Consider the following 45,983-nt stretch of genomic DNA (forward strand, 5'->3'; position numbering starts at 1 on the left):
GCGGGCACGACGATCACGTTGGAGCGCATCGGGAAGCCGAATTCGAGGGTGCGCCCACGGACGGCCGAGCCATCGTTTGCCTTGAGGCTGATGCCGGTGCAAGCGAAGCCCGGCGTCGTGGCGAAGACGAGAGCGGCGACAAGTGCTGATGTGTAAAGACGGCGAAGCATGGGAGGCCTTCTCGGAATGGTCGCGCACAGCCTTAAGCCGGAGTCGTGAGCGCGCGGTTAAGCTCTCGACCATGCACACGTCATGCTTACCGCCCCGTAGCCGCAGCAGGAGCAAACTGGCGAGGATTGTCCCTATCGCCACAAGAGGTTTGCGCGGGCCCCGCTAAAGGGCGACGCCCTCGATACTGAAGAGCGAGCCGATCAGATAGGTTGCGGCAGCGGCCACGGCGCCAATCAGCAGCATGCGCGCCCCGCCGACAAGCGCGCTGCGGCCGGAGAAGAGGCTCAGCACGGCCCCAATCAGGAAGAGCGCAGCGCCGGAGGTCGCGGCGGCCACGACAACACCGTTCAACGTGCCCACCAGGAACGGAATGAGCGGCAGGCTCGCGCCGATGGCAAAGGCGATGAACGAGGAGATGGCCGCGCCGATGGGCGAGCCCAGATCGTCGGGATTGAGGCCAAGCTCCTCGCGCGCCAGCGTATCCAGCGCCTGCTCCGGGTTGGCGATGAGCTTGGCGGCGACATCGCGCGCCTCGTCGATCGGGATGCCGCGCGCGGCATAGATGAGCGCAAGCTCCTCCGCTTCCTCCGCGGGATAGCGCTCTAGCTCGTCGCGCTCCTGCGTGATCTGGTATTCGAACATCTCCCGTTGCGACAGCATGGAGATGTACTCACCGGCCGCCATGGAGAAGGCGCCGGCCAAGAGCCCCGCCACGCCGGTGAGCAGGATAATGCTCGGATCGACGGCGGCGCCTGCGACACCCATCACGAGACACGTATTGGAGACAAGCCCGTCATTGGCGCCGAACACCCCGGCGCGGAGCGTGCCGCCGCCCACGGCACGATGGCGTCCGCCGACCTCTTCAACGGAAATCGGCCAAGGATGACCGGCTTGCTGCGCCTTGTGGCCATAGACGGACACGCCGCGAACCTTGGTGGCCGAAAGAATGGGCCGAACGGCGCGAGGGCCGAAGGTGCGCACGACTACGGCGATGAAGCGGGCGCGGAGCGGGGGCGCAAAAACGGGGATCTGCGTCAGGTCGGTTGCGAGGATTCTCGCCTGGCCCTCGGCGGCCCGAGCCATCTGGTGGAAAAGCGCCGCCTTTGCGGGATCTGTCTCGGCCGCGGCGACCGCAGCCGAGAGGTAGGAGGCGGTCTTCTCGGACCGCCACCGCTGAAGGGCATCTTCCATGGCCAGACGCGCTCTCGCTAAAGCAAGGCGACCTTACCGCTGGCAAGATCGTAGATGCCGCCAACCACATTGATCTTTCCGGCGGCCATAGCCTCCGACACGATTGGCTCGTCGGCTTTCAAGCGCTTCACGTTGAGACGCACATTCTCCTCGATGGAGGCTGCGACGAGATCGCTCGGATGGTGGGCGTGGGCGGCGATCACGGCAGGCTCGATGGCCTTGATGAGATCGGGCAGGTGCCCGGGCAATTCCGCCCGCGCAGTCACCACTTTCACCGCCGTGTCGACCGCGCCGCAATTTTGGTGCCCGAGCACCATGATGAGCGGAACGCCCAAGAACTTCACCGCGTATTCGAGGCTCGCCAGTCCGTCGTCATCGACAAAATTGCCGGCGATGCGCACCACAAACATGTCGCCCGGACCTTGATCGAACGCGAGTTCCGGCGCGACGCGGCTATCGGAACAGCCAAGAACGGCGGCGATGGGATATTGCGCGCTAACGCGCGCGGCGCGCCCGGCCGAGTAATCTTTTTCCCGAGGTGTGTTCGCGGCATAGCGGGCATTGCCGTCCATCAGCCGCTGTAAGGCGGCCTCGGGCTTTATGGCGTTCGGTGCTGGGGTGTCCGAAATGGGTTGCTCCGCAAGGGCCCGTGGAAAGCCCACAATACCGGCGGCAACGAGAGCACCCACACCCGACAACACACCGCGCCGCGAGAGCTTGCGGCCTAAATGTTCGTGAGACTCACACATGACGCGTTCCGCTCCTCCTCCTGCGAAATGCAGGAAAGTAACGGGCCCGGGCCGGCAATCAAGCCCGCATATCGTTCATCATCATCAAATTCTTTGCATTCGGCGGGAGCTGAAAGGCTCAATGCCCTGGATGGGTACCGGAAGAGGCGGGCTCTACATACACTTCGGCGTCCGAATCGTCCTCGCGGCCGGCATTGCGGCGCTCATGCTTAAGCTCGATCGTGCAGAGGAGACCGTCGGTCTCAAAGCACCAATCCACCTTGGCGTTGGCGAGGCCACGCTCGATCAGCCGTGAGCCTAATCCGCGTTGCGAAGGCGGCGAAACCGGCGGCCCGCCGGATTCGACCCAATTGATGTCGATGAATTCGCCGCTGCCGTTTGGTCGGATCTTCCAGGTGACATCGACTTTTCCCGTATCGGCGGAGAGCGCACCGTATTTGCGGGCGTTGGCGCCAAGCTCGTGCAGCAAGGCCCCCAGGCCCACGACCTCGGCCGGCGAGAGCATCACGAGCGGACCTTCGAGTTTCACCCGCTCGTTCATCTCCGGACACGATACGGCAAGCTGTGTGGAAGCCAGCTCGCTGAGAGAGGCACCGCCCCAGTCGCGCGCAAGCAGCAGATTGTGCGCGCGCGCCAAGGCCTGCAGCCTGCCCGTGAAGGACTCCGCGAAGGCTTGCGGCGAGGCTGCGGTGCGTAGGCTTTGCTGGGTGATGGCGAAGATTACCGCAAAGGTGTTGTTGACGCGATGCGCAAGCTCGCGGAGCAGAACCGTCTTTTCCGCCTCGGCGCGCTTGCGCTCGGTGATGTCCTGAAAACAGCTCACGCCGCCAACGAGATTGCCGTCGTCATCGAGAAGCGGGTCGAGATTGGCGAGAATCGTGATGCGCGTGCCGTCGGCACGCTCGATGACCAGCTCACGGTCATGCTGAGGCACTCCGGTCTGCAGCAGCAGAGCCATGGGGCTTTCGTCGTGCTCCACGGGGGTGCCGTCGAGCCGATAGGCCTTCTGAGCGCCGCAGAAGCGGTTCTCCGCCGCGCCGAGAGAAGGCGCATGGCCCCAGAGCGCCGCGGCGCGCTGATTGTACTGAACCAGCGTTCCGTCAATATTGCAGATAGAGAGTCCAACGGGCAGCCGATCCAACAGACCGTCCGCAGAACTGAAGTTCTTCTCTACAGCGCGGGAGATCACGGACACCGGCACACTGCGTGCGCGCGCATGTAAGCTCGCCATTTAATCTGCCTTTTTGTATGCTTTCGTTATGCTGTGCCTAGTTAGTAATGCGCCGCCACAAACAGAAGTTCCCCGACAACGGGATTCAAACAGGCAAGAAATTTCCCTGAGGGGTTCGCTGCGCGCCCTTCATCAAACGGCCGCATCCTTAGGTTTCTCAAGGATCAGGCGGTAGCAATCGAGGTTGCGCGATAAAAATTCGTAGGCGGCACCCCACAAATAGAGCCGGAATTTCCGAAATTCGAAGTCGCCGAATGATTTCTGCACGGCGTCTTTGCTGGCATCCAGATTCCTTGCCCATTGCTGGAAGGTGAGGAAATAGCTCCAGCGGTCGTTGTGAATTTCGAGAACCTCGAACTCGGTCTTGTTCATCTTGTTGAGGAAGTCGTCGAGGACGAGGAAGGAATGGTTGCCGGGATAGATGTGGCGAACCATGAAGGTCGACAGCTCATATTTCTTCCGCGCGGCGCTGCCATCGAGGAAGACGCGGCCGCCGGGCTTCAGCAGCTGATAGAATTTGCGCAGGACGCGCTCGTAGTTCGGCAGATGCTCGATCACGCCCATGATGACGATGGAGTCGAACTGCTCCTTCGGCTCGAAGTCGTAGAAGTCGGTGAGCTCGATATCGAATCTGTCGCCGAAATTCGCGAGCTTGTTGCGCAGATAAGCCTGCGAGACCTCTGAATTCGTGATGCCGGTGAAGCGCACGCCTGCTTGCAGGGCATGGCCGGCAAAGGCGCCCCAGCCCGGCCCAATTTCGAGCACGCGCTTACCGGGGCCGAGATTGCATTGCGCGATGGCCCAGTCGAATTTCCGTTCCAGCGCCGTCGCCAGCGACTCCTCGTCGTTCTCGTAGATGCCCTGGCTATAAGCGGGGAACACGGGATCGAGAAAGCTCTCGAACAGCTTCGGGTCCGCATTGTAGTGCGAGGAGATCGCCTGCTTGTTGGTGTAGACCTGACCGACCAGAAGCGGCTGCACGAATCGCCAAGCCGCGACCAGAGGGTGGCGATCATCCAGCGAGGCGCGCAACGCAAAGGGCCTTAGCATGTCGCCCTCGATGTCGATGTCGCCTCGAAGATAGGCCTCGGCGATATCGCCTTCATCGAGCGTGCGGAGCGCCTTCAGCGCGCGGTCATTGTGCAAGGCGACGTGAAACGCCGCATCGCCGTTCCCGAAGCTGCGCCGCTCTCCGTTCGGCAACGCAAGCGAGAACGGCGTCTCGACGCCACTCACGCGGTTCAGAAAACTATCCACCGCCGTTGCTGCTGACATTCCGGATCCCCGCTTTTACTTGCTCTTGACCGCGTTCGCGCGCGCGATTGGGCGGATTGTGCCCCGGATGGTCCGGGAAGGAAATGGCTTCAATCAGCCCAAGTTGTTGCCGAACAGCCGTCTGACCCGGCTATGATCGGCCACGTTCAAGGGGAGTTTCGTATGTTCGACATCAGGTTCTGTTCAAAGTTTCTGTTTGCCCTCGTCGTCGCTGTCGGCATTGACGGCGCCCGCGGCGAAGCGGCCGCTCTGCATGAGGTGGAGCCGGCATCGGTCGCGGGGAAGCCGGGATCTATCATCAGGGTATGGCCGCTCCAGGGCGGCGGCCCCACGGGCGCGGATTCCTTCCGCATTCTCTATCGCTCGACGGGATTGAACGGCGAACCGATCGCGGTGTCGGGCTCGATCTTCATCCCGTCAGGGCCGCCGCCCGCGGGTGGCCGCAACGTGATCGCCTGGGCGCATCCGACCACAGGCGTGGTGCCGTCCTGCGCGCCGTCGTTAATGCCCGACGATGCAGGCATGATCTGGGGTCTCGCCGATATGCTTGCCCAGGGCTATGTGGTGACCGCGACCGACTATCCCGGCCTCGGGACGCGAGGGCCGCACCCCTATCTCATCGGCGTGAGCGAAGGCCGCGCGGTGCTCGATTCCGTGCGCGCGGCGCGCGACCTGCCGAGCGCCGGCGCGTCGAATCGCTTCGCGGTGTGGGGACACAGCCAAGGCGGGCACGCTTCGCTTTATACCGGCGAGCTTGCCGCGAGCTATGCGCCGGACCTCAAGCTTGTCGGCGTCGCGGCGGCGGCGCCCGCAACCTATCTCGTGGAGCTGTTCGATGCCGACGCTGAAAGCGCCACTGGCAAGGAGCTTACCGCGATGGCACTCTACTCCTGGTCGGCGCTCTACCATCATCCGGCATCCAGCCTTGTCGAACCCGGAGCCATGGGCGTCTATGAGGCCATGGCGCGCGACTGCATCGAGTCGGTGCCGGAATTCGTCGCGCTCGACAAAGCAGAGACGCCGCTCAGCAAGGAACGGTTTCTAAAGGCGGACCCTACCGAGACAGAACCCTGGCGATCCATCATGCTGCGCAATACGCCGGGCCAAGCGCCCGCAGGCGCACCCGTGTTCATCGCGCAAGGCAGCGCCGATACGACGGTGCGCCCGGACATCACGGTGAAGTTCGCAACCGCACTCTGCAAGCAGGGGGCCCGCGTTCATTTCATCAAGCTTCCAGGCGTCACACATACCTTCGCCGCGAAGGACAGCGTGCGCCAGGCGCTTGCGTGGATGCGCGATCGCTTCCGCGGCGCGCCGGCGCCGACCAATTGCGGGAACTGACGAAGCCCGGCCGTGCAGCGGCGGCCGGACCCTGTTGCGTTGCCTTTAGAAAATGAGCTTGCCCGCGGTGATGGCCATGATCAGGATCACGAGGAAGATCACGAGAAAGATAAAGAACAGGATTTTCGAGAGCTGTCCCGCGCCGCGCGCCACCCCGGAAAAGCCGAGTGCGCCCGCGACAAGCGAGATCACCAGGCAGATCAATGCCCATTTCAATAGGCTCATAGTGCCCGCTTGCCTGGGAGGACGGCAGCGCCGCCCTCGTTCTGCTTGAGGCACGGGTAAGGCGCCTCAGGGACGCAACCCTATAGGAGTCGCGGATCGGCGCGAAGAGTGGAGCGCCGCGACTTAATGGGTGATCCGGATCACCGTGTTGGAGCGTCCGGCCTGGCTTACGAGCGTGTAGAGCTGCGCGGCATTGGAGGGATGCAGCCGGATGCAGCCATGGGACGCGGGACGGCCTAGATGCTTGATCTCGTAAGAGCCGTGAATGGCGTAATTGCCGCTGAAGAAGATCGAATAGGGCATCGGCGAACCGTTATAGATCGTCGAACGGTGATAGCGCACGAGCGACTGCGGCTTGAACGTGCCGGTCGGGGTGTGGTAGCCGCGCCTCGCGGTTGAGACCGGCCAGCTATAGCGGGGTGCGCCATTGACATAGACGTCCATGCGCTGGCCCGAGAGCGAAACCTTGGCAACGACGCCGGGCTGGGCAAAGGCCGGAAGGGCCATGGCAACGATGAACAGCGCAGCTAAAAGAACAGACTTTCTCATCAATTTACTCCCTCAACGCGAGTTACAATTCAGTTGGCCGAGGCGCCAGGCCAGTCCATGACGCGAGCTTAGAGACCGCGCCTGAACATCTCCTGAACAGGCTTATTCGGTCGCGTCCTGGCGCACCGTCAAGCAATCCGAAAGAGCCTGACGTTCTAATTGCGGCCATCATTTGTGCTAGGCTTACGGACTAAGGGCCGGGCAAGACCCGGATCGAGGGCGATGCGAAAGCTCATTTTCTGCCTGCTCACGCTGCTCATTTGCGAGAGTGCGGTAGCCCAGCAAATTCACGCGCCTGGAGCGGCGCCGCAGGCCGCCGCCAAGCCAGCCGCCGAGAAGGCGCCGGTGAAAAAGAAGAAGCCGGAGCCGAAGGGTCCGCCCGCGAAAGAGCTGTTCGGCACGGTCGATTCGCCCGCGCCGCTCGCCGCGCGCGCCATCGGCTCCTATGCCAAAGGCTGTCTTGCGGGCGGCGCGGCCCTTCCGATCACCGGGCCGGACTGGCAAGTGATGCGGCTGTCGCGCAACCGTAATTGGGGTCATCCCCGCCTCGTCGACTATATGGAGCGTCTTGCGAGCGATGCGCGCGCGCTTGACGGCTGGCCAGGCCTCCTTGTCGGCGACATGGCGCAGCCGCGAGGCGGCCCCATGCTGACCGGCCATAGCAGCCACCAGATCGGGCTTGATGCCGATATCTGGCTGACCGCGATGCCGGAACGGGTGCTGACCGCGCAAGAGCGGGAAGACATCAGCGCCGTCTCGATGCTCAAAGACCCCTTCACCGTCGATCCGAAAGTCTGGACGCCGCTGCACACGAAGCTCATCCGACGCGCCGCCTCCTACCCGCAGGTCGCGCGGATCTTCGTGCATCCTGCAATCAAAAAGGTCCTTTGCGAGCAGGCCGGGAAAGACCGCGCCTTTCTCCGGAAGGTGCGGCCGTGGTGGAACCATTACTACCACTTCCATGTCCGCCTCACGTGCCCGCCCGGTCTCGCGGGGTGCGAGAACCAGCCTCCCGTGGGTGACGATGACGGTTGCGGCCAGCAATTGAAGGATTGGTACGCCATGCTGCGCAAGGCCGCGATCGAAGCTGCGAAGGCGCCCCAACCCGGCGCGAAGCCCTGGAAGGGGAAGCCGGCGCTTACGCTCGCCCAGCTTCCGCGCGAATGCGGCACGGTCCTGAAGGCTGGAGGTCATACGCCGGTCGTGGCGGATGCAGGCACCCTGCCGGCCGCGCTCAAGGTAGCCGCCGGAAAGGATGCCGGCCCGCCGCTGCCCAAACTCGATCAGGCGGCGTTGAATGCGCTGGTCGGAGGACAGAGTGCCGGCATGCCGCTTCCGGACCGCAATCCGAACCGGTAACCCCTTCACCACAGTGACGCAATCAGGCACAATCGCCTTATGCTGGAATGGCGAGCAAGCCGAGGCGAGCGTCAGCGCAATGTGCTGGGCGAGCCGTTGCAAACCTGCTCGGACCGGCCGCTGACCGGGTTCTATCGCACCGGCTGCTGCCACACGGGGCCCGAGGATCTCGGCCTGCACACGGTGTGCGTGGAGATGACGACAGAGTTTCTCGCCTTCTCCAAAGCGCGCGGCAACGATCTGTCCACGCCGCAGCCGGATTTCGGGTTTCCCGGTCTCAATCCCGGCGACCGCTGGTGCCTTTGCGCGGAACGCTGGCGAGAGGCCTTCGAGGCCGGCAAGGCGCCGCGCGTCATTCTCGGCGCGACGCATGAGGCAACGCTCGAGATTGTCGAGTTGGACGATCTGAAGCGCTACGCCATCGATCTCGCTTAAGCGCTCCGAGCGACGCGCCGGCGTCAATAGAGCTCACACCTCTAATTGATGAAGACCTCGGCGGGACGGCGCTTTTGGCCGAGCCAATAGAACAACACGCCAAGCAGGCCGAACACGAGCCAGGTCGGCGCCTGAAGAACCGAGGTGATGACGGGGTTCCAGAGGAACGCGCCGATATTAGTCTCGATGGCAGTTTTTACAGCGTTGAGAGAGGTCGGGCTAAGCTCGGCCCATTGCGTCGAAACCGGCGTGACAACCCACGAGCCGCCACCGCCCAAGCTCTTAGTGGCATCGACCACAGCCGCCACCATGGCGAGGAGCAGGAACCAGACGCCGAATACGCGAAGCAGAAAGAGCATGACCGATCGGGGCGATTTTTTGTGTCCGACCTTACATAGGCGATTGCGGGCCGGTGTTCAAACCCCTACACGCGCGGGCGGTCGCGCTTGAACGCATGAGTCGCTCAGCTATAGTGCGGCGCTTTGTTCGTGGGTCTAGGGAGAGGTGGCCGAGTGGTCGAAGGCGCACGCCTGGAAAGTGTGTAGGCGGGTAACCGTCTCGAGGGTTCGAATCCCTCCCTCTCCGCCAGCCGCAGCAGGACGCCCTGCACCTCCTAGTTAAGCCAGATCATCTTCAGTTAGTGACGCTAATTTTGCGCTGTGGAATCTTTGCCAACCGCAACTGAGGGGTGGAACGTTCAATATGGCCGCCTTATCAAGATTATTTTGGTTTCCGTGTTTGCGGTTGTCTGTTTCGCCACCCCCGCGCCAGCTTCTCCGGCCATTCTTGGGTATGCCCCGTCTCCGTCTTCGATGCCCTGGTGGATGTCGATTTCAAATGCGGGTTGGTGAACGGAAAGCTAGTCTGCGGCAAAAAACAGGGAGGCCATAACAAGAACGACGACGACGACGACGACGACGATGATCGCGGGAAGGGGAAGAAGAAAAAGGACGCTCAATCCGAACTGAGCGAGTGCACCATCCAGGAACCAGGTGGAGGTGGCGGCTGCAAGACCGGGTTCAAGCGGGTCTGCGAGAAAATGAAAAGCGGCAAGAAATGCTGCGGCTGCGTGCCAGATAGAGATGCGGCCCCTAAAGATGTGGCCCCCTGCCGAAAGAATCGAGGATCACCCCTGCTTCCAGCATTGCAGCCTCAAATGCAGTGGCCCGCCTGACGAGGCTCGACAAGCCTGCGTGCTCGACTGTTTGCAAAGCACTAACTGCTCACCGCACTAAAAGTGCAACGCGCGACGAATTACTTCTGAAGGTATCGGTATGCGGATTAATCCGGCGGCGCCTTCCTCTCAAGCACGCGCCTTCAGAGTAGGGTCGGGCGGAGATGCGAGACTCAAGCTGATTTTGACGATCGGTTGGGATCCAAGCATCCGACAGTAAAGCCTCTCGACCTCAAGGCGCCGGCTCCGGGAACCAGCGCCTTGCGGTTTAGGGCCTAGAAGCCAATCCAAACGCCGCCACGGCCATAATAGCCGCGGCCCGTACCCGAATCGCGCCACCTGTACTTGGCGCGGTCGTTATCGGCCCACTTCCAGTCGTCGTCATAGACCTGGAGATTCACCTGGGGCGGATAAGTGTGGCGGTCTTTCACCTTCCAGCAGTCGCCGTCTTCATTGCAGACAACGGCGGCAGACGCACCGGTCGAGATGACAAGGGCGCCGGCGATGCCCAAAAGAGCGCTTCCGAAATATTTCTCCATGGTTTTTTCTCCTGAGTCGCGTTTGCTATACCCCTAAACGCTTCGCCCGCTGCTTGGTTCACTCCAAGGAGGCGTGGTTTTGAGTGATTTCTGGCGAACTGACGCGTCCACGGGCGTGCCGATGTTGCGGGATAACGGCGCTCCCGCGCCGCTAGAAGGGGCCCGAGGCGCGTGGAGCGGTTAGCGGGTGGCGTCGTGGACCTCTTCGCGAACTTCTTTCTGGATGAGGCCAAGAGAGCGGCGCACCTTGGTCATCGCCACATCCCAATTCACGATTTTCTGCGACTCCGCTTCTGTCGGCGCATCGGCGCGATCAAACGTGTCCAGGAAGAACACGACCAAAACGATGAGCAGCACGCCGGTGATGATCCCTGAGAGAAAACGCATCGCTAGCCTCCCTGATGACTTCTTTGAGAACGCAACAGTGCCTCACGCCGTTCCGATCGATACGCGGTGACGACAACCGGAATTGACGGCCGCAGCTACGCCATTTTGACGTTCCGTTCGCGTTCCCAGAAGCGCAAATCGCGGCACGACGCCACGAATTTCGCGGCATCCTTGGGCGCGTTCAGTTCGAGGCAGCCTGCGTCGAGATCGCCGGCAAGCCCGGCCTTCTCGAACAGCGCCATGGCATCGGCGCTGTAGGCGATGAACTTGCAATGCGCGAACGCGTCGTTGACGAAGTCCTTGGCCGCCGACGCGCGGGAGAGAGCGCTTGCGCCTTCCCCCGAGACGAGAACAGCAACGGCGTCGTAAAGCACCGAAGGTCCGCCGTCGATTTTCTGCTTGGCCTCGATCCAGGTGCCGTCGCTCGCTTCAACGCCCCCGACCATCGGCGCGACGAACTCGATGAGCGCGCCTTCCTTCTCGAGCGCAGACTTCAAGCCTTTCACCAAAGCGATATCGACGCCATCGGTAATCAGCGCGCCGACCTTGCGGCCCTTGAAGTTGCCGGGCCCATTGAGGAGGATGGAGAGCTTGGGCGACGGCTTCAGGTCTTTGGTGGGCATGGCGGCATCGGCCGGCTTCGGCGTCCCTTCCATACGGAGGCCGTCGACGACGGTCTGGGCGAGATCCTCGTCGACATTCAGAAGATGCGAGACGACGCGCGCCCGGATTTCCGGCGTCTCGACCTTGGAGAGTTCGAAGGTGAAGGCGGCGGCGATGTGGTTCTGTTCCGTCTCGGTCTGCGAGATGTAGAATTGCCGCGCCTGGCTGTAATGGTCGGCGAAGGTCTCGGAGCGGACGCGCTCCTTGCGGCCTTCGATCTCTTCGGGGAACGAGCTGAAGCCGGTCTTCGGCGCCTCGCGCGCGCCGCCGATCTCCGGCCCCCAAGAGTTTGGTTCGTAGTTGGCGCGGCCCTTGGGGTTGTGAAAGGCCATGTGGCCGTCCTGCTGGAAATGATGGAAGGGGCAACGCGGCGCGTTGACCGGCAGATGCACGAAGTTCGGGCTGCCCAAGCGCTTCAACTGCGTGTCGAGATAGGAAAAGTTGCGGCCTTGCAGCAGCGGATCGTTGCTAAAGTCGATGCCGGGCGGGACGTTGCCGGTTTGAAACGCCACCTGCTCGGTCTCGGCGAAGAAATTGTCGACGCAACGATCGAGCACCAGCCGGCCGACAATGCGCACGGGCACATCTTCCTCGGGAATGAGCTTGGTCGCATCGAGCACGTCGAAGTCGAAACTGTCGGCGAACTTGTCGTCGAAAAGCTGCAAGCCCAGCTCCCACTCCGGATAGTCGCCGAGCTGGATCGCATCCCAGAGATCGCGGCGGTGAAAGTCGGGGTCGGCGCCGTTCAGCTTCACCGCCTCGTTCCACACCACGGACTGCATCCCCTGTTTTGGCTTCCAGTGAAACTTGACGAAGGTTGACTTCCCACGCGCGTTGACGAGTCGGAACGTGTGGACGCCAAAGCCCTCCATGAAGCGGAAAGATCGCGGGATGGTGCGATCCGACATGATCCACAGCGCCATGTTGATCGACTCCGGCGACAGCGAAATGAAATCCCAAAAATTATCGTGCGCGGTTTGCGCCTGCGGAAAACCACGATCAGGCTCCTCCTTCGCGGCGTGGATGAGATCGGGAAATTTGATCGCGTCTTGAATGAAGAAGACGGGGATGTTGTTGCCGACAAGGTCCCAGTTGCCTTGCTGCGTGTAAAGCTTGACAGCGAAGCCTCGCACGTCGCGCGCCATGTCCGCTGAGCCCTTATTGCCGGCAACGGTGGAGAAGCGGACAAAGGCTTCGGTTCTTTCGCCCGGCCTCTGAAAGAGATCGGCGCTGGTGATGTCGGAGAGAGATTTATAGGTCTCGAAGAAGCCATGCGCTCCGAAACCGCGCGCATGCACGACCCGCTCCGGAATCCGTTCATGATCGAAATGAAAAATCTTCTCGCGAAAATGCTGATCTTCGAGAAGGGTCGGACCGCGCGATCCCGCCTTCAAGGAGTTCTGATCGTCGGAAACCGGGATGCCCTGTTGGGTGGTGAGGACAGGCACGTCGCCGTCCGCGACCTGATGGGTCTCGCCGCCGGTGCCGCGCAGGATCTTCTGCACGCCGAGCTTCGCCGGCCGCAGCGTCGCATTCGAATTTTGCTTTGCCATGGATTCCGCTTTGTACGAGGGACGGGTACGCCCCGGGCCACCAGCGCCGCGAGACCCGGGTTTAACCCGGCTGCTTAGCGCCCGTTCCCTTCAAATCAGCGGAAATCTTCGTTTAGTCCTGCGGCAGACTTAGCACTGCCGCATCGTCACGGCCTGCGACGAACGCATGCCAATGGCCTTCGCTGCGCCATGGGAAAGGTCCAGCGAGTAACCCTTGGTGAAGGGGCCGCGATCATTGATGCGGACCTTGACGGTCTTCCCGGTCTTCGGATTGCCGACCATCAGGCAGGTGCCGAACGGCAGTGAGCGGTGAGCAGCGGTGTGGCCGTCCGGGTTGAACATTTCGCCGTTCGCAGTGCGATTGCCGCGCAGCTCGTTGCCATACCAGGTGGCGCGAACTTGTGTCGCCGCGAGAGCAGGTGTGGCGACGAATGCCGCGATCAGCGCGACAGGGATCATGCGTCTCATGGTTGTTTCCCTCTTGGTTGTTCTGCCCCCAAGGCGGGTGCGGGGAACCAAGGCTTGGGCTTTGATTCCGTTCAGAATCCGGCCAATCTGTGGGAGAATGAGGCAGGACGTCCAGCTCTCGCCCTATTTGGCGCAGTCAGACTGAGGACGTTCCCAAAATGCGACGCAGAAGATCGCTGGTGATCGTGACGATGCCTTGTCACGCGGCTCGTAGTCGCCGCCGAGCACGGTGCTGAATCGTCTCCGTCCGCACCGGCGGGCTTGGCCAAAACCGGCGGGGGCGTTCTTCCGGATCTGACTTGCGGTTTGCGGCAAATGAACCCTTGCAGTCCCGGCGCGGTTGGGCCCAATGCTGCCGCCGACCAAGAAGGCTCGAGTTCCGCGCATGGCGATGCAAGCGAAATTGCCCGCCCCCCAAGGAGCGGCGGAGGGGACAGTTGTCGCGGTGCTGGCGGCGATCGGCGTCTGCCACATGCTCAACGACGTCATCCAGTCGCTGATCATGGCGATCTATCCGATGCTGAAGACGAATCTCGACCTCGATTTCGTCGAGATCGGGCTCATCACCTTCACATTCCAATTCACGGCTTCGGTGCTCCAGCCGGTGGTCGGCTATTACACCGACCGCTACCCCACGCCCTATTCGCTCGTGCTTGGCATGGCGTCGTCGCTTGCCGGGCTCGTGCTGATCGCGTTTGCATCGAGCTATACGATGGTCCTCGCCGCCGCGGCGTTGATCGGCATGGGATCATCGGTGTTTCACCCGGAATCCTCGCGCGTCGCGCGGCTCGCTTCCGGTGGACGCCACGGGATGGCGCAATCGGTGTTTCAGGTCGGCGGCAATTTCGGTACAGCGCTGGGACCCTTGCTCGCCGCCTTCATCGTCCTTCCCTACGGCCAGCACACGATCGCGTGGTTTTCCATCGTGGCGCTGCTCGGCATGGCGCTGCTCGCGGGTGTCGGCACTTGGTACGGCAAGACGCTGAAGATCGAGCGCGCCAATCCATCCAACGAGCTGAAGGCCATCGCGGAACTCGGCCGCAAGGAGGTCGCAGCCTCGATCGTGATCCTGATGGCGCTGACCTTCTCCAAGCATTTCTACCTCGTCAGCATCACGAGCTTTTACATTTTCTACCTGATCCATGAGTTCGGCCTATCGGTCGAGAGCGCGCAGCTTTACCTGTTTCTGTTTCTCGGCGCGGTGGCGGCAGGAACCGTGATCGGCGGCCCGATCGGCGACCGTATTGGGGCAAGGCGCGTGATTCTGTGGTCGATCATCGGGGTGCTGCCATTCACGCTCGCGCTGCCTTATGTGGGCCTATTCTGGACCGCGGTGCTCAGCGTCATCATCGGGCTCATTCTGGCTTCGGCGTTCCCCGCCATCCTCGTTTATGCCCAGGGCATGATCCCGGGCCGGGTCGGCATGGTTGCGGGCCTGTTTTTCGGCCTCGCCTTCGGCATTGCCGGCATCGGAGCGGCCCTGCTCGGCTGGCTCGCCGACGCGACGAGCATTGAATTCGTTTACCATGTCTGCGCCTTCCTCCCGGCCATCGGGCTCCTCGGCTATTTCCTGCCGGAAACGACCAAGCCAAGGCAGCGTAGGCCGCGAAAGGCAAAATAGGCGGGACAGCGGACTCTTTCGGGCCGCACTCCGTTCCCAATTTTGTCGATATTGCGATGCAACCTGCGGACTCAAGCGAGCGTTGCTCGCCGGGAGGACTCCCATTTTTTTGAAGCTGTCTACTGGAGGTGCGCCATGCGCGACATCCGCAGCGATCTGCAAGATCGCGCTCATCACATCGAAGAGCAGCTCAACGGCGCCCAGGCGCATTTCGAACGCAGGATTGAGCAATTGCAGAGCGAGCGCGACGCGCGCATTGCCGAACTGAACGCAGAGCTAGCGGCGGTGAGCAAGCTCTTGGAGTCCGAGACGCGCCGGCTCGGCGGCCAAGGCGCCCTACAAAGCGCACCACAGGCTCAGCAAGGTGCCGGTCCGCAGGCAGCGCCGCAGTCGCCACAGGGCGAGCAGCAAGCACAGCAACAGACGCAGCCTTTGCAGCTCGGCGATCTTCTGCTGCGCACGCTTGGCGACGGCGGCTCCCTCACAAAGGAAGAGCTGCGCGACCGGGCGGTGCAGGACGGCTATTTCCCCGATGCCGATGCGGCGGCGCGTGGCGTCTATGCCACGCTCTTCAATCTGGTGCGGGGCGGCCGTATTAGGCAGCTCCCCGATGGGACCTTCGCCGCGCTCACGGTGATGGACACGATCCGCTTACGGAAGGCGATGTAAGCCCCGTTAACGCATTTTAGCGCGCTGTGCCCGTCCATCTCCCGCGCAGGAGACTGGTCACGTCATTGCGCACCTTCTCTTCAGCATAGAGCGCGAGCGCCTTGCGATCCGCGAACTGATCGAGCGGCACCGGCGGGCCGATGCGGATTTCTGCGTCGAGCGGACCCTTGCCCAGCAAGCGCCAGGCGTGGCTTGCAAGATCCATATCTCCGTACCAGGCGACGAAATGGCGGCCGCGACGGCAGAGCGGCAGGCCGTACAGTTTCGTGTAGGTGATCGCCAGGGTCTGCACGCAGACATTCCGGTGCGTCGCCGCCTCGCCTTGCGGTTTCACCGCGGCAAACAACGCCGTCTTGAAGGGCAAGACCGTGTTCCCGTCGCTGGAGGTGCCTTCGGCAAAGAGGACGATGTGGTCGCCGGCATCGAGACGCTGCAAAATTTCGTTGGCCTTGCCGGTCACTTCGGTGCGGCGGTTGCGGTCGATGAAGACCGAGCGCTGGAGCTGTGCGAGCCAGCTCACGAAGGGCCACGATGCAACCTCCTGCTTCGCTACAAAGGAAACGGGCGCGACCGCCGACAGCACAACGATGTCGAGCCAGGAGACATGATTAGAGACGAGAAGCACACCGCCCTCCCGCGCGACGCGGCCCTCGACGCGTAGGCGCACGCCGACGATCCTGCAGACTTGGCGGTGATACCAATGCGGGAAGGTGCGGGCAAAGCGTGACCCGGTCCGGCGCAACAGGAGCTGGAGCGGCATCAGCGGAAGCGTGAACGCAAAGAACGCCGCAAGGACGAGGAACGCGCGCAAGCGTCTCATACGGCAAGCATTGGCAGGGAAAGGGACATCAAGTGCGGCTGCTAGCCCTTGCCGTTCTTGACCGGCGTACCGAACAGCTCGAGCCTGTGGCCGATCAAACGAAAGCCGAGTTCTCGGGCGACACTTTCCTGCAAGCGTTCGATCTGCTCGTTGCGAAACTCGATGACTTCACCCGTCTTGACGTTGATGAGATGGTCGTGATGGCCATGCCCTGCCTCTTCGTAGCGGGCGCGGCGATCGCCGAAATCGTGACGCTCCAGGATACCCTTTTCCTCGAACAGCCGCACGGTGCGATAGACCGTCGAAAGCGAGATGCGAGAATCGCGAGCGGCGGCGCGGCGATGCACTTCCTCGACGTCGGGATGGTCGTCAGCCTCCGAAAGCACTTGAGCAATAATGCGGCGCTGACCCGTCATGCGCATGCCCTGATCGGCGCAAAGACGCTCGAGCCGGCTGTCCCGTATCGTTTCCTTGGGCATAATCAAGGGCGTCTGAATTGTGGTGTCGGCGCACGACTTGCCGCATCATCGGGGCCTCGGCCTGAAAGGGCAAGGCTCAAGATCGCGGCATCGGCCCCATTCTCGTAATAGGCCGGGCGGCTCCCGACGGCGACGGCGCCGAAACTGCGATAGAGAAGAAGGGCCGCGTCATTGCCGTCCTCCACCTCGAAAAAAAGCCGTTTGGCGCCGGCCTCGCGGCAGGCGGCAGCCGATGCGCCGACAAGCGCCCGTGCCAAGCCTTGGCGCCGGTTATCGGGCAGCACGGCGAGCGTCAAAAGCTCGGCCTGGTCGGCAACGCCGCGGACGATGACGAAGGCTTGCGGAGAGTTATCCCCCTGCGCAGCGGCGAGCAGCGACAGACAAAGCGGCTCGGCGAGAAGCTGCGCGAACGCCGCCTCATCCCAGCAGCGGGGAAAGCAGGCGCTGTGAATCGCGGCCATGATCGCCGCGTCGCCAAGCAAGGCTTCACGAACAGAAATGGCGGAGGCGAACGGCACGATCAGCGACTCGCGGTCATCTTTGCCTGCGGCTTCGCGTCAGGCGGACGCAAATAGAGTGGCCGCAAGACCGGAATCGTCTCGTGCGCCAACAGCGCCAGCTCCGCGAGCGCTGCGGCGCGTGGCTGCAATTCTATGAGCGTCGCTTCGATGCTGCGTCCGTGCGCATTTGCGGCCTCGGTGAGCAGCGTAGCGCCGCTTCCAACAACAATCCGCAGATCGCTCGGAAGCAGGAGGGACGCATCTTGCGGGGTCAGCAGAAGCGGGCCCTCACGCCTTTGCCCGTCAGCTCCGAACAGACCGAAATAGATCATGTCGCGCCGCGCATCGACGGCGACCGCGAGAGGCGCGTCCGAGCCTTCCGTCACGTCTGCGGCGCTCGCCTCGGCGGCCATGACAGTGAGACTGTCAGTGCCCCAGAGCTTCGCTTTCATGACCAGCGCAAAGCCGCGTGCCGCCGAGATGGCGATGCGCACGCCGGTGAAACTGCCGGGTCCAACCGTCGCTACGATCAAATCGAGATCGGCGAAGTCCTGCTCCGCTTCCGCCATGACCGCGGCAACCATGGGCATGAGTGATTCGGCGTGGCCGCGCTCCATCAGCTCGTGTCGGGTGATGAGCCGCTGCGCTCTCGCCGCGCTGCGCAGCAATGCGGCGGAGCAGGCGCCCATGCTCGTATCGAGCGCGAGAATGTTCATGGGGCGGTCTAGATGATCTCGGCGATTTCGTCGAACGCGAAGCGCGGCGAGCGCGGTTTCAAGGCGCCCAGATCGCCGTAGCCGAGGCTACAGAGAAAGTTCGATTTTATGTTCGTGCCGGGGAAGAGATCGCGATCGACGCCGTCATTGTCGAAGCCGGACATCGGACTGCAATCGAGACCAAGCGCGCGAGCGGCCATGATCAGATAAGCGCCCTGCAACGTGCCGTTGCGGAAGGCGGTGTCGAAGATTTTCTTGTCTTTGCCCTCAAACCAGCTCTTGGCATTGGTGTGGGGAAAGAGGCGCGGCAGGTACTCGTAGAAATCGAGATCGTAGCCGATGATGGCGCAGACAGGCGCCTTCATCATCTTATCGCGATTGCCTTCGGAAAGATGCAACTTCAGCCGTTCCTTCGCTTGCGGCGATTTCACGAAGAGAATGCGCGCCGGACTGCAATTGGCCGAGGTCGGCCCGAGCTTCATCAGATCGATGAGCTCGTACAGGAGCGCGTCAGGGACATCCCTCGACTGCCAGACATTATGGCTGCGGGCGTCGCGAAAGAGCTGGTCGAGCGCGGTGTCCGATAGAGCCTGGTGCCGGTCGTCGGAGCCGCGGCCGTTCGTGCGGCGTGCCACGCGGTCCGTCACACCGGGCGAACCTCTTGCACCTCAGGAATAAAGTGGCGCAGGAGATTCTCGATGCCGTGGCGCAGCGTCGCCGTGGAACTCGGGCAGCCGGAGCAGGCGCCGCGCATATGCAGATAGACGATGCCGTCGCGGAAGCCCTGGAAGGTGATGTCGCCGCCATCCTGCGCGACCGCGGGCCGGACCCTCGTATCGAGCAGCTCCTTGATGGTCTTGACGGTCTCCTCGTCGGCGGGCTCGAAGAACTCGCTGTCTTCTTCGTCGGCCGACTCGCCACCGGCGTCCACGGCGTTTTCGCCGGAGAGATAATGCTCCATGATGGCGCCGAGGATGGCGGGCTTCAGATGCTGCCACTCGCCGTCGCCCTTGGTTACGCTGATGAAGTCGGTGCCGAAAAAGACGCCGTTGACCCCGTCGATCTCGAACAGGCGCGAGGCGAGCGGCGACCCCTTGCCCTCATCGGCCGTGAGAAATTCCATCGTGCCGGCATCGAGCACGGGACGGCCGGGGATGAATTTCAGGGTTGCGGGATTTGGGGTCGCTTCGGTCTGGATAAACATGGCTGCCTCGAAGGTGAAAAGCTTGCAAACCCGATTAATAGGCGGCTGATCAGCTTAGAATTATTCTAGACCATACTTGGCCCCACTGGGCGCAAAGTCAAGGCGGGCCCGGGGGTTATAGCACGCATACGCCTCCATTGCCGCGACGCGGATGCGTCCGGTGTTAGCGGAAGTCTTCCCCTCGAAGTGAGGGGGTGGCGCGCCGAAAGGCGCAAACATTTTGTGTCCGCGATCTTTGCGGATCGCGGCGGGCGCCTCGCGGCGCGCCAAACGCGGCAGATTTTTCGGTCGCCGGGCCGCGCTTCGTCCCAGATCTCCCGCTTCCCCGTGTCCGTCAGGGGTCGCGTTTGGGTTGGACCCTGGGATCGTCAGCCAGCTCCTGGTGGGGCCTCATAGTGGACCCGGGCGGAGCCCCGGCGCCGTTCCGCTTCACGACGCCTCCTGCGCGCGCCCCTTCACGGACGAAGTGATGCGGAGTGTAAGTGAGGTCCGGAGGGCGGGGATAAGTTTTTTCCGCGTGGCTTCTTTATTCGCCACCCTCACCCCCCTCCGACGCGCCTTCATTGATGCGCTATCGCTTCGCTGCATGAGCGCTTGCGCGCGTCGTGCTCCCCCACAAGGAGGGAGCGGACAGCAGTGGTGCGCTCGGCAATGGACACAGGTGTCTCAGCAAATGTCATTCCGGCGCACGCCGGAATCCAGGGGCGCGGTTGACAGAGTCTCATGCTGGATGCCGGCTTTTAGCCGGTATGACGAGAAAGACGTGGATGGACGGGACCCGCGTAGTGGCGCTATCGCTTCGCTGCTCGAGCGCTTGCCCCGCCAGACGAGTGGCTGGAGAACAGGGACGCGCAGGTTAGGCGAGCGCGAGGATCTCGTCGATGGTCAAATGGCCCGGCACAACGGTGATGGGCACCGGGAAGGTGCCGGCAAAACGGCCGCCGGCGAGGCTCGCAACGAGCGGACCCGGTCCTGAAGGATCCTTGGACGCGCCGAGGACAAGCACGCCGATATCCTCGTCCTCCTCGGTCAGCTTCGTGAGCTCCTCCGCCTTGATGCCCTCGCGCACGATCTCCTCCGGCACGATCTTATCGAAGCCCATGGCCTTCAGCTTGCGACCGAAGAGGCGGAAGACCGCCCGGGCCTTGCTGTGCCCTTCCTCGCGCGCGATCTCCTCGACGCCCAGCCAGTGCTGGAAATCGACGCCGGGCTCGATCACGTAAAGCAGCGCGAGCTGGCCATGCGTGCGTTGCGTGCGGCTCGCCGCGAAGGCAAGCGCGCTTTCGCATTCCGGCGTCTCGTCGACGACGACCAGAAATTTCCGCTTATGCCCTTCCTTGAAGATCTGCCGCAATCTGCGCTCGCGGGACTTCGCCGCCTCCGAGGGTGTCTCCTTGGCGGCGGGCTTCTTCGCCGCGGGCTTCTTGGCGGTTTCCGTGCTTTGCTTTTTCGTGGCCATCATGGGGGCGCATGCTGCCATCAGTTGGCGTCTTTGTCATGCAGCCTTCGCGCGAGTAACGCCATAGATCGCCCCAGCCGGGCGATGCGGCGTCAGCGGATGAAGCCGACAATTTCCTTGGTCTTGTCGAGGATCGGGTCGGCAATCGCATGCGCACGCGCAGCCCCGCGCTCGAGCACACGGTCGATATGGGACGGCTCGGCGAGGAGCTTCTTCATCTCGGCGCCGATCGGGACGATCTTGCTCGTGGTGAGATCGGCGAGCGCCTGCTTGAACGAAGAAAAGGACGCGTTGCCGAAATTGCGCAAGACCGACTCCTTATCGGTCTCGGCGAGAGCGGCAAAAATACCGACGAGGTTGTCGGCCTCGGGCCGCGCCTCAAGACCTTTAACCTCCGACGGCAGCGGCTCGGGATCGGTCCTCGCCTTCTTGATCTTCTTCGCGATGGCGTCGGCGTCGTCGGTCATGTTGATGCGCGTCATGTCGGATTCTTCCGACTTCGACATTTTGCGCGTGCCGTCGCGCAAGCTCATGACGCGCGTCGCGGGGCCGGTGATGAGCGGTTCGGGCAGCGGGAAGAAGCCGTCCGCAAATCCCGCGCGCGCGATCGTGGCTGCAAAGTCGTTGTTGAATTTCTGCGCGATGTCGCGGGCAAGCTCGAGATGCTGCTTCTGGTCCTCGCCAACGGGAACATGCGTCGCGTGGTAGAGCAGAATGTCGGCCGCCATCAGGTTCGGATAGACGTAAAGCCCGGCGGAAGCGTTCTCGCGGTCCTTGCCCGCCTTCTCCTTGAACTGCGTCATGCGGTTGAGCCAGCCGATGCGCGCCACGCAGTTGAATATCCACGCGAGCTCGGCGTGGCCGGAGACCTGGCTCTGATTGAAGACGATATGGTTTTCGGGATCGATGCCGGCGGCGATGAAGGCGGCGGTGACCTCGCGCGTATTGTGGGCAAGCTCGTCGGGGTCCTGGAACACGGTGATCGCGTGCAGGTCGACGACACAATAGAGGCAGTCATGCTCGGCCTGGAGCGCGACGAAGCGCGTGATGGCGCCGAGATAATTGCCGAGATGGAGATTGCCGGTCGGTTGCACGCCGGAAAAGACGCGCGTCTTGGTGTTCGTCTTTTCCATGCCTCGCCCCCAATCGTGCGCGGTTATGACGTGGCTGCCAAAGCCGCGCAACCCTATCGGCCTCGAGCCGCTCGCAGGCTCTTAAGCAGAGATCTCAGTCGCATCGCGCCGAAGAGCTCGGCCGCACCGGCATAGGTTGTAAGCCCGCTCCCGACCAGCAGGAGAAGCGCCCCGACGCGCGTCAGAAGGCCGTTCTCGGGCGCGAACCAGGGCGCGAGCAGGCCGGTCAAAAACCAGACCACAACCCCCATGACGACGGTCGCGGCGGCGATGCCGAGAAAGGCGCGGCGGACAGCTTCGTCGAGTTCGAACTCACCCCGGGACCGGAGCGTGCCTGCGAGCAGGGCGACATTCAGCCAGCCGGAAAGTGCGAGCGCAATGGCGATCCCCGTCGCGCCCAGGAAGGTGAAGAGGACGATGCTGAGGACGAGATTGAATCCCAAGCTGATGCCGGCATAGATCATGGGCGTCTTGGTATTCTCGCGGGCGAAGAAACCCGGCTGGAACACTTTGACCAACACGAAGGCGGGAAGGCCGATGGCGAATGCGGACAGGAGGTCCGCTGTCGCGCGCGAGTCGATGGCGGTGAAGGCGCCGCGCTCGAAGAGGACGCGGATGATCGGCCCGGACGCAAGGAACAAGGCGGCCGCCGCCGGCAAGGTCAGGAGCAGCGCGATCTCCAGCGCGCGGTTCTCGCTCGCAAGCGCAGCCGCATGGTCGCCCTTCCGCAGCTTGTGGCTCAAGTCTGGCAGCAAAACGACGCCGATGGCGACGCCGATCACCCCGAGCGGGAGCTGGAAGATGCGTTCGGCATAATAGAGCCAGGACACGACCCGATCTTGCAGCGTGGCGATGATGGTCGCGATGACCATGGTGAGCTGCGCCATGCCGCCGGCGATGAGGCCGGGCACGGCACGCGCGAGGAGCTTGCGCATATCGGGGGTGAGGCGGGGGCGCAGCAGCGCCAGCCCCATCTTGATCCTGGTGGCCGCGGCGGCGACGAGGACGACTTGCAGCACGCCGGAAGCGGCGACGCCCCACGCGAGCGCGATGCCTGCCGTGGAATTCGGCCCGATGCCGAACGCGACCAACCCCAAAAGCACGCCGATCAGCACGACATTCAGAAGAGTGGGTGCGAAGGCGGCGAGGGCGAAGCGCCCGAAGGCGTTGAGGATTCCGGTATAGAGCGCAACGAGCGACATGCAGACGAGATAAGGGAGCGCGATCCGCGCCAGCATGACGGTGAGATCGAACTTGGCGGGATCGGAGACAAAGCCCGGGGCGAGCGGCAGCATCAGCCAGGGCATGAGAATCTCACCGGCGAGGGTGAAGACCACGAGCAACAGGGTCAGTCCCGCAAGGGCCTCCTCGGCAAAGCCGCGCGCAGCATCGTCGCCCTCGCCGTGGAGGCGGGAAGTAAAGAAAGGGATGAAGGCCGCATCGAACGCGCCCTCGGCAAAGAGGCGCCGGAACATGTTCGGCACGCGGAAGGCCACGAAGAAGGCGTCGGCGACGGCGCTCGTGCCGAGCACCGCCGCGATCAGCACATCGCGTACGAAGCCGAGCACGCGGCTGAGGCTCGTCATCGCGCCGACAGTCGCGAATGCGCGATAGAACGCCATGGCTAACCTGCGACGGAATGGGTCAAGGGCGTTGGGCTACCGCCTGCCGGCGCGGCACAAGCGCCTTCAGCAGGCGCTCGCGGATGGTGCCGATCCGGGTCGAGCTCGTGATCTTCTTGCCCGTCAGGTCGGTGACGTAGAAGACGTCGACCGCCTTCTCGCCGAAGGTGGCGATATGGGCAGACGCGATGTCCAAATTCATGTCGGAAATCTCACGGGTGACGTCATAGAGGAGACCGGGACGGTCGAGACCGTTGATCTCGATCACGGTCAGCGCATCGGAGAGCGTGTTGTCGATCACGACTTGCGGTTCGACGGTAAAGGCGGAGAGGCGCGATTTCGGCTTCCGCTTGGTGCGAACTAATTCGGCAAGGCGTGCCTCGCCCTTCAACATAAGCTCGATATTGGACGCGATCTTGCGCGCGCGGCGCTCCTCGTCCTCGGCGTGGTCGAACTCTCGCTCCAGGTGAATGGTGTCGAGCGCCATGCCGTCGCGGGTGGTTGAGATCTGCGCATCGACGATGTTGGCGCCAGCGCCGGCGCAGGCGCCCGCGACAAGGGCCAGAAGGCGCGGGTGGTTCGGCGCCAAAAGCGTGATCTCGGTCACGCCGCGAAATGCGTCGGTGGAGATATGCGTGACCAAGCTTCGGTTCTGCGCCAGAGCATCGCGGAGCAGCTTAGCATGTTCGACAATCACATCGAGATCGGTCCTGAGCCAATAAGCCGGATAATGCCGCTCGATGAATTGCTCGAGATCGTTCTGCGGCCAGTCGGTGAGGCGCTCCTTCAGCGCATCCTGGGCACGAGACACCCGCTCGCTGCGGCTCAAGGTGAGGTGGCCGCCGCCGAGCACGGGCTCGGTTTCGAAATAGAGCGTGCGCAGGAGCTGACCCTTCCAGCCGGTCCAGACGCCAGGGCCGACGGCGCGAATATCGGCGACGGTCAGAACCATCAACAGCTTCAGCCGCTCGCGGCTCTGCACCAGAGCGGCAAAATCGCGAATGGTCTTTGGGTCGTTGAGGTCGCGGCTCTGCGCGAACTGGCTCATCGCGAGGTGATGCTCGACGAGCCAGACGGCTGTTTCCGACTCCGAGGCGCTAAGACCGAAGCGCGGGGCAAGCTCGCGCGCGATCTGCGCACCGGCGACGGAATGATCCTCGTCCCTGCCCTTGGCGATGTCGTGCAGGAGCACCGCCAAGTAGAGCGCGCGGCGACTGTCGATGGTGCGGATGATTTCGGTGGAGACCGGATGCTCGATGGCGTACCTGCCGCGCTCGATGCCGGAGAGAAATCCGATGGTGCGGATCAGATGCTCGTCCACGGTGAAGTGGTGATACATGTTGAACTGCATCATGGAGACGACGCGGCCAAAGGCGGGAATGAAACGGCCTAGCACGCCCGCCTCGTTCATCTTGCGCAGCGTCCCTTCGGGATCGCGGCCGTCCATGACGAGGCGCAGGAAGAGACGATTAGCGATCGGATTGTTGCGAAGATCATCGTCGATGAGACGGAAATTGCTCCGCACCTGACGCAGTACCTCCGGCGAAAACGAGGCTTGGTGCTCATCGGCGAGCACGAAAAGCCGGATGAAGTTCACCGGGTCCTTGGCGAAGGCGTCCCTGCTCACCGCGGAGATGCGGCCGTTCTCGATGCGGAAATCCGACGTGCGCCGCAGCTTGGCGCGACGGCGCCAGCCAAAGGGCGCGAGCAATGCATCGAAGGAAGGCAGCGATTTGAGCTGCTTTATCTCCAGCGCCGAGCAGACGATGCCGGTGAGGCTGCCGACTTCCTTGGCGACGAGAAAATAGTGCTTCATGAAACGCTCCACCGCGCTCAAGCCGGCGTGGCCGCGATACCCGAGCCGCTCCGCCATCTGCGTCTGCAAGTCGAAGCTCAGCCGCTCCTCGGGACGGCCGGTGAGAAAATGCAGATGACAGCGCACCGACCAGAGGAAGCTCTCGCAGCGGCGGAAGCTGCGATACTCGGTACGGGTGAAGACGCCAGCCTCGACAAATTCCTGCTCGGCCTTATCGGGATAGGGATGCTTCGCGAGCCAGTGCAGGGTGTGCAAATCGCGCAAGCCGCCTTTGCCGTCCTTCACGTTGGGCTCGACGCGGTAGCGCGAGGCGCCGGAGCGCGCATGGCGTTCGTTCTGCTCGGCGAGCTTCGCCTCGATGAAGGGGCGCGCGTTGCCCTCGAGCACGTCCTTACGAAAGCGCTGCTGAAACTCCGCATAGAGCGTGGCATCGCCGAGAATGAGGCGGGCATCGAGAAGCGCGGTGCGGATCGTCATGTCGGACAGGCTGAGACGCACGCATTGGTCGATGGTGCGGGTGGCGTGTCCGACTTTGAAGCCGAGATCCCAGAGCAGATAGAGCATGTACTCGGCGACGCTCTCGCCCCAGGCGGTCTGCTTGTAGGGCAGCAGGAACAGGAGATCGATGTCGGAGCCGGGCGCGAGCAGCCCGCGACCGTAGCCGCCTTGGGCGACCATGGCCATGCGCTCGGCGGCCGAAGGGTTTTCCGCGCGATAGACGTGGTTGGTGGTGAAATCGTAAGCGAGCCGGATCAGGGCGTCCTGAAACGCCGACAGGCCGGCGGCGCAGGCGCGGCCGTCACCATCACGTTCAAGCTGCCGCCTGGCAGCGGCGTGGGCATCCGCGACGAGGCCGCGCAGACGCTCGACAAGCGCCGTGCGCAGCGAGGAAACCTGCCCCGAATAGGCCTCGGCAAGCACCGCCGCCTCGTGCCGCATCAGGTCGAGATCAAAATAAGGCGGCTGTCTTGGTGCAGGCTGATCCATGGCGAGCCGATCTAACACAAAGGCTTTTAAGCCCCGTCACCAGAGTGAAGCAAATCTTTCAGCCGGTAGAGCGCTTCAAGGGCCTCCTTGGGAGTCATGGCATCGGGCGCAAGCTCCTTGACGGCCTGTTCGAGCCTCGATTCCATTGTCGGGACGGCGTCTCCACGTTTCGCGGCGCGGAAGAGCGGCAGATCGTCGGCAAGCTCGGACGGTTTCGGGCGGCCATCCGCCTTCTCCAACGCACTCAAGACCTCCGTCGCCCTGGCGAGGACCGGCTCGGGGAGCCCCGCAAGCTTCGCCACGTGGATGCCGTAGGACCGATCGGCAGCGCCTTTGATCACGCGATAGAGAAAGACGATGGAGTCGCGCCACTCCTTGACTTCCACCCTGGCGTTGGCGGCGGCCGGCAGCCTGTCCGCGAGCGCGGTCAGCTCATGATAGTGGGTGGCGAAAAGCACGCGGGCGCTGGTTACCTCGTGCAGATATTCGAGCGCCGCCCATGCAATGGAGAGGCCGTCGAAGGTCGCCGTGCCGCGGCCAATCTCGTCAAGCACGACGAAGGACCGCTCCGTGGCCTGGTTGAGGATCGAGGCGGTCTCGACCATCTCGACCATGAAGGTCGAGCGGCCGCGGGCGAGATCGTCGGCGGCGCCGACGCGGCTGAAGAGCCGGTCGACGATGCCGATATGAGCGTCACGCGCCGGCACGAAGGAGCCCATCTGCGCCAGCACGACGATGAGCGCGTTCTGACGCAGAAAGGTCGATTTGCCACCCATGTTCGGACCGGTGACGACGAGGATGCGCGTGCCGTTCTCTTCGCCGAGCCGGCAGTCGTTGCCGACAAAGGCGGCTCCCTGGCCGCGGCGCAGAGTCTGCTCGACCGTGGGATGGCGGCCACCGTCGACGGCAAAGACGAGACTGTCGTCGATCTTGGGACGGGCGTAGTTCTGCTCGACAGCAAGCCCGGCAAGGCCCGCATAGTGATCAAGCACGGCAAGCGCAGCGCTTGCTTCCGCCAACGCCCGGTCCTCGGCGAGAATGTCTGCGCTCAGCGCGGCAAAGATGTCGAGTTCGATCGCGAGCGCGCGATCGGCGGCGGTCGTGATGCGCGCCTCAAGCTCGGCGAGCTCGCGCGTGGCGAAACGCATGACATTCGCCAACGTCTGGCGGTGGATGAAGCTCTCGGCATGAGGCGGGTTCGTCAGGGTTGAGGCGTGCAGCGCGGTCACCTCGACGAAATAGCCGAGCACGTTGTTGTGGCGCACTTTGAGCGACTTGATGCCGGTCGCTTCCGCGTAGGCCGATTGCAGCCCGGCAATAACCTGACGGCTGCTGTCGCGCAGCTTGCGATGTTCGTCGAGGTCGGGGTTGAAGCCCTCGCGGATGAAGCCGCCGTCGCGCTTGTTGACGGGAAGCTCGTCGGCAAGCGCCGCAGAGAGCGCGGTGTGGATTTCCCCGGGCGCGGCGGCAAGGCGCTCGACAATGCCCATGAGCTCACGCGGCAGGCCAAGCGCCTGGCCGGTGCGGAAGAGCTGCGCGGCAAGTCCGCGCGCGGCAAGAATCGCATCGCGCACCGCACCGAGATCGCGCGGTCCGCCACGGCCAAAGGCGAGCCGCGCCAAGGCGCGGGCAAGATCGGGGACCGCTTTCAGCTCGACGCGCAACGTCTCGCGCAGACGCGGCTCATCGGCGAGATAGGCGACCGCGTCGAGCCTTGCCCTGATCGCGGCGATGTCGGTGATCGGACTTGCAAGCCGGCTTGCCAATTCGCGCGCGCCCGCCGCTGAAACAGTGCGATCGATGGCGGCAAGCAGGCTGCCGGCCCGCGCACCCTGGTTCGAGCGGGTGAGCTCGAGATTGGCGCGTGTCGCCGCGTCGATGAGAAGCAGATCGCCCGCACTCTGCTTGCGAGGTGCGCGCAGGAACGGAGCCTTGCCGACCTGCGTGATCTCGACATAGGTGAGCAGCCCGCCGAGTGCGGCCAGCTCAGCACGGGTGAAATCGCCAAAGGCATCGAGCGCCGCCACGCCGAGGCGGCTCTTCAGAGCACGCTCGCCGCGCACGGAATCGAAATGGGCGCGCGGGACCGGCGTCAGGCTGGCGCCGGCATCCTCGATTTGGCCGCGCAGTTGCGCATCCCCGGCCAAGTCGTCGCCGAGCAGCACCTCGCCGGGCTTAAGACGCGCAAGCTCGCCAGGCAGATCGATGAGGCTTGCCGAGCCTGTGAGCAGCTCGCCGGTGGAGATGTCGAGAGAGGCGAGCGCGAAGCCGGACTCCTTCCCGTCGCGGGGTGGCGCACGAAACAGCGCCGTGAGGAAATTGGATGAACGCGCATCGAGAAGATTGTCCTCGGTCAGCGTGCCTGGCGTCACGAGGCGCACCACGTCGCGCCGCACCACGGATTTGGGTCCGCGCTTCTTCGCCTCCGCCGGGTCCTCGATCTGCTCGCAGACCGCGACGCGGTGGCCCAGCGCGATCAGGCGCTGGAGATAGTCGTCGGCGGCATGCACGGGCACGCCGCACATCGGGATGTCGTGGCCGAGATGCTTGCCGCGCTTCGTCAGCGTGATGCCGAGCGCGCGCGAAGCGGTCTCAGCGTCGGCGAAGAACATCTCGTAGAAGTCGCCCATGCGATAAAAGAGGAGACAGTCGGCATTGGCGGACTTGATCTCCAGATATTGCGCAATCATCGGCGTGGGGACGTCGGCCGGCGCCGGAGAGGGGCGTTCGGACATCAGCGTAACTTCCTCGTCTGCCATGCCTTCCCTCGGGCGCTCCGGTGGCGCGTCATAACAATATGCAATGGCAGCCTCTGGGTGGCGAGCGCCGCCCGGCTTTAGTCCCACTCGCAATGATGGCGGCCATGCTCTGGTAAAGGGTCGGATTCGCCGCGACAAGGCCCGGGAAAGGGGCTTTCCCCGCAAGAGGGCGTCCTCTAGGGTGCGCCGCATCTGCCAACGGAGATGGATAGAATGCGGCCTTCGAAACGCGCGCCCGATGCCTTGCGGCCCGTCACGCTCGAGCGCGCGGTATCGCGCTACGCTGAAGGCTCGTGCCTCGTCCGCTTCGGCGACACGCATGTGCTCTGTACCGCGACCGCGGGCGAATCCGTGCCGCCATGGCTCAAGGGCCAGGGTCGCGGCTGGGTGACCGCCGAATATGGCATGCTGCCGCGCGCAACGCTCGATCGCACGCGCCGCGAGGCGGCCGCCGGCAAGCAGTCAGGGCGCACCCAGGAGATTCAGCGCCTGATCGGCCGCTCGTTGCGGGCTGTTACGGACCTTACCGCGCTCGGCGAAAAGCAGATCGTGGTCGATTGCGACGTGCTGCAGGCCGATGGCGGCACCCGCACGGCCGCGATCACCGGCGCCTGGGTCGCCCTGCACGACGCCATCGCCTGGATGGAGGCGCGCAACATGCTGAAAGGCAAAGCGCTGCGCGATCACGTCGCGGCGGTGTCGTGCGGGTTGTATGGCGGCGAGCCCGTGCTCGATCTCGATTATGTGGAGGATTCGACCGCCGATGCGGACGCGAATTTCGTCATGACGGGGTCGGGTGGCATCGTCGAAGTACAAGGCACGGCGGAGACGGATCCGTTCAGCCAGGAACAATTCGATGCTCTGATGGCACTCGCGCGAAGCGGCATTGGCGAGCTGGTCCAATTGCAGAGGCTCACCGTTGCCTGATCCAGCGGGCACGCTTCGGCGCGGCATGACGCTCGTCATCGCGAGCCATAATGAAGGCAAGGTGCGGGAGCTTGCGGAGCTGTTTGCGCCGTTCCGCATCGAAGTCATCTCAGCCGCCGCGCTCGGCTTGGCGGAACCGGAAGAAACAGGATCGAGTTTTGTCGCGAACGCCAAGCTCAAGGCCGTCGCCGCCGCAACGGCCTCCGGCCTCCCCGCGCTTTCCGACGATTCCGGCTTGGAGGTCAAAGCGCTTGGCGGCGCGCCAGGCATTCATTCCGCGCGCTGGGGCGGGCCCGCGAGAGATTTCGGCCGCGGCATGGAACGCGTGCATCAAGAGCTTAAAGCAAGCGGGGCCAGCGACCGGAGCGCCAATTTCACTTGCGCCTTGGCGTTGGCGCAGCCTGACGGCAGCGCCGTGGCAGTCACGGGAAAGGTGTTCGGCACACTGACCTGGCCGCCGCGCGGGAGACACGGTTTCGGCTATGATCCCATCTTCATCCCCGACGGCTATCAGGAGACGTTCGGCGAGATGGAGCCTGCACAGAAAAATGCGCTGTCGCACCGCATGCGGGCGTTCGAGAAACTGGTGCTCGGCCGGCACGACGAGGTTTAGCTTATGGCGATGCCCGGCACCGAGCAGCAGGATCCGAGCACCATCTCCGCGCCGCGCGCGAAGGCATCGGGGCAGCGCGAGCCGTTCGGGGTCTATGTGCATTGGCCGTTCTGCCTCGCCAAATGTCCCTATTGCGATTTCAACTCGCATGTCCGCCATGGCGGCGTCGATCAGGATCGCTTCGTTGCGGCCTACCTCGCCGAGCTCGATCATTTCGCTGCGCTCGCACCCGCCAGACGCGTTTCCAGCATCTTCTTCGGCGGCGGCACGCCGTCGCTCATGGAAGCACGCAGCGTCGCCGCGATCCTCGACGCGATCGCACGGCATTGGAGCGTCGATGCTAACGCCGAAGTCACGCTGGAAGCCAATCCGACCAGCGTCGAGGCCGAGCGTTTTGCGGGTTATCGCGCCGCCGGCGTCAACCGGGTGTCGCTCGGCGTACAGGCGCTCGATGACAAGAGCCTAAAGGCACTGGGTCGGATGCATTCGGCGGACGAGGCGCTTGCGGCGCTTGCGATCGCCAAACGCACTTTCGATCGCGTGTCGTTCGATCTCATCTATGCACGGGAACGGCAGACGGTCGAGGCTTGGCGCGCCGAGCTTAGGCAGGCGCTTGGCCATGCGGCCGATCATCTTTCCCTCTATCAGCTCACAATCGAGCCCGACACGGCGTTCGCCGCGCGTCACGCCGCCGGCAGCCTGCGCATACCGGGCGGCGCATTGGCGCGCGAGCTTTTCCTTCTGACGCAAGAGCTTTGTGGCGACGCAGGATTGCCCGCCTATGAAATTTCAAACCACGCGCGGCCGGGATCGGAGTCGCGGCACAATCTCCTCTATTGGCGCGGGCGCGACTATGCCGGCATCGGCCCGGGGGCGCATGCGCGCATCTTGCGCGGCGACGGCAAGCGAGCGCTCTCCACGCTCAAATCGCCGGAGGCTTGGCTCGCGCAGGTCGAGGCGCGCGGCGACGGTATCGAAGTCGACGAAGCGCTGAGCTCCGGGGAATGTGCCGACGAGTATCTTCTCATGGCCTTGCGCCTCGGCGAAGGCGTCGATCTCAAACGACTTGCCGCCATCGACGGACGCGATCTCGATCAAAGTACGATCGCCAGCCTGGAGCGGCGCGGCCTGCTGCGGCAGGATGGGGATCGCATCGCGGCTACCCCAGCGGGTCGGCTAGTGCTCGACCGGCTCATTCTCGAACTCGCCGCTTAAGTTTCAATAAGACGACTGCGCGTTGCTGAAGGAACTCGGCGCGGGATCGATGACTTGCGGCCCATATTCGCGCACTTCGAGAATGGCGAGGCCGCGCTCGCTCGTGCCGCCGGGCAAGAGGCGGAAAAGGCCGTCGACGCCTTGAAAGCCACTGGCACGGCTGAGTGTCGAGGAATTGTAGCGCTGGCCCTGCGGATTCTGCGACAACGACACCGCCAAGCTCACGGCATCGTAAGCGAGGCTCGCGATGCGCGGCGGCGGTCCGCCATAGGTCTTCGCGTAGCGCTGGCTGAAGCCGGCCCAGCCCTTCGGGTCGGGTGCGGGATACCAACCGCCGATCAAGGCCTTCTCGGTGCCGATATTGGGAAAGTCCCACTGCCCGGTGCCGAGGAACTGCAATTGGGCGCTGGAGAGGCCCGACGATGCGAGCAGCGGCGCGAGCGACGGCAGCTCCTCGCGGCCAGCAGGCAGGAACAGCGCATCGACCTGCTGACCGCCCTTCACGGCGTTCGCGATCTGCCGCACCGGCCCAAGCATGCCATTGGCATCGCCGGGCGGGAACACGGCGCGCACCGATGCGGTCCCTCCTCCGGCCGAGACTGCCCTCGCGAAAGCCGTTTCGGCGAGCCGGCCGTAAGGCGATTGCGGCACGAGCACCGCGAAATTGCGCTTCCCGCGCGAGAGCGCAAAGCTGACGATGCGCTGCACGTCGCGGCCGGCGACGAAGCTTAAGAGATAGACGCCGTTGCCGGCGACGTTCTCATCGCTGGAAAATGCGACGACCGGAATGCCGGCTTGGCGGGCGATCGGCGCCACCGCATTGACCTCCTGGGCGAAGAGCGGGCCGATGATCAGCTCGGCGCCGTCCTGCACGGCGCTCTCGGCGGCCATCCGCGCACCCTCCGGGGTGCCCCCCGTGTCTTTGGGCACGAGCACGACATTCGGATTGTCGAAATCGAACAGGGCAAGCTCACCCGCCTGCTTCAACGCCTTGGCGATGCCGGGCGTTGACCCTCCGGCCGAGATCGGCAGCAGAAGCGCGACTTTGACGGACCCTGCACCGGCACCGAAGCCGGGACCGCTTGGTCCCTGCCCGCCCGGCGTGCCGCAGGCGGCGAACAGCGCCGCCACGCCCATGCTGGCGAGCACAAGCTTAATGGCGCCCAAGTGACGTCGAATCGCGATTGGAAGCCGCATGGCCCCTTTGCTCGAAGTCCCGCGCGGTTCACGCGAGGCTTTTGTTCTCAGCGGCGGACCGTCCAAATCGTCCGGTGGCGTTATAGCCGCTCGCCCCAGACGGGGATTGTTCCGGTAAGTATGGCCCAACGTGATGGACGCAGGCGCACTATATCACGTAACGTTTTTACGCCTAGGGCCACCGCCCCAAGGGCTCCGCAAGGCAATTCAGAAATCCCCGTGCCGAATCGCGAGCCGAACGACCCCAGCATTCACACGTCGCACCAACTTCTTGAGCGGGTGCGCGAGGTGCTTGGCGAGTCCCTCGAGCGGCCACTTGCGCCAGGCCTTTATCTCGTCGCAACGCCGATCGGAAATCTCGGCGATGTCTCGTTGCGGGCACTTTCGGTGCTCGCCCGCGCAAACATCATCGCCGCGGAGGACACGCGCCACAGCCGCAAGCTGCTGTCGCATTTCGGGGTGACGGGCGAGCTCACGCCCTATCACGAGCATAACGCGGCCCGCGAGCGTTTGCGACTGCTTGCCCGCATTCGCGCAGGATCCTCAGTGGCGCTGATCTCCGACGCCGGTACGCCGCTTATTTCCGATCCAGGCTACAAGCTCGTGCGCGAGGCACTCGATGCAGGGCTCCTCGTCAGCGCCATTCCGGGTCCCTCCGCGGCGCTTGCCGCGCTCACAAGCTCAGGATTGCCGACCGATACGTTCCTGTTCGCAGGATTCCTCCCGCCGAAGTCCGGGCCGCGCCGGACGCGGCTCGAGGAACTGAAATCCTCGCCTGCCACGCTTGTCTTTTTCGAAGCCTCCTCGCGCGTGGCGAGGAGCCTTACAGACTTGGCGGCCGTGCTCGGACCGCGCGAAGCGGCTGTCGCCAAGGAACTGACCAAGCTACATGAAGGTCTGACACGCGGATTGCTCGATGAGCTCGCGTCACACTTTGCGGAAGCCGACGAGCTCAAGGGCGAGTTCGTGATCGTCGTCGCGCCGCCAAGCGCCGAGGACGCATCGGCGACAGATGACGTTATCGTCGCGAACCTCAAAGCCGCGCTGCAAAAAGAAAGCTTCCGCGATGCGGTGCGTAGCGTCGCGGAAAATCTCAACGTCAAGCGCAGCAGAGTCTATGAGCTTGGACTTGCACTCGATCGCGGAGACGAGGCCCCATGAGGGAGGCACGGGTCAGGGCCTATCGGCGCGGGGTTCTCGCCGAGAGGTTTGCTGCACTCCTCCTCCGACTGAAGGGCCATCGCATCGTGGCGCGGCGCTACAAGACGCCGGTCGGTGAGATCGACCTCGTGGCGCTGAAGGGACGGCGGCTCGCCTTTGTCGAGGTGAAGCGGCGCAGAACCGCTGAGGACGCAGCCTGGACGCTGCCGGCGAAACAGCGCCGGCGCATCGTCCGGGCCGCTCAATATTGGCTGTCCGCGCACCCTTCCTTCAACGGCCACGACATCAGCTTCGACGTCGTGCTCACCTCGCGGCTCGCCTGGCCGCGCTATATCGAAAACGCATTTCCCGTTTGACGGCAGCCGTCCTTTGGCGCGAGCTTGCCGCAGCCGACTCCCAACGATAAGCCCCCGCCATGGCCCTCAAAGTCGCTTTCCAGATGGACCCGATCGAGCGCATCGATATCAGGGGGGATTCGACGTTCGCCCTTCTGCTGGAGACGCAGGAGCGCGGGCATGACGTGTTCTATTACACGCCCGACAAGCTCTCTCTGCGTGACGGCAAGCTGATCGCGGAGGGCCACAGTCTCACCGTAGAGGACAGGCCCGGCGACCATTACCGACTCGCTTACGCCCGCGCCGTCGATCTCGCTGAGTTCGACGTGGTGCATCTCCGCCAAGACCCACCCTTTGACATGGCCTACATCACGACCACACATCTCTTGGAGCGCATTCAGCCCAAGACGGTTGTGGTGAACGACCCGGCCAGCGTGCGCAACGCACCGGAGAAAGTCTTTGTGCTCGACTTTCTCGATCTGATGCCGCCGACGCTCATCACACGCGACCCGGGCGCGATCCGTGCCTTTCGCGAGGAGTATAAGGACATCGTGATCAAGCCGCTTTACGGCAATGGCGGGGCCGCGGTGTTCCGCATCGCGCCTGGCGACACCAATCTCAACTCGCTGATCGAGCTGCTCGGCGTGACCTTCCGCGAGCCGATCATGGTGCAGCGCTATGTCCCGCAGGTGCGCGAGGGGGACAAGCGCATCATACTGGTCGACGGCGAGGTCGCAGGCGCGATCAACCGGGTGCCGGCACCCGACGAGACACGCTCCAATCTGCATGTGGGCGGAACGGCGCAGGCGGTGACGCTGACGAAGCGCGACAAGGAGATCTGCGCGCGGCTCGGGCCCCGGCTCAAGGCGCGCGGGCTGATCTTCGCGGGCATCGATGTGATCGGCGACTATCTCACCAAGATCAACGTCACCTCGCCGACCGGAATCCGGCAGGTGCGCGAATTCGGCGGACCCGACATCGCCGCCATGATCTGGGACGTGGTGGAAAAGAAGGTTGCGGCTCGCTGAGCCTCGCGTAATTTGGCTCTCCCGACCGCGGCATCGGCTCAGGAGGCCGTCACACCTACGCCGATATTCCAATTCGGAGTCTCCGCCCGGAAACTTTTTCCAGGGCAGAGGACCTCAGATCGGAACCGCCAGTCTGGGTGACCAACACCGAGTCCTGGAAGAGCGCGGCGTCCCCACAATTGTGGGCGTGGAAAAGTGGTTGAAGGTGGAGCCTTTGGACGATCCGTCCAAAGGCGCCCTTCCTGCCGCCATCGGCGCCAATGCGCTCGGCAAAGGCTTGATCTGCCCGTCCGCTTGCGGCGCGGAAGCTGCGTGGGCGTCGGGCGACATGGCGATTCTCGCGCCTTCCGACCTGCTCATGCTCGTCAATCACTTCAAGGGACTGCGCCGGCCGGAACCGGCGGCCGACACGGGCGACACGGCAATGCCGGACCTGAAAGACATCAAGGGCCAGGAGACCGCCAAGCGCGCGCTCGAAGTCGCCGCCGCGGGCGGGCACAATCTCCTCATGGTCGGACCGCCGGGCGGGGGTAAATCCATGCTCGCGGCGAGACCGTGATCGCGCGCGCCAATCACCGCATCACCTATCCATCGCGCATCCAGCTCGTCGCCGCCATGAATCCATGCCGCTGCGGGCGCGCCGGCGAACCCGGCTTCAGCTGCCGGCAAGGGTGATCTTGCGCCGAGCGCTTTCAGGCGCGCATCTCCGGCCCGCTTCTCGATCGCATCGATTTGCAGATCGAGGTGCCGGCGGTTTCCGCGGCCGATCTCGTGTTGCCGCAAGTCTCGGAAGGAAGCGCCGAGGTGCGCGGGCGCGTCACGCTCGCCCGCCGTCTGCAAGTCGAGCGCTTCGCGCTGCTTGGCCTCCCGCGGCTCCGCACCAACGCCGAATGCGAGGCGTCGCTCCTGGAAGAGATCGCAAGCCCGGAAGCGGCCGGCCTCAAGCTCCTACGCGACGCCGCCGACGCTCTTGCCTTGAGCGCGCGCGGCTATCACCGCACTTGCGCGTCGCCCGCACCCTTGCCGACCTCGACGGCGAGGACATTGTGGAGCGGCGACGGACGACGCCATCATGATCCGCTTCGCCGCACGCGACACAGGGCCGGGCGTGCCGGCCGAAGCGATCGAACACATCTTTGCGGAGTTCGAGCAGGCGGAGTCGGGCCCGGCGCGGCGTCATGGCGGCTCCCGCCTTGGCTTGACGATTTCGCGCCGCCTGGTCGGCGAAATGGGCGGCCGCATCTCCGTTCCGAGCGTGCCAGGCGCGGGCGCCACCTTCACCGTCGATCTGCCGCTCGCCGTCCCTTCCGACACGGCCGCGCTCGGAATTGCCTGGCCCCGGCCGGCCCGGCGAAAAGGTGCTGCTCGTGCTGGAGGGGGCGATCGAGTCTGCCCTGATCGGCGATCTCCTCGTCGCTCTCGGCGCGAGCGTCGCGCGCGCGAAGCTCAAGGACGCCGAGCGCATCGCCAAGGGCGCAGCGTTGATGGGGGTTCCCTTCCGCGCGCTTCTCACCGACCGCGCCGCTTTCGACAGTGGTGCCGCGCGTCTCCTGTCCTTGCTTGCCGAGGATGGCAGCCCTGCGCGGCAGCCTCGGGCGGTGGTCATCATCGACTCCTTCGAGCGCGGCGACATTCCGCGTTTCCGCAGCAGCGGCTTCAACGGCTATCTCATGCGCCCCATAAGGCCGCTGTCGTTGTTGACGCAGCTCTTCGGCGACGGCGAGGAGGAGAAGGTGCGCCGGCCGGAGGCAGTTTCGCGCATCATGGACGGCGCGGGCGGCGTCCCCGCCGACACGGCGCACATCTCGATCCTGCTTGCCGAGGACAACGACATCAACGCTCTCCTTGCGCGAACCATTCTGGAAAAAGGCGGCGCCCGCGTCGTGCGCGTCCGCAACGGCATCGAAGCGATCGCGAAGGCGCGGACTGAACTCGCTGGGCCGGCGAAAGGCTTCGACCTCGTTCTTATGGATATCCACATGCCGGGCATGGACGGGGTCGAGGCCGCCCGCCACATCAGAGCGCTCTACCCCGCCGATGCGCTGCCGGCTGCGGGCCGCCCGCCGATCATTGCGCTGACGGCCAACGCCTTCGCCGCAGACCGCGCCTCCTATCTTCACGCGGGCCTCGACGACTATCTCGCCAAACCCTTCGAGAAGGAAGATCTCGCCGCGCTGCTGGAGCGCTGGCGGGGATCCAAGTCCACGGGCCTCGACCGAGCCGGCCGCGGCGCCGCCTGACCAAGCTCGTCTTCCAAACTATCCCCAGACTGTCACACTGCGTTCGAATTGGTTTGCTAACCGGGCTTCGTTATGGCCGAATCAGGCTAATGCGGGCGTGCGTATTCTCGTCCCGCACCCGTCCTGGGCCGCGTTTCTCCTGTCGAAACAATCGGGCAAGACCATGCCGATGAAGGTGACGCAAGGGCGCTCGGTGGGACGATCTCGCGGCGGGGTCTTCTTTCCAGGGCTGATGTTCCGACCGGGCCACGCGGGGTCGCTTCCCTTCTTGGGCGGGGGGCGCTTCACCCGGCGCTTCAAGCCCGCCAAGGTCTATGGCCGCATCGGTTCGCTGGAAGTGCGGCTGGCGCGCAAGAAGAGTGAGATCAGGCGCGCGCAGCGCCTGCGCTACAAAGTCTTCTACGAAGAGATGGCGGCGACTCCGGGCGCGCTTGCGCTGCTTTCGCGCCGGGACGAGGACGCCTACGACCAGGTGTTCGACCATCTGCTCGTGATCGATCACGGCGACGACGGCAACGGACGGCGCTGGCGGCGGCCGCAGGTGGTCGGCACCTATCGCGTGCTCAGGCAGGATGTGGCCGATCTCTACGACGGCTTCTACACGCAAGGCGAATACGACATGACGCCCCTGCTGCGGTCGAAGCCCGATTACGGCTTTCTGGAACTCGGGCGCTCCTGCGTGCTGAAACCCTATCGCAACCGGCGGACGCTCGAACTGTTATGGCAGGGCGTGTGGTCATATCTCCGCGAGCACGGCATGGACGTGATGATCGGATGCGCGAGCTTCGCAGGCACCGATCCCAAGGCGCATGCGCTGGCGCTGAGCTTCCTGCACCACCACAAGCTGGCGCCGGAAGATTGGCGCGTGCGCGCGCATGATCATTTGCACGTGGACATGAATTTAATGCCGAAGGAAGCCATCGATATTCGCGCGGCGCTCAAGGCGCTGCCGCCGCTGATCAAAGGCTATCTGCGCGTCGGCGCCTATGTCGGCGACGGTGCCGTGATCGACCACCAGTTCGGCACGACGGACGTCTTCGTCATCATGCCGGTGGAGGAGATCAACACGCGCTATTTCGACCATTTCGGCAGCCCGGATGAATTCAACGCCCCGATCGCAGGGGAATTCGGACCGCTGAACTAGCGCCGAGGCGCTCGACGGGGCCCGGGGCCGGTTCCTAGGAGCTCATGGACGCCGAGCGGCGCATTTGACGCATTTCCGCGCGCCGCCTAGGTTCCTTCCATGCGCCACACCGACGCCACAGACGCCGTCCGGGCCAGCGAAGCCGCGGCCGGGTTGCGCCAGCTGAACGAGCGCTCGCGCGAAATCTTCAAGAACATCGTTGAGACCTATCTCGCGACCGGCGAGCCGGTCGGTTCGCGCAATCTGAGCCGTGCGCTGCCGATGACATTGTCCCCGGCATCCGTGCGCAACGTCATGTCCGACCTCGAAGCCATCGGCCTTATCTACGCGCCGCATACGAGCGCCGGACGGATGCCGACCCACACCGGCTTGCGCCTCTTCATCGACGGCCTGTTGGAAATTGGCGACATCACGGAAGAAGAGCGCAATCAGATCCAGAGCCAGATCGCCGGAAGCGCGCGGCGGAGAGGCTTGGAAGAGGTGCTCGGCGAAGCTGGCCAAATGCTCTCGGGGCTGTCGCGCTGCGCCGGCCTGGTGCTCGTGGAAAAGCAGAGCAAGACCTTAAAGCAGGTCGAGTTCGTGCCGCTCGGCCAAGGCAAGGCCCTCGCCGTTCTCGTCTGCGAGGATGGCGACGTCGAGAACCGCATTCTGCCGATCCCCGAGGGCCTGCCGCTTTCAACCCTCACGCAAGCGTCGAACTACATCAATTCGCGTATCGCCGGACTCACTTTGGCCGAGTCCCGCGTCCGCATCGAAACCGAGATCGAGCAGCGGCGCGCGCAGCTCGACGAGTTGACGGCGCAAGTCGTGACGGAGGGACTTGCGACGTGGTCCGGCGACGAGGACGATCGCAAGAGCCTTATCGTTTGTGGCCGCGCGCATCTCCTCGAAGACGTCAAGGCGATGGAAGACCTTGAGCGCGTACGACTCCTGTTCGAGGACCTCGACGCCAAGAAGGATCTGATGCAGCTTCTCGGTCTCGCCGAGCGCGCCGACGGCGTGCGCATTTTCATCGGCTCGGAGAACAAGCTGTTCTCGCTGTCCGGCTCCGCCTTGATCGTCTCGCCCTTCGAAGACACGGAACAGAAAATCGTGGGCGTGCTCGGGGTGATCGGCCCGACGCGCCTCAACTATGCGCGCATCATTCCCATGGTCGATTACACGGCCAGGCTGATCGGCCGGCTTGTCCCTTGATTTTTGGTTCCCGCCGGTCGATATCCGCGAGCAACGCAGCAAACTCAATAGGCACTAATGCCCGACGACAACAACGATCAACGTGAGGCCAACGAGGATCGGCCAAAGGCTGCCGATTCCGGGCAAAGCGACAAAAACGGCGAGCCCGAGCCGAGTGCGGCGCCCGGTCCGGAGTTGGAAGCCTTGATCGGCGAAAATGCCGAGCTGCGCGACCGCCTGCTCCGCACCATGGCCGATATGGAGAATCTCCGCCGCCGCACGGAGCGCGAGAAGACCGACACCGCGCGCTACGCCATTTCGAATTTCGCGCGCGACGTGCTGACGATCGGCGACAATCTCAAGCGTGCCGTTGATCACGTCCCGGCTGAGGCCGCGGCGCAGGACCCTGCTTTGAAGAGCTTTCTCGATGGCGTCGAGCTCACGGAGCGCGAGCTCCTGAACATGCTTGAGCGCCACGGCGTGACCCGGCTCGATCCGATTGGCGAGCGCTTCGATCCGAATTGCCACCAGGCCATGTATGAGGTGCAAAACCCCGACGTGCCGGAAGGCATGGTCGTCGATGTCATGCAGGCGGGGTACACGATCGGCGACCGGTGCCTGCGGCCCGCCCTCGTTGCGATCTCCAAAGGCGGAGCAAAGCCCGGCGCGCAGCCGGCAGGCAAGGACAGGGGCCAGGAGCAACGCAAACCAGCCAACGACGATTTTCCGGACGGCGAAGTCCTCGGCGACTAGGGCGTAGTGACCCGGCGCAGGGTCAGATTGAAACGGCCGCCCTCGGGGAGCAGGTCGGACGTGCCTGCCAGGATGCGGTCGACGCCGTGATAGGCGAGGCGGTCCTCGCCGCCCAGAATCAGGACATCACCTGACTTCAGCTCATATTTCTGCGTGGGTCCGGATCGCGAGGTGCCGCCGACGCGAAATACGGCAATATCTCCGAGCGATAGGGACAGGACGGGGGCGGCGAGATCCTGCTCGTCTTTGTCCTGGTGCAGGCCCACATTGGCGGCGCTGGCGTAGTAGTTCACGAGACACGCCTCCGGCGGCGACGCGTAACCGCCGAGTTCCTCCCAGAGATCGAGCAGCATTTGCGGCATGGCCGGCCAAGGGCGGCCGGTCCCGGGGTGGGTGGCCTGATAACGATAGCCGCGCTCCTTATCCGTCACCCAGCCGAGCGGCCCGCAATTGGTCATGCGGACGGACATCGGCTTTCCCGTTCGAGGCATGGTCGGGGTGTAGAGCGGCGCCTCGGCAATGACCGCGCGCAGCTCCGCCAACAGCGCCTTTTGCGCCACAGGTGCGAGCTTGAATGGATAATATTGTACCGGCACGCCTTTGCTCCGCCTTCAGGCCGAACTAGCATCGGCATATAGCGCTTTTGCGGCGCGTGAGGAGGCAGCCGGCATGGAGCAGGCGAAGAAGCCAAACCCCGACGGCTACGTCCATGCCCGCGACGCTGAGGAATATCAGCGCCTGCGGGACCAGGCTCAGATGTGGCAGCGGGCGACGGAGAATATCTTCGACCGTATCGCCCTCGCTCCCGGCATGAGCTGCCTCGATATCGGCGCGGGCCCCGGCTCGGTGATGCGCCTGATGGCGGACCGGGTCGGCCCGGAGGGATCGATCACGGGCCTCGAGATCGATGGCGCGATCGCGGAGCAGGCGCTGCGCGACCTGCGCGCCGAAGGCGGCGCCAAGTTCGACTACGTTGTCGGCAATGTGGTCGCGCTCGAAGAGGTGAAGGGGGCACCCTTCGATGTCACATTCTGCCGCCTCCTCCTCATGCATCTGCACGATCCGGTGGCGATCCTGGAGAAGATGCACTTCTGGACCAAGCCGGGCGGCGTCGTCGTCGCGCAGGAGTTCGACTTCGGCTCCATCGCGGTCGAGCCGCTCTGCCCTGCGATGGCCGAGTTCAACCGTCTATTCGAAGGCGTGTTTCGCGGCCACGGGCGCAACATGCGCGCCGGGCGCCAGCTCCCGGCGCAGTTCGAAGCCGCAGGCCTCGGCCTTCCCGACGGCACCCATTGCGAGGTGAAATACATTCCCCTCAAGGACATGGCGGCAATGTTGATCGGCGTTTACCAAGGCCTGCTGTCTGCGGCGAAAGAACTCGGCATCGCGGATCCAGAACGGGCGAACGCCTTCCGCGTCGAGATGGCGGAGGCCGCGGCGGATGGCCGGTACTACTGCCTGACGCCGGTGCTCATCGGCGCCTGGAAGCGCGTCACGTAATTCACGCGCATAACGGCTTAGACTGTCGCGCTTCTCCTTGCGGGTCATAGGGTTGGCACCTATATAACCGCGAACCGCGCCGCGTTCAGTCGGCACGGGAAGCGCTAGGGGACCGGGCGCGATGCCAGGATGCGAAGCGCGCGCGATATCGGGTGCCGGTTATGGGCCCGTACGGTCTGCCAAAAGGAGAGTGCAATGGCGAAAGTGATCGGAATTGATCTCGGCACCACGAATTCGTGTGTCGCGGTCATGGAGGGTAAAACCCCAAAAGTTATCGAGAATGCGGAGGGCATGCGGACCACGCCTTCGATGGTCGCATTCACGCCCGATGACGAAAGGCTTGTCGGCCTCCCCGCCAAGCGCCAAGGCGTCACCAACCCGGAAAACACCTTCTTCGCCATCAAGCGCCTGATTGGGCGCCGCTATGACGATCCCATGGTGGAAAAGGACAAGAAGCTCGTCCCCTACCACATCGTCAAAGCCGACAATGGCGACGCCTGGGTAGAATCCCACGGCAACAAATATTCTCCCTCGCAGATCTCCGCCTTCATCCTGCAAAAGATGAAGGAGACCGCGGAAGCCCATCTTGGTGAGAAGGTCGAGCAGGCGGTCATCACCGTTCCCGCTTACTTCAACGATGCCCAGCGCCAGGCCACCAAGGATGCCGGCAAGATCGCGGGGCTCGAAGTTCTGCGCATCATCAACGAGCCGACGGCGGCAGCGCTTGCCTACGGACTCGATAAGAAGGAAGGCAAGACGATCGCCGTCTACGACCTCGGCGGCGGCACCTTCGACATCTCCATTCTGGAGATCGGCGATGGCGTGTTCGAGGTGAAGTCGACCAACGGCGACACGTTCCTCGGCGGCGAGGATTTCGACATGCGCCTCGTCGATTATCTCGCCAACGAGTTCAAAAAGGAGTCGGGCATTGATCTGCGCGGCGACAAGCTCGCGCTCCAGCGGCTCAAAGAAGCCGCCGAGAAGGCGAAGATCGAGCTGTCTTCGACGACGCAGACCGAGATCAATCTGCCCTTCATCACGGCCGACCAGTCCGGCCCGAAACATCTCACCATGAAGCTGACGCGCGCGAAGCTGGAAAGCCTCGTGGACGATCTCATCCAGAAGACTATCGGCCCCTGCCAGAACGCGCTCAAGGATGCGGGCCTGAAAGCTGCCGAGATCCAAGAGGTGATCCTCGTCGGCGGCATGACGCGCATGCCGAAAGTGGCCGAGACAGTGAAGAACTTCTTCGGCCGCGAGCCGCATAAGGGCGTGAACCCGGACGAGGTGGTGGCGATCGGCGCCGCCATTCAGGCCGGCGTGCTCCAGGGCGATGTCAAGGACGTGCTCCTGCTCGACGTCACACCGCTGTCGCTCGGCATCGAGACCTTGGGCGGCGTGTTCACGCGGCTCATCGATCGCAACACCACGATCCCGACCAAGAAGAGCCAGGTCTTCTCCACGGCCGAGGACAATCAAAACGCCGTTACGATTCGCGTCTTCCAGGGAGAGCGCGAGATGGCGGCGGACAATAAGATCCTCGGCCAGTTCGACCTTGTCGGTATTCCGCCCGCACCGCGCGGCATGCCGCAGATCGAGGTGACGTTCGACATCGATGCGAATGGCATCGTGAATGTCTCCGCAGCCGACAAGGCTACCGGCAAAGAGCAATCGATCCGGATCCAGGCGTCGGGCGGTCTCAACGAGGCCGACATCGACCGCATGGTCAAGGATGCCGAGAGCCACGCCGAGGAAGACAAGCAGCGCCGGGCTCTGGTGGAAACACGCAACCAGGCCGAGGCTTTGATCCACTCGACCGAGAAAATGCTGAAGGACTTCGGCGACAAGGTTCCCGAGGCTGACAAGGCCGCCGTCGAGAGCGCGGTCGAAGAGCTCAAGTCGGTCGCCCAGGGCGAGGATGTGGACCTCATCAAGACGAAGGTCGACGCCGTGGCCCAGGCTTCGATGAAGCTCGGCGAGGCGCTGTATTCGTCGAACCAGGCGGCCGGCGGAGCCGGCGGCGAAGGTCCGTCGGGCGCTGCTGGCGGTGGCCAGGACGATTCCGTCGTCGACGTCGATTTCGAGGAAGTCAAGGACGACGACAGCAAGAAGTCGGCGTAGAAACCAGGCGCTGGGGCGGGCTTCAACCTGAAAGCCTACCCCCGTGCCCCAGAGCAAAAAAGCTTAGGCGCAGCCGCAGGGCCGGCGCGCGATGGGCGGAGGGGCAATGGCGAAGCGGTGCTATTACGACGTACTGGGCGTCAATCGCGGCGTCGGCGATCGCGACATCAAATCGGCCTTTCGCAATCTCGCCAAGGAATGCCATCCCGACCGCTGCAACGGCGATCCCACCGCCGAGAAGCGCTTCAAAGAACTGAACGAGGCCTATGAGGCCTTGAAGGACCCGCAGCGCCGCGCGGCCTATGACCGCTTCGGCCATGCCGCCTTCGATGGCGGCCTTGCCGGCGGCGCGCATCCGTTCGGCGGCGATTTCTCCGCCTCCATGTCCGCCATGTTCGACGATCTGTTCGGCGAGTTCATGGGCCGACGGACGCGGCCCCGCTCGTCGCGCGAGCGTGGCGCCGACCTTCGCTACAACATGGAGATCACGCTTGCCGAGGCGTATCAGGGCAAGACCGCGCAGATCAGGGTGCCCACCAGCATCATATGCGAGAGCTGCTCCGGCAGCGGCGCCAAACCGGGCACCGCGCCGACGGCCTGCCGGACCTGCGGCGGCATGGGCAAGGTGCGGGCGAGCCAAGGCTTCTTCACCATCGAGCGCACCTGTCCTTCTTGTCAGGGACGCGGCGAGGTCATCGAGACGCCGTGCCCATCCTGCTCGGGCTCCGGGCGGGTGACGCGCGAGCGCACTCTTTCGGTCACCATCCCGGTTGGCGTCGAAGACGGAACGCGGATCAGGCTCGGCGGCGAAGGCGAGGCAGGGTTGCGCGGCGGCCCACCCGGCGACCTCTACATCTTTCTCTCCATCAAGCCGCACGAGTTCTTCCAGCGGGACGGCGCCGATCTATTCTGCCGCGTGCCCATCGCCATGACCACTGCGGCTCTTGGCGGGGAGATCGAGGTGCCGACCATCAGTGGCGGCAGAACGCGCGTGAAAGTTCCCGAAGGCAGCCAGACCGGCAAGCAGTTCCGCCTGAAGGGCAATGGCATGCCCATGCTGCGCTCCAAGCAACAGGGCGACCTCTATATCCAGGTCGAGGTCGAAACCCCGAAAAACCTGACCCGCAAGCAGCGCGAGCTTCTCAAGAGCTTCGAGGAGACCTGCAACGCGAGCACGAACCCGGAATCGACCGGCTTCTTCGCGCGCGTTAAGGAGTTCATCGAGGGAATTCGCGAGTAGCGTCTACCCATCTCCATTGTCTTTGCCCTAGAGTGCGAGCGTCTTGAGACGGCGCGTGCTTCGGCGCCGCCGAACCAGCGGATGGCCATGGCAGCGGGCAAGAACAAGGATCTCATCTCCGTTACCGGGACCTCGCCGGCATTGACTGCCGCGAAGGCGACGGCCGGCGTCCTCATCGTCGTCGTGATCGCGGTCGTGCTCTGGTACGGCCTCGTGCCCGTGCTGCTCGCCTTTGCAGGCG

43 protein-coding genes, 1 tRNA gene and 2 pseudogenes are annotated in these 45,983 nt (G+C 63.8%); 22 read left to right on the top strand and 24 right to left on the bottom strand.

Annotated elements, in window-relative coordinates; genetic code table 11:
* Positions 1-333: 333 nt before the first annotated feature.
* The 4 genes from ACR2J1_RS01900 to ACR2J1_RS01915 form a co-directional block, all read right to left on the bottom strand.
* Positions 334-1,362: a VIT1/CCC1 transporter family protein gene (locus ACR2J1_RS01900; RefSeq protein ID WP_434017661.1), complete on the bottom strand. Its 1,029-nt coding sequence runs from the start codon at positions 1,360-1,362 to the stop codon at positions 334-336.
* A gap of 17 nt (positions 1,363-1,379) precedes the next feature.
* Entirely contained in the window at positions 1,380-2,111 is a 732-nt protein-coding gene (locus ACR2J1_RS01905; protein ID WP_434017662.1) for a carbonic anhydrase, read from the bottom strand.
* Between the two features lie 118 nt (positions 2,112-2,229).
* Positions 2,230-3,342, bottom strand: a complete 1,113-nt coding sequence (locus ACR2J1_RS01910) for an HWE histidine kinase domain-containing protein (protein WP_434017663.1) — start codon at positions 3,340-3,342, stop codon at positions 2,230-2,232.
* Between the two features lie 132 nt (positions 3,343-3,474).
* Positions 3,475-4,617 (bottom strand): class I SAM-dependent methyltransferase, encoded by a 1,143-nt coding sequence (locus ACR2J1_RS01915; protein WP_434017664.1) that lies wholly within the window; start codon positions 4,615-4,617, stop codon positions 3,475-3,477.
* Between the two features lie 162 nt (positions 4,618-4,779).
* Here ACR2J1_RS01915 and ACR2J1_RS01920 point away from each other — a divergent pair, with 162 nt between their 5' ends.
* Positions 4,780-5,958 (top strand): alpha/beta fold hydrolase, encoded by a 1,179-nt coding sequence (locus ACR2J1_RS01920; RefSeq protein ID WP_434017665.1) that lies wholly within the window; start codon positions 4,780-4,782, stop codon positions 5,956-5,958.
* A 45-nt stretch (positions 5,959-6,003) separates the two neighbouring features.
* Here ACR2J1_RS01920 and ACR2J1_RS01925 read toward each other — a convergent pair whose 3' ends face one another.
* Both ACR2J1_RS01925 and ACR2J1_RS01930 read right to left on the bottom strand, forming a co-directional pair.
* Positions 6,004-6,183: a DUF1328 domain-containing protein gene (locus ACR2J1_RS01925; protein ID WP_434017666.1), complete on the bottom strand. Its 180-nt coding sequence runs from the start codon at positions 6,181-6,183 to the stop codon at positions 6,004-6,006.
* 123 nt (positions 6,184-6,306) lie between these two features.
* Positions 6,307-6,732, bottom strand: a complete 426-nt coding sequence (locus tag ACR2J1_RS01930) for a L,D-transpeptidase (protein ID WP_434017667.1) — start codon at positions 6,730-6,732, stop codon at positions 6,307-6,309.
* 222 nt (positions 6,733-6,954) lie between these two features.
* On the opposite strand from ACR2J1_RS01930, the gene mepA reads away from it, so the two are divergent.
* Together mepA and ACR2J1_RS01940 are read left to right on the top strand one after the other, a co-directional pair.
* Entirely contained in the window at positions 6,955-8,091 is a 1,137-nt protein-coding gene (mepA, locus tag ACR2J1_RS01935) for a penicillin-insensitive murein endopeptidase (protein WP_434017668.1), read from the top strand.
* A 39-nt stretch (positions 8,092-8,130) separates the two neighbouring features.
* On the top strand, positions 8,131-8,526 hold the full coding sequence (locus ACR2J1_RS01940; protein WP_434017669.1) for a DUF2237 family protein: 396 nt from the start codon (positions 8,131-8,133) through the stop codon (positions 8,524-8,526).
* A 41-nt stretch (positions 8,527-8,567) separates the two neighbouring features.
* Here ACR2J1_RS01940 and ACR2J1_RS01945 read toward each other — a convergent pair whose 3' ends face one another.
* Positions 8,568-8,885 (bottom strand): hypothetical protein, encoded by a 318-nt coding sequence (locus ACR2J1_RS01945; RefSeq protein ID WP_434017670.1) that lies wholly within the window; start codon positions 8,883-8,885, stop codon positions 8,568-8,570.
* Positions 8,886-9,024: 139 nt separating this feature from the next.
* Here ACR2J1_RS01945 and ACR2J1_RS01950 point away from each other — a divergent pair.
* Together ACR2J1_RS01950 and ACR2J1_RS01955 are read left to right on the top strand one after the other, a co-directional pair.
* Positions 9,025-9,114 (top strand) — tRNA-Ser (locus tag ACR2J1_RS01950).
* A 232-nt stretch (positions 9,115-9,346) separates the two neighbouring features.
* Positions 9,347-9,700, top strand: coding sequence for a hypothetical protein (locus ACR2J1_RS01955; protein ID WP_434017671.1), 354 nt, complete (start codon positions 9,347-9,349; stop codon positions 9,698-9,700).
* 275 nt (positions 9,701-9,975) lie between these two features.
* Here ACR2J1_RS01955 and ACR2J1_RS01960 read toward each other — a convergent pair whose 3' ends face one another.
* From ACR2J1_RS01960 to ACR2J1_RS01975, 4 genes are all read right to left on the bottom strand, one after another.
* A complete protein-coding gene (locus ACR2J1_RS01960) occupies positions 9,976-10,239 on the bottom strand; it encodes a hypothetical protein (protein ID WP_434017672.1) in 264 nt (87 codons plus the stop codon).
* Between the two features lie 180 nt (positions 10,240-10,419).
* A complete protein-coding gene (locus tag ACR2J1_RS01965; protein WP_434017673.1) occupies positions 10,420-10,626 on the bottom strand; it encodes a hypothetical protein in 207 nt (68 codons plus the stop codon).
* Between the two features lie 95 nt (positions 10,627-10,721).
* Positions 10,722-12,842: a catalase gene (locus ACR2J1_RS01970; protein WP_434017674.1), complete on the bottom strand. Its 2,121-nt coding sequence runs from the start codon at positions 12,840-12,842 to the stop codon at positions 10,722-10,724.
* 129 nt (positions 12,843-12,971) lie between these two features.
* Positions 12,972-13,301: a septal ring lytic transglycosylase RlpA family protein gene (locus tag ACR2J1_RS01975; protein WP_434017675.1), complete on the bottom strand. Its 330-nt coding sequence runs from the start codon at positions 13,299-13,301 to the stop codon at positions 12,972-12,974.
* A gap of 394 nt (positions 13,302-13,695) precedes the next feature.
* Between ACR2J1_RS01975 and ACR2J1_RS01980 the strand changes: the two genes are divergently transcribed.
* Both ACR2J1_RS01980 and ACR2J1_RS01985 read left to right on the top strand, forming a co-directional pair.
* Positions 13,696-14,931, top strand: coding sequence for an MFS transporter (locus tag ACR2J1_RS01980; RefSeq protein ID WP_434017700.1), 1,236 nt, complete (start codon positions 13,696-13,698; stop codon positions 14,929-14,931).
* Between the two features lie 135 nt (positions 14,932-15,066).
* The gene (locus tag ACR2J1_RS01985; protein ID WP_434017676.1) at positions 15,067-15,600 is read left to right on the top strand and encodes a hypothetical protein; all 534 of its coding nucleotides are present in this window, start codon (positions 15,067-15,069) and stop codon (positions 15,598-15,600) included.
* Between the two features lie 16 nt (positions 15,601-15,616).
* On the opposite strand, the gene ACR2J1_RS01990 is transcribed toward ACR2J1_RS01985, so the two are convergent.
* From ACR2J1_RS01990 to mutS, 11 genes are all read right to left on the bottom strand, one after another.
* Positions 15,617-16,420: a lysophospholipid acyltransferase family protein gene (locus ACR2J1_RS01990; RefSeq protein ID WP_434017677.1), complete on the bottom strand. Its 804-nt coding sequence runs from the start codon at positions 16,418-16,420 to the stop codon at positions 15,617-15,619.
* A 41-nt stretch (positions 16,421-16,461) separates the two neighbouring features.
* Entirely contained in the window at positions 16,462-16,899 is a 438-nt protein-coding gene (locus ACR2J1_RS01995; protein ID WP_434017678.1) for a Fur family transcriptional regulator, read from the bottom strand.
* Between the two features lie 2 nt (positions 16,900-16,901).
* Positions 16,902-17,417, bottom strand: a complete 516-nt coding sequence (locus tag ACR2J1_RS02000; protein ID WP_434017679.1) for a GNAT family N-acetyltransferase — start codon at positions 17,415-17,417, stop codon at positions 16,902-16,904.
* A gap of 2 nt (positions 17,418-17,419) precedes the next feature.
* Entirely contained in the window at positions 17,420-18,115 is a 696-nt protein-coding gene (tsaB, locus tag ACR2J1_RS02005; RefSeq protein ID WP_434017680.1) for a tRNA (adenosine(37)-N6)-threonylcarbamoyltransferase complex dimerization subunit type 1 TsaB, read from the bottom strand.
* Between the two features lie 8 nt (positions 18,116-18,123).
* Entirely contained in the window at positions 18,124-18,750 is a 627-nt protein-coding gene (locus tag ACR2J1_RS02010) for a malonic semialdehyde reductase (RefSeq protein ID WP_434017681.1), read from the bottom strand.
* A gap of 8 nt (positions 18,751-18,758) precedes the next feature.
* Positions 18,759-19,319 carry a NifU family protein gene (locus ACR2J1_RS02015; protein ID WP_434017682.1) on the bottom strand — a complete coding sequence of 187 codons (561 nt, stop codon included), beginning with the start codon at positions 19,317-19,319 and terminating at the stop codon, positions 18,759-18,761.
* Between the two features lie 856 nt (positions 19,320-20,175).
* On the bottom strand, positions 20,176-20,799 hold the full coding sequence (locus ACR2J1_RS02020; protein WP_434017683.1) for a universal stress protein: 624 nt from the start codon (positions 20,797-20,799) through the stop codon (positions 20,176-20,178).
* 71 nt (positions 20,800-20,870) lie between these two features.
* Positions 20,871-21,911, bottom strand: coding sequence for a tryptophan--tRNA ligase (trpS, locus tag ACR2J1_RS02025; RefSeq protein ID WP_434017684.1), 1,041 nt, complete (start codon positions 21,909-21,911; stop codon positions 20,871-20,873).
* A 53-nt stretch (positions 21,912-21,964) separates the two neighbouring features.
* Positions 21,965-23,533, bottom strand: coding sequence for a murein biosynthesis integral membrane protein MurJ (murJ, locus tag ACR2J1_RS02030; RefSeq protein ID WP_434017685.1), 1,569 nt, complete (start codon positions 23,531-23,533; stop codon positions 21,965-21,967).
* Between the two features lie 22 nt (positions 23,534-23,555).
* Positions 23,556-26,336: a [protein-PII] uridylyltransferase gene (locus tag ACR2J1_RS02035; protein ID WP_434017686.1), complete on the bottom strand. Its 2,781-nt coding sequence runs from the start codon at positions 26,334-26,336 to the stop codon at positions 23,556-23,558.
* Between the two features lie 26 nt (positions 26,337-26,362).
* Entirely contained in the window at positions 26,363-29,071 is a 2,709-nt protein-coding gene (gene mutS / locus ACR2J1_RS02040) for a DNA mismatch repair protein MutS (protein ID WP_434017701.1), read from the bottom strand.
* Between the two features lie 237 nt (positions 29,072-29,308).
* Here mutS and rph point away from each other — a divergent pair, with 237 nt between their 5' ends.
* From rph to hemW, 3 genes are read left to right on the top strand one after another with little or no spacing between them, the layout of a single operon-like run.
* Complete coding sequence (rph, locus tag ACR2J1_RS02045; protein WP_434017687.1) at positions 29,309-30,022, top strand: ribonuclease PH; 714 nt, start codon at positions 29,309-29,311, stop codon at positions 30,020-30,022.
* A complete protein-coding gene (rdgB, locus tag ACR2J1_RS02050) occupies positions 30,015-30,635 on the top strand; it encodes an RdgB/HAM1 family non-canonical purine NTP pyrophosphatase (protein WP_434017688.1) in 621 nt (206 codons plus the stop codon). Before rph ends, rdgB begins: the two co-directional genes overlap by 8 nt.
* Before the next feature lie 9 nt (positions 30,636-30,644).
* Positions 30,645-31,850 (top strand): radical SAM family heme chaperone HemW, encoded by a 1,206-nt coding sequence (gene hemW / locus ACR2J1_RS02055; protein ID WP_434017702.1) that lies wholly within the window; start codon positions 30,645-30,647, stop codon positions 31,848-31,850.
* 3 nt (positions 31,851-31,853) lie between these two features.
* Here the strand turns inward: hemW and ACR2J1_RS02060 are convergent, their stop codons facing one another.
* Complete coding sequence (locus tag ACR2J1_RS02060; RefSeq protein ID WP_434017689.1) at positions 31,854-33,047, bottom strand: penicillin-binding protein activator; 1,194 nt, start codon at positions 33,045-33,047, stop codon at positions 31,854-31,856.
* Positions 33,048-33,266: 219 nt separating this feature from the next.
* On the opposite strand from ACR2J1_RS02060, the gene rsmI reads away from it, so the two are divergent.
* The 9 genes and pseudogenes from rsmI to grpE all read left to right on the top strand — a co-directional run bounded on the left by rsmI (position 33,267) and on the right by grpE (position 40,881).
* A complete protein-coding gene (gene rsmI / locus ACR2J1_RS02065) occupies positions 33,267-34,208 on the top strand; it encodes a 16S rRNA (cytidine(1402)-2'-O)-methyltransferase (RefSeq protein ID WP_434017690.1) in 942 nt (313 codons plus the stop codon).
* On the top strand, positions 34,205-34,564 hold the full coding sequence (locus tag ACR2J1_RS02070; protein WP_434017691.1) for a YraN family protein: 360 nt from the start codon (positions 34,205-34,207) through the stop codon (positions 34,562-34,564). The genes rsmI and ACR2J1_RS02070 overlap by 4 nt, the downstream gene beginning before the upstream one ends.
* A 59-nt stretch (positions 34,565-34,623) precedes the next feature.
* Entirely contained in the window at positions 34,624-35,571 is a 948-nt protein-coding gene (gene gshB / locus ACR2J1_RS02075) for a glutathione synthase (protein ID WP_434017692.1), read from the top strand.
* A gap of 223 nt (positions 35,572-35,794) precedes the next feature.
* Positions 35,795-36,647 (top strand): annotated as a pseudogene (locus tag ACR2J1_RS02080) (ATP-binding protein); the annotation flags it as partial.
* Positions 36,644-36,811 (top strand): annotated as a pseudogene (locus ACR2J1_RS02085) (ATP-binding protein); the annotation flags it as partial. The pseudogenes ACR2J1_RS02080 and ACR2J1_RS02085, both read left to right, overlap by 4 nt.
* An 88-nt stretch (positions 36,812-36,899) precedes the next feature.
* Entirely contained in the window at positions 36,900-37,811 is a 912-nt protein-coding gene (locus tag ACR2J1_RS02090) for a response regulator (RefSeq protein ID WP_434017693.1), read from the top strand.
* Positions 37,812-38,043: 232 nt separating this feature from the next.
* A complete protein-coding gene (locus ACR2J1_RS02095; RefSeq protein ID WP_434017703.1) occupies positions 38,044-38,955 on the top strand; it encodes a GNAT family N-acetyltransferase in 912 nt (303 codons plus the stop codon).
* 99 nt (positions 38,956-39,054) lie between these two features.
* A complete protein-coding gene (gene hrcA, locus ACR2J1_RS02100) occupies positions 39,055-40,149 on the top strand; it encodes a heat-inducible transcriptional repressor HrcA (RefSeq protein ID WP_434017694.1) in 1,095 nt (364 codons plus the stop codon).
* Between the two features lie 57 nt (positions 40,150-40,206).
* Positions 40,207-40,881: a nucleotide exchange factor GrpE gene (gene grpE / locus ACR2J1_RS02105; RefSeq protein ID WP_434017695.1), complete on the top strand. Its 675-nt coding sequence runs from the start codon at positions 40,207-40,209 to the stop codon at positions 40,879-40,881.
* On the opposite strand, the gene ACR2J1_RS02110 is transcribed toward grpE, so the two are convergent.
* Complete coding sequence (locus tag ACR2J1_RS02110; protein ID WP_434017696.1) at positions 40,878-41,477, bottom strand: alpha-ketoglutarate-dependent dioxygenase AlkB family protein; 600 nt, start codon at positions 41,475-41,477, stop codon at positions 40,878-40,880. The genes grpE and ACR2J1_RS02110 overlap by 4 nt on opposite strands.
* Before the next feature lie 73 nt (positions 41,478-41,550).
* Here ACR2J1_RS02110 and ACR2J1_RS02115 point away from each other — a divergent pair, with 73 nt between their 5' ends.
* The 3 genes from ACR2J1_RS02115 to dnaJ all read left to right on the top strand — a co-directional run bounded on the left by ACR2J1_RS02115 (position 41,551) and on the right by dnaJ (position 45,742).
* Positions 41,551-42,381 carry a methyltransferase domain-containing protein gene (locus ACR2J1_RS02115; protein ID WP_434017697.1) on the top strand — a complete coding sequence of 277 codons (831 nt, stop codon included), beginning with the start codon at positions 41,551-41,553 and terminating at the stop codon, positions 42,379-42,381.
* A 195-nt stretch (positions 42,382-42,576) separates the two neighbouring features.
* Positions 42,577-44,502: a molecular chaperone DnaK gene (dnaK, locus tag ACR2J1_RS02120; RefSeq protein ID WP_434017698.1), complete on the top strand. Its 1,926-nt coding sequence runs from the start codon at positions 42,577-42,579 to the stop codon at positions 44,500-44,502.
* A 106-nt stretch (positions 44,503-44,608) separates the two neighbouring features.
* Positions 44,609-45,742 (top strand): molecular chaperone DnaJ, encoded by a 1,134-nt coding sequence (dnaJ, locus tag ACR2J1_RS02125; RefSeq protein ID WP_434017699.1) that lies wholly within the window; start codon positions 44,609-44,611, stop codon positions 45,740-45,742.
* Positions 45,743-45,983: the final 241 nt, after the last annotated feature.

Source organism: Methyloceanibacter sp. (genome assembly GCF_050999895.1).
In the GTDB taxonomy this organism is placed as follows: domain Bacteria; phylum Pseudomonadota; class Alphaproteobacteria; order Rhizobiales; family Methyloligellaceae; genus Methyloceanibacter.

Coding starts and splice junctions, on each gene's coding strand:
- murJ (WP_434017685.1), bottom strand. CDS start 23,533: ATGGCGTTCTATCGCGCATTCGCGACTGTCGGCGCGATGACGAGCCTC.
- ACR2J1_RS01945 (WP_434017670.1), bottom strand. CDS start 8,885: ATGCTCTTTCTGCTTCGCGTATTCGGCGTCTGGTTCCTGCTCCTCGCC.
- dnaJ (WP_434017699.1), top strand. CDS start 44,609: ATGGCGAAGCGGTGCTATTACGACGTACTGGGCGTCAATCGCGGCGTC.
- trpS (WP_434017684.1), bottom strand. CDS start 21,911: ATGGAAAAGACGAACACCAAGACGCGCGTCTTTTCCGGCGTGCAACCG.
- ACR2J1_RS02020 (WP_434017683.1), bottom strand. CDS start 20,799: ATGGCAGCATGCGCCCCCATGATGGCCACGAAAAAGCAAAGCACGGAA.
- rph (WP_434017687.1), top strand. CDS start 29,309: ATGCGGCCTTCGAAACGCGCGCCCGATGCCTTGCGGCCCGTCACGCTC.
- ACR2J1_RS02035 (WP_434017686.1), bottom strand. CDS start 26,336: ATGGATCAGCCTGCACCAAGACAGCCGCCTTATTTTGATCTCGACCTG.
- mepA (WP_434017668.1), top strand. CDS start 6,955: ATGCGAAAGCTCATTTTCTGCCTGCTCACGCTGCTCATTTGCGAGAGT.
- ACR2J1_RS02095 (WP_434017703.1), top strand. CDS start 38,044: ATGTTCCGACCGGGCCACGCGGGGTCGCTTCCCTTCTTGGGCGGGGGG.
- hrcA (WP_434017694.1), top strand. CDS start 39,055: ATGCGCCACACCGACGCCACAGACGCCGTCCGGGCCAGCGAAGCCGCG.
- ACR2J1_RS02015 (WP_434017682.1), bottom strand. CDS start 19,319: ATGTTTATCCAGACCGAAGCGACCCCAAATCCCGCAACCCTGAAATTC.
- dnaK (WP_434017698.1), top strand. CDS start 42,577: ATGGCGAAAGTGATCGGAATTGATCTCGGCACCACGAATTCGTGTGTC.
- ACR2J1_RS01910 (WP_434017663.1), bottom strand. CDS start 3,342: ATGGCGAGCTTACATGCGCGCGCACGCAGTGTGCCGGTGTCCGTGATC.
- ACR2J1_RS02060 (WP_434017689.1), bottom strand. CDS start 33,047: ATGCGGCTTCCAATCGCGATTCGACGTCACTTGGGCGCCATTAAGCTT.
- ACR2J1_RS01985 (WP_434017676.1), top strand. CDS start 15,067: ATGCGCGACATCCGCAGCGATCTGCAAGATCGCGCTCATCACATCGAA.
- ACR2J1_RS01980 (WP_434017700.1), top strand. CDS start 13,696: ATGGCGATGCAAGCGAAATTGCCCGCCCCCCAAGGAGCGGCGGAGGGG.
- ACR2J1_RS02115 (WP_434017697.1), top strand. CDS start 41,551: ATGGAGCAGGCGAAGAAGCCAAACCCCGACGGCTACGTCCATGCCCGC.
- hemW (WP_434017702.1), top strand. CDS start 30,645: ATGCCCGGCACCGAGCAGCAGGATCCGAGCACCATCTCCGCGCCGCGC.
- ACR2J1_RS01975 (WP_434017675.1), bottom strand. CDS start 13,301: ATGATCCCTGTCGCGCTGATCGCGGCATTCGTCGCCACACCTGCTCTC.
- ACR2J1_RS01995 (WP_434017678.1), bottom strand. CDS start 16,899: ATGCCCAAGGAAACGATACGGGACAGCCGGCTCGAGCGTCTTTGCGCC.
- ACR2J1_RS01915 (WP_434017664.1), bottom strand. CDS start 4,617: ATGTCAGCAGCAACGGCGGTGGATAGTTTTCTGAACCGCGTGAGTGGC.
- gshB (WP_434017692.1), top strand. CDS start 34,624: ATGGCCCTCAAAGTCGCTTTCCAGATGGACCCGATCGAGCGCATCGAT.
- ACR2J1_RS01990 (WP_434017677.1), bottom strand. CDS start 16,420: ATGAGACGCTTGCGCGCGTTCCTCGTCCTTGCGGCGTTCTTTGCGTTC.
- ACR2J1_RS01925 (WP_434017666.1), bottom strand. CDS start 6,183: ATGAGCCTATTGAAATGGGCATTGATCTGCCTGGTGATCTCGCTTGTC.
- ACR2J1_RS01960 (WP_434017672.1), bottom strand. CDS start 10,239: ATGGAGAAATATTTCGGAAGCGCTCTTTTGGGCATCGCCGGCGCCCTT.
- grpE (WP_434017695.1), top strand. CDS start 40,207: ATGCCCGACGACAACAACGATCAACGTGAGGCCAACGAGGATCGGCCA.
- tsaB (WP_434017680.1), bottom strand. CDS start 18,115: ATGAACATTCTCGCGCTCGATACGAGCATGGGCGCCTGCTCCGCCGCA.
- ACR2J1_RS01905 (WP_434017662.1), bottom strand. CDS start 2,111: ATGTGTGAGTCTCACGAACATTTAGGCCGCAAGCTCTCGCGGCGCGGT.
- ACR2J1_RS01965 (WP_434017673.1), bottom strand. CDS start 10,626: ATGCGTTTTCTCTCAGGGATCATCACCGGCGTGCTGCTCATCGTTTTG.
- ACR2J1_RS01920 (WP_434017665.1), top strand. CDS start 4,780: ATGTTCGACATCAGGTTCTGTTCAAAGTTTCTGTTTGCCCTCGTCGTC.
- ACR2J1_RS01970 (WP_434017674.1), bottom strand. CDS start 12,842: ATGGCAAAGCAAAATTCGAATGCGACGCTGCGGCCGGCGAAGCTCGGC.
- ACR2J1_RS02070 (WP_434017691.1), top strand. CDS start 34,205: ATGAGGGAGGCACGGGTCAGGGCCTATCGGCGCGGGGTTCTCGCCGAG.
- mutS (WP_434017701.1), bottom strand. CDS start 29,071: ATGTCCGAACGCCCCTCTCCGGCGCCGGCCGACGTCCCCACGCCGATG.
- ACR2J1_RS01940 (WP_434017669.1), top strand. CDS start 8,131: ATGCTGGAATGGCGAGCAAGCCGAGGCGAGCGTCAGCGCAATGTGCTG.
- ACR2J1_RS01930 (WP_434017667.1), bottom strand. CDS start 6,732: ATGAGAAAGTCTGTTCTTTTAGCTGCGCTGTTCATCGTTGCCATGGCC.
- ACR2J1_RS01900 (WP_434017661.1), bottom strand. CDS start 1,362: ATGGAAGATGCCCTTCAGCGGTGGCGGTCCGAGAAGACCGCCTCCTAC.